Source organism: Pseudonocardia sp. HH130630-07, assembly GCF_001698125.1.
Lineage (GTDB): Bacteria > Actinomycetota > Actinomycetes > Mycobacteriales > Pseudonocardiaceae > Pseudonocardia.
In genome coordinates this window covers 2,841,450-2,899,120 of record NZ_CP013854.1, presented here as the reverse complement: position 1 = coordinate 2,899,120, position 57,671 = coordinate 2,841,450, and the positions used below count along the sequence as shown (strand labels likewise).

Sequence of the window (57,671 nt, the reverse complement as noted above, 5' to 3'; positions counted from 1 at the left end):
CTGGACTACGCCCCGGTGGCCGAGGTGTCCGGGTGGTCGCCGGTGATCGCCCCGGAGGCGATCAACTGCCAGGCCCCGGACACCGGGAACATGGAGACCCTGCACCTGTTCGGCACCCCGGACCAGCAGCGCGAGTGGCTGGACCCGCTGCTGGCCGGTGAGATCCGCTCCGCGTTCGCGATGACCGAGCCGGACGTCGCGTCCTCCGACGCCACCAACATCGAGACCCGGATCCGCCGCGACGGCGACGACTACGTGATCGACGGCCGCAAGTGGTGGATCTCCGGCGCCGCCGACGAGCGCTGCCGGATCTTCATCCTCATGGGCAAGACCGATCCGGACGCCTCGACCCACCGGCAGCAGTCGATGGTCCTCGTCCCGCGCGACACCCCCGGCCTGGAGATCGTGCGGCACCTGCCGACGTTCGGCTACCAGGACCAGCACGGCCACTCCGAGCTGCGGCTCGACGGGGTCCGGGTGCCGGCGTCGAACCTGCTGGGCGAGGAGGGCGGCGGCTTCGCCATCGCCCAGGCCCGGCTCGGCCCCGGCCGTATCCACCACTGCATGCGGCTGATCGGGATGGCCGAGCGGGCGCTGTCGCTGCTGGTCGACCGGGCGCGCACCCGGGTCGCGTTCGGCGGGCCGCTGGCCGACCAGGGCGTCGTGCGGGAGCAGATCGCGCTGTCCCGGATGGAGATCGAGCAGGCCAGGCTGCTCACCCTGAAGACGGCCTGGCTGATCGACAACCACGGCGCCAAGGGCGCGGCGACCGAGATCGCCGCGATCAAGGTCGTGGTGCCGCGGATGGCGTGCGCGGTGATCGACCGGGCGATGCAGGTGCACGGCGGCGCCGCGATGAGCGACGACACCCCGCTGGCCTACTTCTACGCCTGGGCCCGCGCGCTGCGCTTCGCCGACGGCCCGGACGAGGTGCACGTCCGCTCGGTGGCCCGCCAGGAGCTGAAGCCCCGCTGACCTCGCACTCGAACACACTGACCGTTCAGCTGATATGGAGGTCACTTCTGTCAAGTGGGCAGGGGTGATCGGCCCCTCGATATCTGGTATCGGGGCTGCTCAGGGCGGTTGTGGGCCCGACGGGGCCGGGTGGGTGGAGGCGTGTCGGCTCGACGCGCGGTCAGACTGATATACGCGGGTTGGTCACCGCATGACCGGGTGTTCGTCGGGAGCGTTCCGCGAGTCTAGGGGCGAGCGTCGCCTCGTCCCGAGCTGATCGGGGCTGAGCTGCTCATAGCTGTATCGCGGGTCGCTCCTCGCGCTGCCTGCATCCTCTCCCGACTCCCGCCGGGGTCTGTGGCGGCCGAGCCAGAGGCTCAGCCGGTTCTCGCTGCGGCCGTTTCCTCGAGGGTGGCCAGGCTCCAGCACCAGCCGGCGAGCTCGCGGGCGACCGCGACGACAGCCACGGTCGGTCGCTTGTTGCGGTGGTCCAAGCGGGTCCAGCGCTGGTGCAGGCGCCGGTTCCCGGCGTCGGCGCGGTCGCGGACCACGGCGGGTTGCCCATCGGCGCGTCGGGCCCGTTCCCGGCTCGGGCGCAGCGGGCGGCGGTGGTGCCAGGCCGCTTCGACCAGCAGCCGCCGGGCATGCGAGTTACCGGTCTTGGTGATCCCGCCCTGGACCCGCCGCGACCCGGAGGAGAACTCCGAGGGCACCAGCCCGAGGTAGGAGCCGATGGTGGCGCCGGTGAACCGGTGCCAGTCGGCGACCTCGACGCACAGCCCGGTCGCGGTCAGCGTCGAGACGCCCCGCAGACACGACAGCCGCCCGACCGGCCCGGCCAACACCGGGTCGCTGGCGGCCATCTCGACGATCGCAGCGTCGAGCCGAGCCCGGCGGGCATGGACGGTGAACACCGCATCCAGGGCCTCGTCGAAGGCGAGCTGGACACCGCGCCGGTCGAAGTGGTGACTGCGCAGCCAGACCTCGTGCGCGGCGGTCCAGGCGGTGTTGTCCCAGACCAGGCCCTGGCGCAGCAGCAGCTTGGAGAGACGGTGGCGGGCCCGCATCAGGTCGCTGCGGCAGTCCTCGCGAGCCCGGACCAGGTCCCGGGCGGCTTCTTCGGCCTCGGTCGGGACCCGCACCCCGGGGACCTCACCGATCCGCAGCAACCGCGCCAGCCGCTCCGCGTCGCGCCGGTCGGTCTTGACCTTGTCCCCGGACGGTCGCTCGATCTTCGACGGCGCCACGACCTCGCAGGCCACACCCGCGGCCCGCAGCGCCCGCGCCAGCCCGAATCCGGTCGGGCCGGCCTCGTAGCAGGCCATCACCGGACCGGGCTGCGCACGCACCCACTCCACGATCTGCTCAGTCCGCGCCCCGATCCGCTGCGTCCGGATCTCAGCTGCACTCTCCTCGATCGCGCAACCGATCACTGATCGCGCATGGACGTCCAACCCGACCCACGTACCCTCGCCCGACACCGGCGCCTCCCCGTAAATGCGGCACCGTCACCCAACGACGGCGACCCGCGCCAACTTACGAGCGGAGGCGCCGGCCTCCATACGGTCTAGTCACACCGTGACTAGTTCCGCATCTGCGACCACGCCACGAGCGCCGGTTCCGCGGCTGCGGATCACGCCGTGAGCTGGGGAAACCCTGACTGGGCCGGGCGGGCGGAGCGCGGTTAGCCTCGGGTCCATGACCACCGAGCTCGGCCTCCCCGCCCTGCGCGGCGGCCCGGCGTCCGATCCCGCCCGGCCCGCCGACCCGCGGCTGGTCGACGGCTTCGGCCGGGTGGCGACCGATCTGCGGATCTCGCTGACCGACCGCTGCAACCTGCGCTGCACCTACTGCATGCCGGCCGAGGGCTTGGACTGGATGCCGCGGTCGGAACAGCTGACCGACGACGAGCTGAACCGCCTGATCGCGCTCGCCGTGCGCGAGCTGGGCGTCGAGGAGCTGCGCTTCACCGGCGGCGAGCCGCTGCTGCGCAAGGGCCTGGAGGACGTGCTGACCGCGGCGTCGGCCCTGCGCCCGCGCCCGGACGTCTCCCTGACGACGAACGGCATCGGCCTGGCGCGGAGGGCCGGGGCACTGGCCGCGGCCGGCGTCGACCGGCTGAACGTCTCGCTGGACACGCTGCGCCCGGAGCGCTTCGCCGAGATCACCCGCCGGGACCGGCTGTCCGACGTGCTGGACGGCCTGGCCGCGGCACACGCCGCCGGCATGCGCCCGGTGAAGATCAACACCGTGCTGCTGCGCGGGGTGAACGACGACGAGGCCCCCGACCTCCTCGCCTTCGCCCTGGAGCACGGCTACCAGCTGCGGTTCATCGAGCAGATGCCGCTGGACGCCCAGCACGGCTGGCGCCGGTCGGAGATGATCACCGCCGACGAGATCCTGGAGCGCCTCGGCGAGCGCTTCACCCTCACCCCGTCCGGCGAGGCCCGGGGCGGCGCCCCGGCCGAGAAGTTCGAGGTCGACGGCGGCCCGGACGTCGTCGGGGTGATCGCGTCGGTCACCCGGCCGTTCTGCGGCTCCTGCGACCGGACCCGGCTCACCGCCGACGGCCAGGTCCGCACCTGCCTGTTCGCCACCGGAGAGACCGACCTGCGGGCGATGCTCCGCGGCGGGGCGACCGACGCCGAGATCGCCGGCACCTGGCGCGACGCCATGTGGGGCAAGAAGGCCGGCCACGGCATCGACGACCCCGGATTCCTGCAGCCCGCGCGCCCGATGAGCGCCATCGGAGGATGACGATGACCAGCACCGAGACCAGCACTCCGACCAGCGCCCCGACCACCGGGCTGCTCGTGCGGTACTTCGCCGCGGCCCGCGCCGCCGCCGGGACGACCGAGGAGAAGATCGAGCTGCCCGAGGCGGCGACGGTGGCGGACGCCGTCGCGGCGCTGGCCGAGGCACACGGCCCGGATCTGGGCCGGGTGCTGCAGCGGTGCAGCTTCCTGCTCGACGAGGTCGCCGTGCGGGACCGGGGGGTGCCGGTGAGCGGGGCCGCGGCGCTGGACGTGCTGCCGCCGTTCGCGGGGGGATGAGCGGCCTCCGGACCACCGGGCTGATCTAGTCGAAAGCTACTTGAAGGCTCGAGAGTGGCGTGAAAACCAGCGCCAGACAGCCAGCCAGACGTCGGGCGTGATAGCGGCCTACGTACCGCCACGACCTGCAGCGAACCCTCCCCAGGCTCAAGCGTTCTCGTATGGTCATCCGGGAGATGCGTCGCTGGACCGCACGGTCCCGTGCAGTCCGGCGGACGGCTCCACCGACGTGTCGGGGTCGGATCGGAACCCCGTGATGAGATGTCGCAGACCGGATCCACCCTGCGCAGTGAGAATTCGTCACGACGACGATCCTGTGGCCCACCAGGCTGGGTACAGGACGTCCTGCTGTGGAACTGTTGTCGCACTTCCGACGACCCACGGCTCCGCGAGCTGCAACGGTGGTCGGGAGAACGGGATCGACGACTCGCCCCGGGAGTGGATCGTGGCCACGGTACGACGCTGGTCCGGTGCAGAGGCCCGCGCCCTGCGGACGGCATTGCGCTTCAGCGTGCGTGGTTTCGCCGCCCACCTCGGGATCGCACCGCGAACCGTCTCGAAGTGGGAATCGGGAGGAGCCACGACGTTTCCGCGCCCGGATTCCCAGGCGATGCTCGACGCGGTCCTCTCCTGCGCGGATGCCGGAGCACAACGGAGATTCGAGTTGTGCTGCCGGTCGACTCGCACCACGACGACGCAAGCTCTCCCACCACAGACGTGGGAGTACGAGACATGGACCGACGACCTCGAACGAGCGTCGATCGCACTCAGCCGCCAGGATTTCGGGGGAGCGCAGACGCTGATCGATCGGTGGTTCGTTCGGTTCCGGCGCAGCGACCTCGACGATCGGGGCGGATACCTGTACGCCCGCTCACTCGTTCTCCAGGGCTGCGTCCGGCGGGACCGAGGGTGGCTGCGCGGCCCAGGAGCGGCGGAAACGACGTTCACCGCCGCTCGCGCGGAGTTCACGGGGCTCGGGATCGATATCCGGACCGCGCAGACCGATCTCGCGCTCGTCGTGCTCCGCGAGATGGCCGGTGAAGTGGAAACAGCGGCACGTCTGTACGAGATGCTGGCCCGCGACGAACGGCTGAACACCCGGGACCGGGCCCTCGCGCTCCTGTGGGTCGGAACAGCGCTGAGTAAGGTGAACCGACCCGACGCGCTGCACCGGGCGATCGAGGCCATGACGGCCGCCGGTCGTCGGTTCGAGGAACTCGGCGAAGCCGGTGACTGGTCCGTGACACAGCAGAAGCTGGCTCTCGCGCACCGCGCGCTGGGCGCGCTGCACCCGGCGCTTCACTTCATCGACGTAGCGGAACAGAACAGGATCGACGGATCCCCGATGCAGACCGTCCGACTGGGCACGGCACGCGCGCACATCCTGCTCAGCGACCCGGCGACGAGGCCTGAGGGCTTCACCGTGCTCGACCGGGCACACGATCTGGCCGTGACGCACGATCTGCGGCACCAGGTCACCAGCATCGCTGCGATCCGACGGCGCGCCGAACCCCGATGCCGTCTCGCCCCCGAGGAGCTTCCGCACATGTCCGACACGGTGACCGTCACCCCTCACGACCGCGACGACGCCCAACGCCTCTGGCACTACCACCAGATGGGCCACGACGTCCGGGCGGCCGACGTCGCGATCGGTCTCGGGAGTCACGACCTCGGAGTGGCGTCGTACGCCGCGCAGCTCTATCTGCAGGGTCACGTGCCGTTGATCGTGTTCACCGGAGCGACGAGCGCAACCACGAAGGATCGCTTCCCGCGCGGCGAGGCGATCCACTACCGGGAGCGCGCGGTCGAACTCGGCGTCCCGCACAGCTCGATCCTCGTTGAACCGGAGGCAACGAACACCGGCGCGAACATCTCCCTGACCCGCGAGGTACTCACGGCGGCCGGGTTCCGTCCCCGCTCGGCATTGCTCGTGTGCAAGCCGTACATGCAACGCCGTGCGTTCGCCACAGCCGAGAAGGTCTGGCCGGATCTCGGCGTGCGCTGTGTGTCCGCGCCGTTGTCGTTCGACGCGTACTCGGCGGACATCGGCGACGATCGGCTGGTCGTCGACATGCTGGTGGGCGACCTGCAACGGGTGCTCGACTACCCGGCGCAGGGATTCGCCACGCCGCAGCACGTACCTACCGACGTCGAGCAGGCCTACGCGCGCCTCGTGGAACGCGGGTTCACGAGGCGGCTCGTGTGACGGTGGGCCGGGTCTGCGCCGTTCACCAGCCGAACCTGTTTCCGCGCTGGCGCACACTGACGAAGCTGCTCGCCGCGGACACCTGGGTCGTTCTCGACGACGTGCAGTTCTGCCGCCGCGACCACCAGAACCGTTCGCTGCTCCGCGCCGGATCGACCCCCCGGTGGCTCGTGGCACCCGTTCGCCTACCGCACGGCAGACGAACGTTGATCCAGGACGCGGTACTCGTCGACCGTGCCACGACGGTGAAGCGGATCGCCCTGCTCACCCGCCAGTACTACGGCCGCCGGGCGGGCTGGCCGGTAGTCGAGGAGGCGGTCGACTCCGTCGCCGAGGCGGTACGCACGTCCCACAGTCTTCGCGACGTGGCCGAGCTGTCGACGATCGGGCTCCTGCGAGTGTGCGGCTGGAACGGCCGCGTCGTGCGGTCCAGTTCGTTGACACCACTCTCCGGTCCCGCCACGGACCGGTCCGGACGACTCGCACGGTTGGTCAGTCTCACCCGCTGTGGCACGTACCTGTGCGGCCGGGGCGGTCGCCGCTACCTCACGTCAGCCCCGTTCGACCGCGCCGGCATACGGGTCCGTTGGTTCGAACCCTCGACGCAGGACGATCGAGCGGACCTCGATCTGAGCGCGCTGGCCCGGCTCACCTCCGTTGAGGCTCCGCTCAGTCCTCGGCGATCGTCCGGACCTGACCCGTCGGGACACCGTTCGCACAGCTCAGCGTGACGACGACGTCGACGTCGTCCCCGTCGAGGCCGACCGTGCCGGGGCCGGGGACGTCGTCGTCGTCGCGTTCGAAGCCCTGGGCCGGGTTCACCGACACCACCTCGGGGGTGTCCCCGTCGCAGCGGGCGAGGACGGTGCCCGCCGGGCCCGCGGGCACCACCACCGGCGCCGGGTCGGGCCGTGCCGACGGCGGGGCGGGCGGGGGCGGAGGAGCCGGCTGCGGGGTGGGGCCGGGGGCGGCCGCGTGCCGGGCGAGCCGGGCCTCGATCTCCGTCGCGGCCAGCGGCTCGGTCTCGCCCCCGCCGCCGAGGTCGCTGCCGATCGTGCCGACCGCCGTCATCCCCAGCAGGAGTGCGCCGGCCGCGGCCGCCAGCCACAGCGCGAGCTGGAGTCCGGGGCCGGGACGGGGGCTCGGTCGGTTCATCCGCCCAGCATGCCGTGGCCCCGGGTTAACGCATCCCTAACGGACCCCCAAGCGACGCCCCGGATACCGGTACGGCACCGCGTCGGCCAGTAGGTTCGGCTCCCGTGGCGCAGATCCTGATCGTCGAGGACGACCCCGGCATCCGCGGGGCGCTGATCCGCGGGCTGAGCGAGCGCGGGCACGCCGTGGACTCCGCACCGACCGCGATGGCCGGGCTGGAGTCCGCCGTCGGGAAGCGACCGGACCTGGTCGTGCTGGACCTCGGGCTGCCCGACATGGACGGCACGACGATGCTGCGCATGCTGCGCGGCGCGAGCTCGGTCCCGGTCATCGTCGCCACCGCCCGCGACGACGAGGCCGGGATCGTCTCGGTGCTCGACGCCGGCGCCGACGACTACCTCGTCAAGCCGTTCGCCGCGGCGCAGCTCGACGCCCGGATCCGCGCCGTCCTGCGCCGGCTGGGCGACGGTGCGCCGGACCCGACGGTGACCGTCGGCGGCCTGTCGGTGGACCCGCGCTCGCGCCGCGCCGTGCTCGACGGCACCGAGCTGGAGCTCACGCCGCGGGAGTTCGACCTGCTGCACCATCTCGCGGCGCGCGCCGAGACGGTCGTCAGCAAGCGGGAGCTGGTCACCGAGGTCTGGCAGCAGCCCTACGGCGGCGCCGACAAGACCGTCGACGTGCACCTGTCCTGGCTGCGCCGCAAGCTCGGCGAGACCGCGCAGGACCCCCGCTACCTGCACTCGGTCCGCGGCGTCGGCGTCCGGCTGTCCGCCCCGGGCGACGCCTGATGCGCCGCCGGATACTCCTGCTCGTCGGCGCGACGGTGCTGCTGGTGCTCGTCGCGTTCGCGGTCCCGCTCGCCACCCTGGTCCGGACGTTCGCGGAGGACTCGGCGGTGTCCGCGGCGACCTCGCAGGCCCGCTCGCTGACCCCGACGGTCGCCGCCGGGGACGTCGCCGCCGCCACCCCGGTGGTGCAGGGCGCCGACGCCGCGGACGCCGCGGATGTGTCGGTGTTCCTGCCGGACGGCACGATCCTCGGCGCACCCGCGCCGCGCAGCCCGCTGGTGCGGCTGGGCCTGCTCGGGCAGAGCGCCGCCACCGAGGCGCCCGGCGGCCGCGAGCTGGTCTTCGCCGTGCAGGGCACCCCGTCCGGCAACGCCGCCATCCGGGTGTTCGTGCCGGACGCGGAGCTGACCCGCGGCGTCGCGCGTTCCTGGCTGCTGCTCGCCGGGCTGTCGCTGGTGCTGCTCGCCGGTGGGCTGCTGGTCGCCGACCGGCTGGCGCGCACCCTCGTCGACGCCACGACCGACCTGTCCGAGGTGTCCGAGCGGCTCGCCCGCGGCGATCTCTCCGCCCGTGCCGACGCGCGTGCCCCGGCCGAGCTGGGCGTCGTCGCCGGGGCGCTGAACGGGCTGGCCGGGCGGATCTCCGAGCTACTCCGGGAGGAGCGGGAGAACGTCGCCGATCTCGCGCACCGGGTCCGCACCCCGCTGACCGCGCTGCGCCTGGACGCCGAGGCACTGCGCGACGCTGACGAGTCCGCCCGGATCTCCGCCGGGGTGGACGGCGTGCAGCGGGCCGTCACCGGCGCGATCGAGCAGGCCCGGCGGCGGGGCGGGGAGGGCCGCTCCGCCGACGCGGCCGCCGTCGTCCGGGAGCGGGTGGAGTTCTGGCAGGTGCTCGCCGAGGACACCGACCGCGCCGTGACGCTGGATCTCGCCGACGGACCGCTGCCGGTCGGCTGTGCCCCCGGCGACCTGGCGGCCTGCGTGGACGCGCTGCTCGGCAACGTCTTCGCCCACACCCCGGACGGGACCGCGTTCGCGGTCGCGCTCGGCCCGCTGCCCCGCGGGGGTGCCCGGCTGACGGTGTCCGACCACGGCCCCGGGCTCCCGCCGGACGGCGACCCGGCGAGTCGCGGGGTCAGCGGCGGCGGGTCGACCGGCCTCGGCCTGGACATCGCCCGCCGGACCGCGGACGCCACCGGCGGGCGGCTGGTCCTCGGCACCGCCCCCGGCGGGGGGCTGCAGGCCGATGTGGAGCTCGCCGCACCCGCCGCCGAGCGGTCTTGACGTCGCGTTAGGACTCACGCAGCGTGCCGTTGGCGCGGTCGGCGGCATCGTCTGCAGGTGTCAGCAACAGGACACCTACACGGAGGACGAACCAGATGCGTACCAGGACCACCGTCGCGGCCGTCGCCGCCGGACTGCTCCTCGCCGGCGGCGGGGCCGCGCTCGCCACCGTCCCGGCCGGGGCCGCCGTCCCGGTCGCCCTGACCGCGGCCGCGGACGGGACACCGCCCGCCGGGGCGCCGCAGCCGGCCGTGGACCGCGCGACGGCCGAGCGGACCGCGCTGGAGCGGGCCGGTGGCGGCCAGGTCACCGGGGTCGAGTTCGACCGGGCCGACGACGACCGCGACGACCGCGACGACGCCGACGACTCCGACGACCGGGACCACTGGGAGGTCGAGGTCACCAACGGCGTGACGCAGCACGACGTCGACGTCGACGCGGCCGACGGCACCGTGCTCGACCACGACACCGACGGCGCCGACGACACCGAGGGGGCCGACGACGGCGACGACCGGGACGACGACGGCCCCGGTGACACCGACGACCGCGACGACGACTGACCCGGCGGCCCGGTCCGGGCGTGGGTCAGCCCGCGACGCCGGCGGTGTCCTCCGCGGCAGCGGCGGACCCGTCGGCGTCACCGGGCGGGCCGGGCCGGCGGTAGACCCGGGCGGCGCTCATCCGGCCGCCGCCCTCGTCGGCGTCCGGGACCGAGCGCGGGACCCGCTCGTCGACCGAGAGGTACTTGCGCCCGGCGCGCAGGTCGGCGTCGTTGCGCAGCCGGACCAGCAGCGGGAACCCGGAGAGGGCACCGGCGTCGAACAGCCCGGTCGTGTAGACCAGCTGCACCCCCAGCGCCTGCGCGACCCCGAACTGCAGCTCGAGCAGGTAGCCCGCGGACGCCCGGCCGATCGGGTTGTCCAGGAACAGCACCCCGGCGTGCCCCTGGCTGCCGTGCCCGCGCTGGTGCGCGCGCAGCGCCGCCATCGTGCAGTACAGGACGATCGCCGCGGTCAGCTGCTGGCCGCCGGAGAACACGTCCTTGATCGCGGAGACGCGCAGCCGCTCGGTCCGCAGCACCGCGTCCGGCTTGAGCATCTCCACCCGGACGCCCTTCGGCATCGCCGACCGCACCCCGCGCAGCAGCATCGAGATGCCGTCACGCCGGTCCCGGGACCGGCCGGACGCGGCGGCCTCCGCGGTCCGGTCGACCACGATCCCCAGCTCGTGACGCAGCGCGACGTCGGACAGCTCCTCGAACCGGATCCGGAGGAACTGCTGGCCGGACCAGTCGCCGAGGCCGTCCGGCAGCTGGGAGAGCTTCTGCGCGAGCCGGACCGTGCGCAGCGCCTCGCCGACCATCCCGGACAGCCGGGTGACGATCCCGGACCGGTGCCGTTCGATGTTGCCGAGGTCGTCGTCGAGCGAGCGCAGGCGCGGCCGCAGCGCCTCGATCCACTCCCGGGCCAGTGCCGGCATCTCCGCGCGGTCGACGCCGCCGATGTGCCGGTGCACCGGGGAGGACAGGGTCGCGAACCGTGGGTCCTGGGCGAACCGGGCGACCGAGTCGACGCCCTCGCGCACCTTCCGGTCGGCCCGGCCCCGCTCGGCGACGGCCTCGCGGACCCGGGCCTGGTGCTGCTTCAGGGTCGCGACGGCCTCGTCGACGTCACCGGTGAACGGCAGGCCACCGGGCTCGGGGGTCTCCTCCAGCCCCTCGACGATCCGGGCGAACCCGCGGGCCGCGTCCTCGGCGTCGCGGTGGGCCTCCTCGGCGGTCTGCCGGGCGCGGCGGGTCCGCTCCAGCTCGGTGCCCGCGGCGTCCAGGTCCGCCGACGCCCGTGCCACGAGCTCGCGGCCGTGCGCGGCGTCGCGGGGCGGGTCGTAGGGGTCGATCGGCAGCTCGCCGGACGGCAGCGACGCCAGCTCCCTGCGGAGCACCTCCAGCTCGGTGTTCGCCTTCTGCCTGCGCTCGTCGGCCTGCTCGTAGGCGCTCCTGGCCTGCTCGGCGGCCGCGCGACGGCTGGTCGCGTCGGCACCGTCGGGGGTGTGCAGGAACTCCGTGGCCCGCTCGACGACCGACCGCGGCAACCCGTCGACGGCGATCCGCTTCTGCCCCGCGTCGGCCTCGGCCCGCTCCAGCGCGCCGCGCAGGTCGGTGTCGACGGCGGCCGAGGCGTACGCGTCGCGGGCGCGTTGGAAGGCGTCACGCAGCTCGGCCAGGGAGGCCCCGGAGCCCGGGTCCCCGCCGGCGGCGGGCTCCTCCTCCAGCGGCAGGCCGGCCAGCTCCTCCCGGGCGTTCGCGGCGATGCCCTGCTGCCGGTCCCTGGTCTGCTGGGCCGCGGCCGCCTCCCGCCCGGCGGCGGTGGCCGTGTCCCCGGCCGCGCCGGCCTCGGCACGCAACCGCTCCGCGTCCGCGGAGCCGGTGCGGCGACGTTCGGCCAGTGCGGGCCGGCGGGCCAGCTCCTCGCGCAGTGCGGCGAGCGCGTCGGCGCGGCGCCGGGTGTCGGCGGCGGTCCGCTCCAGCGTGGGACGGTCCGTCATCAGGGTGTCGGCGCGCTCGTCCAGCGCGGCGACCTCGGCGACGGTCGCCTCGTGCGCGCGGACGGCGGCGTCCCGCTCCCGGTCCGCCTCCTGCGCCGCCCCGGTCAGGTCCGCGGGCGACGGCCGCCGGTCCCGCAGCGCGGTGAACCGGTCCCGCAACCGCCGGTCGTCGTCGAGCGTCGCCTCCAGCGCGGACAGCCGGGCGGCCCGGTCCGCGGTCTCGGCGACCAGGCGGACCCGGACCTGCTCGGCGGCCCGTTCGTCGTGCAGCGCGGGGTTCGGCGGGACGACCAGCTCGATCCCCGGAGCGGGCCCGGCCGCGGCGTCGACGGCTGCGGTGCTCCCGACCGCGACCAGCGACGACGGCAGCAGCCGGGCATCGTCCAGCTCGGCACGGGCCCGGGGCGCGTCGGCCGTGTCGTTCAGCAGGATCCCGCCGGCCAGGTGCGGCTGCCGTTCCAGGACGGCGGCGCGGTCCGCGGCCGGGAGCGTCGCCAGGTAGCGGCGCCCGGACCAGGCGGTGATCCCGGCCTTCTCCAGGACCTCCAGCACCGACTCGATCTCCGGCGGGTCCGGCAGCAGCCCTCCGTCACCGAGTGCGGCGAGCGCGCGCTCGTCGCGGCGCTGGTCGGAGAGCAACGCCGTCCGCTCCCGTTCACCGGCGCGGACGGCGGCGGTGAGGGTGTCGACGACCAGCGCGGCGTCGGCGTCCGGCCGGACCGTGTCGACGCCGAGCAGCTCCGCGGGACGCGGTTCTCCGGCGAGCCCGTCGGTCTCGGCCGCGACCGCGGCCCGGGCCGTCTCCGCGGCGGCCGCGGACGCGCGGGCGGTGGCCGCCGCGTCCTGGGCCGCGGTCCGGCGGGCCTCGGCGGCGCGGCGCTCGTCGCGGATCGCGGCGGCCGCGGCGTCGGCGTCGGCCAACGCGGTCGCGGTGGACTCCGCGTCCCGCCGGGCGGCAGGGGCCTCGTGCTCGACGTCGTCCGGGCCGGAGCCCTCCTTCAGGTGGCCGGCGGCGACCGCGGCGGCGACCCGCCGGTCCAGGTCCGCGAGGGCCTCGTCGGCCTGGGCGGCCGCGCTCTCCGCCCGGGCCGCGCCGGTGGCGCGCTCGACCTGCTCGGCGCGGGCCGCTCCCGCCCGCTCCTCGGCCCCGGCCCTGGTCCCCTCCGCGGTCGCGGCGGCCTCGTCGGCCTCCCCCGCGGTGCGCAGCAGGGCCGAACCGAGCGCGACGGCGGCGTCCTGCCGGGCCTGCAGCGCCGGGCGGGCCCGCTGCTCCTCCTCGTCGACGCGGCCGCGCAACCGGGCGGCCTCCGCCGCGGCGACCCGGTGGGCGAGCACCGGCTCCACCGCGTCCCGGGCGGCGGACTCCGCGGCCGCGGCGTCCCGGTCCTGGGTGGCCGCGCCCGCCGCGTCCTCGGCCGCCCGCACCGCGAGCTCGGCGGTCAGCCGGCGCAGGCCGCCGACGGTGTCCTGCAGCCGTTCCGCGGCCCGGGCCGCGGACTGCTCGGTGGACACGGCGTCGCCCGCCGCGGTCCGGGTCGTCGCCGACCGCGCGGTCTCGGCGACCCGGCGGGCCGCGATCCCCTCGGCCGTCGCACGCAACGCCGTGCGGGCCCCGGTCTCCGCGGACCGTGCGGTCGCCGCCGCGTCCTCGGCCTCGACCATCGGCTCCAGCCGGGACAGCGTGCCGTCCACGAACTCGCGCTCGGACTCCAGCTCCTCGCGCTGCGCCAGCCGGTCGGCGTACCCGGCGACCAGCTCGGCGACGTTCTGCGGTTCCTCGGGGTCGAGCACGGCCCGCAGCAGGAAGTCGACGAACGCCTCGTCACTGGCGAACGAGAACGCCTCGGCCGCCTCGCCCTCGCCGGCGTTCATCGCGCGCTGGTAGCGGAACAGCTCCGGGTCGAGCCCGACGTCCACGAGGTGGCGGGTCCAGTCCCGGTGCCCGGTCTCCCAGGCGAGCTCGGTCTCCGGACGGTCCCGGTGCGCGGCCTGCAGCCGGTCCCGGAACGACGACAGCGTGATCCGCTTCCGCTCGTGGGTGAACGGGAGGTCGTCCAGCCCGAACCCGGGCTGCGGCCGGAACGAGTACCAGGCGTCGGCCAGCTTCTCCGGGTCCGACGAGGCGACGTGCCCGCGCCACTCCGACACCTTCCCGGTGACGAGCAGCGCGCCGGTCCGCACGTGCATCCACTCGCAGACCACGTGCGCGACGTCCTCGGCGAGCACGAAGTTCTCCAGCACCGTCGTGCTGGTCGTCCCCACGACCTGGCGCCGGCCCGGCAGCAGCACCGAGAAGATCAGCTTCAGCAGGACGGACTTGCCGCCGCCGTTCTCCAGGAACAGCACCGACGCCGGCGACGGGCGCCGCGGGGTCGTCCGGTCCACGGCGTCCGGGGCGAACAGGTCCTCCTGCACCGCCACCTTCACCGGACGGCCGATCCCGCGCAGATCGAGCGCGACGTCCTGGTAGCGCGCGGCGGTCGGCCCGACCGAGAACAGTCGGACCCGGGTCAGCTCATACATCGCGGTCCTCCGGTCCGGCGCTGACGGATGCACCCTGCTCCGCGGATTCGCTCACCGGGTCAGCGAGTTCCGCCGGGCCCTCTCGCCCTGCGGGTCCGGGATCACGCTCGACCGCGGCCGGGCCGGTGCCGGTGTCCGAGCCGGGGTCCTCGGTCTCGGTCTCGGTCTCGGTCTCGGTCTCGGTCTCGGTCTCGGTCGATTCGCTCACCTGCTCGGCGAATTCCGCCGAACCCATGCCCGACTCCGAGACCAGGGAGCCGGCCGCCGCGCCGGCGGGCAGCACGTTGAGCGACAGGAGCTCGTCGAACGTCCGCTGGGCGGCCAGCTCCCGGACCTGGACCTGGTAGCGCGGGGTCGTGCGGTAGGCGCCCTCGGCGCCGACGGGGACCAGGAAGCCCTGGTCCGCGAGGAACCGCAGTGCCTTCCCGACGATCCCGCGGGTGGTGGACTCGCCGGCCCGGCCGTCCTTCGTCGCGGTCGCCTCGGGGCGGCGCAGCCACACCCGCCACACCTGCTCCAGCTGCGGGGCGTCGGACTCGGGATCGACCGGGCCCTCGGCGCGCTCCCCGAGCACCCGGCAGGCCTCGCGGACGGCCCCGTCGACCAGTTCGACCGAGACCCGGCCGACGTAGGAGTCGTCGCCCAGGTCGTCGGGGCGCGGGAAGGCCAGCGCGGCGACGGCGAGGTGCGCGATGCCGTGCAGCACCTTGTCGGCCTGCCGGTTCGCCAGTGCGGTGCGCCGGGCGTAGGAGTCCATCCGGATCTCGAACACCGATCCCTCGGTCGCGGCCAGCACGATGCCCGGCGCCGGATCCACGGCGAGCACCACCAGCCCCAGACCGGACGCGACCCGCTGCACGGTGTCGCGGAAGTCGTCGTCCTCGCGGTAACGGCGCACCAGGTCGGCGTAGTCGGGGTCCCGGCCGGGGAGCGCCTTGGGCCGCATGCCGAACGCGACCAGCCGGGCCGCGGTCTCGGTGTCGCTCACGGGTCACCCACCGCCCGCCCGCCGGTGCCGCATCGGTCGCTCATCGCCGTTCCCCCTCGACGCCCGCCATCGCCAGCAGCAGGTCCGCGCCGCCGAACTCCGGATCGTCCAGCACCGTGCCGTCGTCGATCGCGATCAGCACCGACGGGTCGCCCTGCGTCCGGGCCGTCCCGATCGCGGTCCCGACGGCGTGCATCGCCCGCAGGGCGACCAGCTGCGGCAGGTCCGTGCCGGACTCCCGGGCCGCGGCCAGCGCCGCCGACAGGCGCACCGGTTCCTGGGCGCCCTGTGGCAGCACGGCGTCCGCGGCGGCCCAGGTGTTCGCACCGAACCGCTCCCGGGGTTGCGGAGCCAGCTCCGGCTCCGGCACGTCCGCCCCGAACGGGTCACGGTCCGCCGGGGGCGTCAGCAGCGTCTCCACCAGCCCGCCCAAGCTCGGCACCGGCGGGTTCGCGACCCCCGCCCCGGCCGCGAACCAGGCCGTCACCGGATCGTGCGCGGCACCGACGGTGAGGGCGAGCGAGGGCCGCAGCAGCTGCCCGAAGACGTCGACCGACGCCCGCTTCGGCTTCCCCGAGAACTGCTGGCGGTCCTGCTCGGCGCGGAACGCGGCGCCCGCCTCCTGCAGCCTGGCCTGCAACTGGGTGTGCCGCTGGATGCAGTCGTCGACCACCTCGACCAGCTCGGCGGCCTGCCGGCGGCGCCCCGGCTCGGCCGCCTCGTCCCGGGCGTCGGCGATGTTCGCCTTGATCACCGTCTCGGCCCGGTAGCGGGCCTCGATGTGGGTCAGCGCCTCGTTCAGCAGCTGCGGGACGGCGTCGAGCCAGTCCACCGACCGGACGTCGCGCCGGGTCGCCTCCAGCTTGCGGCGCAGCGACTCGGCGTACTGCACCGTGCGGTAGCGGGCCTGCTCCGCGGCGAGCCGGGCGTCGCCGAGCCGGCCGCGGACGATGAGCGTCTCCAGCTTCGTCTCGGCCGCCTCCTGCGCCGACTCGACGTCGGTGTCCAGCGCCCCGACCAGCACGTTGATCGCCTCGTCGGACGCGCGCAGGTAGATGCTCCCGTCCGGGGCGGCGACCTCGACCAGCAGCTTGAAGTCGAACCGGCGGCGGACGTAGCGGCCCTCGGCGTCGTACGCGCCGTACTCCACGGCGAAACCGCGGTCGATGCTGCCGACGTTGATCAGGTTGTCGATCACCCACTGGGCGACCCGGGCGTGCTCGGACCGCGGCGCGTCCGGGACCTGCGCACCGACGAACCGCACCAGCCGCCGGACCAACTCGGTGTGGTCGGCGCCGTGGTCGAAGTCCATCGCCAGGGTGACCTGGTCGATCGCCTGCAGACCGATCTCGGCCATCTGGTAGCCGGTGGCGTCCCACTCGAGCCGGCCCTTGCGGGCGTCGAGGTCGTGCAGCGGCGCGGTGCAGGCGAGGGCCTTCAGCCGGCGCGCCACTCCCTCGTCCGGGCTGATGGTCGACACCCCGACGACTGTAGTTCGGCCGCTCCGTCCCCTAACGCCGCCTTAGGACTCTCGCAGCGCGGCCTTGGCCCACCGAGCGGCACAGTACGTCTCGGTCACCGGGTCACACCGCCTCGGACCAGCGAGAACAACTCGGAGGAAGATCATCGTGCGTACCCCGATCACCCTGACCGCCGTCGCCGCGACCGGTCTGCTCCTCGTCGGCGGGGGCACCGCGCTCGCGTTCGGCCACGGCGGCACCACCACCCGGGACCCCGTGCCGGTCGCCGCCGCGGCCCCGACCGGGGACCTGTCGCCCCCGGAACTGCCGCTCACCCCGTCCCCCGTCCCGGCTCCGGCTCCGGCCGCACCCGCGGTCGACCGGGCCGCGGCCGAGCGGATCGCCCTGGACGCCGCCGGCGCCGGCCGGGTCACCGAGGTCGAGTTCGACCGCCACGACGACCGGGACGACCGGGACGACCGGGACGACGACAGTGATGGCCGGGACCACTGGGAGGTCGAGGTCACCGACGGCGTCACCGAGCACGACATCGACGTCGACGCCGCCACCGGGCAGGTCCTCGACCACGACACGGACACCGACGACGACGGTGGCGACGACCGGGACGACGACTGAGCCCGGAGTCAGCCGCCCGCGACCAGCGATCCGAACGACGGCCGGTCCGGCGCCGCCGTCGCGGCCAGCAGTGCGTGCGCGACCGCCCGCGCGGTCACCTCCGCCGCCGCAGCCTGCATCGCGAACACCTCGGCCGGGCCGGGGGCCGGACCGGTCCCGGTGGCCATCGCGAACGCGCAGTCGCCGTCGCGGATCGTGTGCACCGGGGAGATCGAGCGGGCCAGGCCGTCGTGCGCCATGGTCGCCAGCCGGGTGCAGCCGGCCTTGTCCTGCGTCGCGTCGGTGGCCAGGACGACCAGCGTCGTCGCCGTCCCGAGCGGGTTCAGATGCCCCGCGTACAGCTCGGCGACCCGCTCGGCCGGGGCCGTGGTCGCGCCGGGACCGCCGAACTCGCCCGGCAGGCCGTGCCGGGCACCCGGCACCTCGCCGGTCACCGGGTCGACCGCGGTCCCCGCCGAGTTCAGCACGACCAGCGCGGCGACCGTCGTCCCGTCGGCGAGCACCGCCGAGGCGGTCCCGATCCCGCCGCGCAGCCCACCGGACACCGCACCGGTCCCGGCGCCGACCGAGCCCTGCTCTACCGGACCGCCGTGCGCGGCGTCGTAGGCCGCGGCCTCGGTCTCCGCGGTCGGGCGCACGGACGGGTCACCGCCGCGCCCGATGTCGAACACCACCGCGGCCGGGACGATCGGCACCACCGCGCCCGGCACGGCGAAGCCCTCGCCGTCGCGTTCGAGCCGGGCCATCACCCCGGACGCCGCGTCCAGCCCGTAGGCGCTCCCGCCGGACAGCGTGATCGCGTGCACCCGCTGGACCGTCGCCGTCGGCGCCAGCAGGTCGGTCTCCCGGGTCCCGGGCGCCGCGCCGCGGACGTCCGCGCCGGCCACCGCACCACCGGGCGGGGCGAGCACGACCGTCGTCCCGGTCCGGGCGCCCGGCCCGCTCAGCGTGGCGTGGCCGACCCGCAGGCCGGCCACGTCGGTCAGTCCGTTACCCGTTCCCGCGCGCACCTCGTCCATCCTGCTCGCCGGACGGCCGGTGCGCGCGGGAGACCGGATCAGCGCTCGCCGCCGCTGCGCAGCCGCCGGACGAGCAGGACGATCAGCAGCAGCAGACCGGCGCCGCCCAGCACCGGGGCCAGTCGCTTGAGGACCGGGGCGCCCGCCGAGTCGAGCAGGTCGATGGCCTCGACCGGGTTGCTCTGCGGCCGGGTCTGCGCGAGCGGCCGCGGGGCGGCGGTCGCGGTGCGCTCGCCCGGCGCCGGAGGGACGGCGGGCAGCGGGGTGGTCTCGTCGGCGGCGTGCTTCGGGCCGGCCCCGTTGGACGCCGCGGCACCCGCACCGGTCAGCTTCTCCGCGACGCACCCGGCGAACTGGCCGATGATCTTGTCGGCGACGTCGGAGATCACCCCGCGGCCGAACTGGGCCGGACGGCCGGTGACGGTCATGTCGGTGACCATCGTGACCGACGTGCGGTCCGGGCCGTCGGCGACCATCGTCCCGGTCACGATGGCCTTGGCCGTGCCGTTGCCGCGGGCGTCCCGCCCGGAGGCGTCGATGACGACCTTCCGGTTGGTGTCGTCCCGCTCGACGTAGGTCCCCTTGCCCTTGTAGGTCAACGAGATCGGGCCGAGCTTGACCTTGACCGTGCCCTGGAACGAGTCGCCCTCGTACTCGGTGAGCGTGGCCCCCGGGAAGCACGGCGCGATGAGCTCCGGGTCGTTGAGGGCCTTCCAGGCGTCCTCGATCGGCGCCGCGATCGTGAACGTGTTCTCGAGCTGCATTCTCTCTCCAGCCTCCTCGTGCCACAGGGCGCCGGCCCCGGCGGGCCCTCTCGGTGCCCTCCGGCGGGCCGGCGCCCTGCCCGTGCCTCGTGGGTACGTCAGCCCGCTGCGGTCAGCACCGCGCGACCGGTCAGCACCTTCGCCAGGTGTTCACGGTAGTCGGCGGCGGCATCCGCGTCACTCGGAGCGGAGGTCCCTTCCGTGGCGTGCTCGGCCGCGGCCCGCGCCACGTCCGCACCGGCCGCCTGCCCCACCAGCGCCTGCTCCACACCGGTCGCCCGGATGGGCGTGTTGCCCATGTTGGTCAGGCCCACCCGGGCCTCGGTGATGGTGCCGCCGTCCACCTTCAGCGCGACGGCCACGGCGACCATCGACCACGCCTGGGCGACCCGGTTGAACTTCTCGTAGTGCGTCTTCCATCCGGTGTACTTCGGGAACCGGACCATGGTGAGGATCTCGTCCTCGCCGATCGCGGTCGTGAAGTAGTCCTGGAAGAAGTCGGCCGCGGTGACCAGCCGGGTGCCGCCGGGACCGAGGAGGACGAACTCGGCGTCCAGGGCCAGCGCGGCCGCGCCCAGGTCCCCGGCCGGGTCGGCGTGCGCGAGCGCACCGCCGAGCGTGCCGCGGTGGCGGACCTGCGGGTCCGCGACCGTCTCGGTGGCCTGGGCGATCAGCTCGACGTGCCGCTTCACCAGGTCGTTGCGCATGACCTCGTGGTGCGTGGCCATCGCGCCGACCATGACGTAGGTGTCGTCCTCGCCGATCCGGCGCAGCTCCGGGATGCCGCCGAGGTCGATGACGACCGACGGGGCCGCCATCCGCAGCCGCAGCACCGGCAGCAGGCTCTGCCCGCCGGCGAGGATCTTGGCGTCCTCGCCGGCCTCCTGCAGCGCGGTCACGGCCTCCTCCACGGAGCCGGGCCGGACGTAGTCGAACTTCGCCGGGATCACTGGACCTCTCCCTTGGGGTTGTTCGGGTCGATCGACCCGAGCCCGGCACCCGGTGAGTGGGTGTGGCTCGGGGTCTCCTGGGCGGCGTGGCCCTTGGCGACCTGCAGGGCCCGCCAGACCCGCTGCGACGTCGTCGGCATCTCGATCTCGGTGACGCCGAGGTGCCGGATCGCGTCGAGCACGCCGTTGACGATCGCCGGGGTGGACGCGATCGTGCCCGCCTCCCCGACGCCCTTCACCCCGAGCGGGTTGGTCGTCGACGGGGTCGACACCGTCTCGGTGGTGAAGCTCGGCAGGTCCGCGGCCGAGGGCAGGGTGTAGTCGACGAAGGTGGCGTTGACCAGGGTGCCCTGGTCGTCGTAGTTCGCCTCCTCGAACAGGGCCTGCGCGATGCCCTGGGCGAGGCCGCCGTGCACCTGGCCCTCGACGATCAGCGGGTTGATGACGTTGCCGATGTCGTCGACGCAGACGTACTGACGCAGGGTGACCCGGCCGGTGTCGGTGTCGACCTCCATGGCGCACAGGTGGGTGCCGTGCGGGAAGGAGAAGTTCTCCGGGTCGAACACGGCGTCGGAGTCCAGCGAGGGTTCCATGCCCTCGGGGTAGTCGTGCGCCATGAACGCGGCGAAGGCGATCTCCTGGATGGCCTTGCCCTGGTCGGTGCCCCTGACGGTGAACTGCCCGTTCGCGAACTCGAGGTCGTCCTCGGAGGCCTCCAGCAGGTGCGCGGCGATCTTGCGCGCCTTCTCGATCACCTTGTCCGCCGCGTTGACGATCGCGATCCCGCCGACGACCAGCGAGCGCGAGCCGTAGGTGTCGAGGCCCTTCGGCGCCACCTGGGTGTCGCCGTGCAGGATCTCGACGTCGTCGAACGCGACGCCCAGCTTGTCCGCGACGATCTGGGAGAACGCCGTCTCGTGGCCCTGGCCGTGCGCCGAGGCACCGGTGGTGACCTCGACCTTGCCGGTGGCGAGCATCCGGATGCTCGCGGCCTCCCAGCCGCCGGCGCCGTAGTCGAGCGAGCCCAGTACCCGGGACGGGGCGAGGCCGCACATCTCGGTGAACGTCGAGATGCCGATGCCCAGCTGCACCGGGTCGCCGTTCCTGCGCCGCTCCTCCTGCTCACGGCGCAGGCCGGCGTAGTCGAACAGCTCCATCGCGCGCTGCGTGGCCTGCTCGTAGTTGCCGGTGTCGTAGGTCAGGCCCACGACGGTGTCGAACGGGAACTCCTCGTGGCGGATCCAGTTCTGCTCGCGCAGCTCCATCGGGTCCCGGCCGAGCTCCACGGCCAACTCGTCCATCATCCGCTCGATGCCGAACGTCGCCTCCGGACGCCCGGCGCCGCGGTAGGCGTCGGTCAGCGTCTTGTTGGTGAAGACGTTGGAGCAGGTGAACTTGAGCGCCGGGATCTTGTAGATCGCGTTGAACATGAACGCGCCGAGGATCGGCACCCCCGGGCCGACCAGGCCGAGGTAGGCGCCCATGTCGGCGAAGAGGTGGACGTCCAGGCCGGTGATCGTCCCGTCCTTGCGGGCCGAGATCGTCAGGTCCTGGATCTGGTCCCGGGCGTGGTGCGCGGTGAGCATGCACTCGCTGCGGGTCTCGGTCCACTTGACCGGCTTGTTCAGCTTCTGCGCGAGCAGCACGCAGAGCATCTCCTCCGGCAGCACGCCGATCTTGCCGCCGAACCCGCCGCCGACGTCCGGGGCGATCACCCGCAGCTTGGACTCCGGGACCCCGAGGGTCACCGTGGTCATGGTGCGCAGGATGTGCGGCACCTGGGTCGCGGCCCAGATGGTCAGCTGCTCACCGGTGGGGTCCACGACGCAGGAGCGGGGCTCCATGAACGCCGGGATCAGGCGCTGCTGGCGGAACCGGCGCCGGACGACGATCTGGTCGTCGTCGGACTCGGCCTTCGTGATCGCGTCGGAGACGTTCCCGCCGGTGCCGGCCTCGCCGGAGTCGAACACCCAGGTCGCGGACACGTTCGTGCCGAGGTCGGGGTGGACCAGGTCGGCGCCGTCGCCCGCGGCGGCCTCCATGTCCAGCACCGGTTCGAGCGGCTCGTAGTCGATCTCGACGAGCTCGGCGGCGTCCCGGGCCGCGGCGGCGGACCGCGCGACGACCACGGCGACGCCCTCACCGGAGAAGTTGACCCGCCCGACGGCGAGCACCGGGCGCTGCGGGGCCTTCTGGTCCGGGGTGATCGGCCACGCGCAGGGCATGCCGATCTCCTCGGCGCCCAGGTCCGCGGCAGTGAACACGCCGAAGACCCCGGGAGCGCGCTCGGCCTCGGCCTTGTCGATCGAGGTGATGGTGGCCCGCGCGATCGTCGACCGGACGACGGCGATGTGCACGGTGCCCGACGGCGTGATCGAGTCGGTGTAGCGGGACCGGCCGGTGATCAGGCGCTGGTCCTCCTTGCGGACCCTGGCCCTGCCGATCTCGCCGGTCGTGGTGGGTTCGGCGGTCGTCGTCAACTCAGTTCCCTCCCGCTACCGGGGCGGCCTCGGCGGCCTGCCCGGACGGCTGCGCGGCACCCGGCTTCATGTGCTGCGCCGCGCTCTGGACCGCCCGCAGGATGTTCTGGTAGCCGGTGCAGCGGCAGAGGTTGCCCTCGATGCCCTCGCGGACCTCCTGCTCGGACGGGTCGGGGTTGTCCCCGAGCAGGTCCACCGCAGCCATGATCATTCCCGGCGTGCAGTACCCGCACTGCAGGCCGTGGCACTCGCGGAACGCCTCCTGCACGGGGTGCAGGTTCCCGTCCCTGGCGAGCCCCTCGATGGTGGTGACCTCGGAGCCGTCGGCCTGGACGGCGAGCACCGAGCAGGACTTCACGCTCTGGCCGTCGAGATGAACGGTGCAGGCGCCGCAGTTGCTGGTGTCGCAGCCGATCAGCGTCCCGGTCTTGCCGAGGGTCTCCCTCAGGTACTGCGCCAGCAACATGCGGGGTTCGACGTCGTCGGCGTAGTTCACGCCGTCGACGGTGACCCGGACCTCTGTCATGGACTCTTCACTCCTCGTACCGGGGGTTCGTCGGTGTGGCGGCGCCCACATCACACTCCCGATCATGTAGGGAGGCAAGACGAGCGGCGGGGGCGATCCGGCCTGCGTACGGCCCGTGCGACGACCCGACCGGGGCTCCCGGGACCGGCCGCCCGCAACCGCGGCGGCGATGGCCGGAAGCGACCGCAGATTCGGATCCGCGACGCAACACGAATCACTCGTTCAGACCAGCCCGGACGGACTGGACCTGCGCCGAGCGGTCAGGCGAGCCTCACCTACGTTCCCGGGCGGTTCCCGGGCCGGCCGGTCGCAGCGGCGCCGTGGTCCGCCGCCGCCACGCGCCCCACCACAGCCCGGCCCCGTAACCGAGGTCGTCGAGCCGGTGCGCCAGCAGGTACCCGACCGGCCCGACCCGCACCCGCGGGTCCCGGTCGCGGTGGCGCCACCAGTCGCCGATCCCCTCCGCGATCCCCGCCACGACGACCGCCCGGCGGGCCCGCCGCGAGAACGGCAGCGCGAGCGCCGCGAGCGGCCAGAAGTGCCGGGTCAGCGCGGACGCCGTCTGGGCGAGCGCACCCCACAGCCCCAGGACGGCGAGCCGGGCGGCGGTGCGCCGCGGGTGCCGGAGGCCGGTCAGCCGGCGGGACAGGCGCTCGGCCGCCACCGCGGTCACGACCGCGGCGAGCGCCGTCGCCCCCCGGCGTTGCAGCAGCAGGAGCAGGCACACCGCGGCCGTCCACGGCGATACCACCAGCGGCGGGACGGCGCCCGGGTGCCGCTGGGCCAGCGGGGCCGCGCCGGTGCCGTAGAACGCCTTGCGCCGCCACCACTGCACCGGCGACGTCCGGTGGTCGTGCGCGACCCGCGACGCCGGCTCGAAGCGCATCGACCGGCCCGCGGCGTGCAGCCGCAGGACGAGATCGACGTCCTCGGCGACGTGCATGCCGGGGTCGAAGGCGACCGGCCCCACGTCGGCCGCCCGCACCAGCAGCGCGGCGCTCGGCACGTAGGCCACCCGGGACCGCGGGACGACCGGCGCCGGGTCCGGCCCGAGGTCCAGCGAGGACCGCACGGCCTCGTACCGGCCGACGAGGCCGCGCAGCCCGTGCCACCCGTGCGGCCCGCCGTCGCCGCCCGGGTCGAGCGCGACGATCCGCGGGGCGACCAGCCCGACGGCCGGGTCGGCGAGGTGCGCGAGCAGCGGCGGCAGCCAGCCCGGCTCGGGGACGACGTCGGAGTCGAGGAACGCGACGAACGGGGTCATCGCCGCGGCCAGCCCGGCGTTGCGCGCCGCGGCGGGCCCCCGGGGCGTGGCGTGCCGGAGCAGCGTCGCCCCGGCCGCCCGCGCGGCCCGGCGCAGCGGGGCGGGATCGGCGGACCCGTCGTCGACGACGACCGCGGCGAGCCCGTCCCGCGCCAGCGCGGCGAGCAACCGGTCCACCGGGCGGTCCTTCACCGGGATCACCACGGTCACCTCGGCCGCCGTCGGCCCGGCCCGCACCGGGGCCGTGCCCGCCCGGGCCGGCACGGGATGGGCGAGGCCCGCGTCGAGCAGGGTGCGGGCGAGCGCCCGGTGCGTGGGGCCCTCGACCACCAGCGGGGCGCCGGGCGGTGGCAGGACTTCCCGGGCCCGCGCCGACAGCCGCACCAGCCGGGGCGGTGCCCCGCCGAGCAGGGCCCGGCCGTCGTCGACCCACCGGGCGCGGCGGTCGAGCAACACCCGGAACCCGTCGGGCAGACGTCGATCACCAGCGGACACGCCCCACCCTCGCACGACCGGCCCGGCCCGCACGACGCTCACCGCGGCACCGGACGCGCACCCGATCGCGTGCGCGGCCCCGCAACCGGTGCGCGCCGGGGAGACTGGTCGCATGTCCGTCGACGTCCTGCCGCGTTACGAGGCCGCCACGCTCGCCGACGTGCTGCCGTCGCTGCTGCATGCGGCCGGTGCACCGCTGGACCGGCGACCGCCCGCGTTCGCGCTGCCGGGAGCGCGGGCCGCGGTGCTGCTGCTCGTGGACGGCCTGGGCCACGAGCTGCTACACGCCCACGCCGCGGACGCCCCGGTGCTGGCCGGGCTCGCCGACGCCGGCCCGCTCACCGTCGGGTTCCCCTCCACCACGCCGATCAGCCTCACCTCGCTGGGCACCGGGCTGCCGCCGGGCGCGCACGGCACCCTCGGCCTGCGGTTCCGGGTGGACGGCGAGCTGCTGGACGCGCTCGGCTGGTCGGCCGGTGGCGAGAACCTGGTCGAACGGCTCGTCCCGGAGCGGGTGCAGCCCGAGCCGACGGTGCTGGAGCGGGCGGCCGCCGCGGGCGTCGCGGTGACCTCGGTCGCCCCGATGGAGTTCCGGACCTCCGGCCTGACCCGGTCCGGCCTGCGCGGCGGCGGGTACACCGGGGTGGCCGCGCTCGGCGACCTGATGGCCGGGATCGTCGCCGGCGCGCAGGGACCCGGGCCCCGGCTGGTCTACGGCTACCACGCCGACCTCGACAAGATGGGGCACCTGTACGGGCCCGGCAGCCCCGCGTGGCGCTGGCAGCTGCGCCAGCTCGACACGCTGGTCGCGATGCTCGCCGAGGCGCTGCCGTCCGGGACGCTGCTGGCCGTCACCGGCGACCACGGGATGGTCACGGTCGACCGGACCGTGGACGCCGACCGGAGCCCGGAGCTGCAGGCCGGGGTCGCGCTGCTCGGCGGGGACCCGCGGGCCCGGCACGTCTACACCGAACCGGGCGCGGCCGCCGACGTGCTGGCCGCCTGGCGGTCCGTGCTCGGCGAGGACGCCTGGATCCTGCCCCGCGACGAGGCGGTCGCCGCCGGGTGGTTCGGGCCGGTGCACGACCGGGTGCGGGACCGGATCGGCGACGTCGTGGTGGCGCTGCGCGGTACCGCGGCGGTGCTGCGGACCGAGGCCGAGCCGTGGCTGTCCCGGTTCCCCGGGCAGCACGGGTCGTTCACCGGCGCCGAGCAGCTCGTCCCGCTGCTCGTGCGTTCCTGAGCGCCGGTCAGGCCCGCGCACCCCGGCGCAGCCGCCCGGTCGCCGGGTCCGGGTCCCAGGCCGCGAGGAGGGCGGACACCCGGGTGACGATCGCGTCGAGCAGCGCCCGGCCCTCCCCGGCGGACGCCCCGGCCGGGTCGCCCAGCACCCCGTTCGGGCTGACGGCCGCGATCCCGCCCGCGCGCATCGCGTCGATGACCTCGTCCAGTGGACGGGTCTCGCCGGCGGCGGCCCGGTCCCGCCGGACCCGGCCGGGCGCCAGGTGCTCCAGCAGCGACGTCTCGTACCGCCCGGCGTGCGCGTCCAGCGGTACGCCGGGGGCGGCGGCGACGCAGGACGCCCAGCCGGCGTCGCGGCCCTCCCGGCGCAGCAGCGCGACCGCCGAGGACAGCGCGTCGACGTTGCCGCCGTGCCCGTTGAGCAGGACCAATCGCCCGGCCCAGCGGCACGCCGAGCGCCCGTACTCGACCAGGACGGTGTGCAGCGCCTCCTGCCCGATCGAGACGGTGCCGGGGAAGCCCTCGTGCTCACCGGCCGCGCCGTAGGGCAGTGCCGGGGCGAAGACCAGCGCCGGGTCGGCGTCGTGCAGCGCCACGGCGACCGCGGAGGCCACGACGGTGTCGGTGCCCAGCGGCAGGTGCGGTCCGTGCTGCTCGGTCGACCCGATCGGGACGAGCACGGTGGGCGAGCGCCCGGTCAGGTCGGGCCAGGTCAGGTCGGCGAGCAGCACAGGCCCATCCTGCCGTCGTCAGCCGGTGCGGCGCAGCGCCGTCACCGCGAGCGCGACGACGCCCAGCATCAGGGCCGCGCTGAGCAGCCCGACCGCTCCGACACCGGCGCCGAACGCGGCCCGCGCGGACCCGAGCAGCGCCTCCCCGGTGACGGCCGGGAGGCCGCCGGCCGCGCTCAGCGCACCGGCCATGCCCTCGCCGGCCAGTGCGGCCGTGTCGGCGGGCAGCCCGGCCGGCACCACCAGCCGCCCGGTGTAGACGGCGGTGAGCACGCTCCCGGTGACCGCGACGCCCAGCGCGACCCCCAGCTCGCCCGCGGTCTCCGAGATCGACGCGGCCGAACCGGCCCGGGCGCTCGGGACGGACCCGATCACCAGGTCGGTCGCGACGACGCCGATCGGGCTCAGCCCCAGCACCGTCCCGGCGACGAGCGCGACCAGCGCGACCGGCCCGGACGCCGCACCGAAGAGCCCGACCAGCAGCGACCCGGCCGCGGCCACCCCGGCCGACACCGCCACCACCGCCGGGACCCCGAACCGGCGGGCCAGCGCCGGGGTGAGCAGTGAGCCGGCGACCGTGCCGACGGCGAGCGGCAGCATCCACAGGCCCGCGGTCAGTGCGGACATCCCGGACACCAGCTGCAGGTACTGCGGGAGCACGAAGAACAGGCCGTTCACCGCGAGCAGCGACACCAGGAGCACCGACACCGCGGCGGTGAAGGCCGGCCGGGTGAACAGGGCGACGTCGAGCAGCGGATCGGCGAGCCGGCGCTGACGGCGGACGAACACCGTCCCCGCCGCCGCACCCACGACGGCCGCGACCAGCACCGGCACGCTCGGCCCGTAGGCGGCGAGCTCCTTCACCGCGAACACGAGCGGGAGCATCGCCGCGAGCGACGCCACGATGCTCCACGCGTCGATCCGGCCGGTGCCGGTGCCGCGCTCCTCGGGCAGCAGGCGGGGCCCCAGCACCAGGAGCAGGCCCATCGCCGGGACGCCGAGCAGGAACACCGCGCCCCACCAGAACGCGTCGACCAGGGCGCCGCCGACCAGCGGGCCGAGCGCGGCGCCGACCGAGAACGTGGTCATCCACACCGCGACGGCGAACCGGCGCTGCGCCGGGTCCGGGAACATCGTCGAGATCAGGCCGAGGGTGGACGGCATCAGCGTCGCCCCGGCCACCCCGAGCAGCGCCCGCGCGGCGATCAGCAGTTCGGCGGTCGGCGCGAACGCCGCCAGCACCGAGGCGACGGCGAACGCCGCGCCGCCGACGAGGAGCAGCCGGCGCCGCCCGATCCGGTCGCCGAGGGTGCCCATCGTGATGAGGAACCCGGCGATCAGGAAGCCGTAGATGTCGAGGATCCACAGCTGCTGGGTGGCGCTCGGCCGCAGGTCGGCGCTGAGCGCGGGCGCGGCGAGGTAGAGGACGCTCACGTCGAGCGCCAGCACGAGCAGGGGCAGGGCGAGTACCCCGAGGCCGACCCACTCGCGGCGCCCGGCACGGGGCGGGGTCACGGGCTGTTCGATCTCCATGGCTCCGACGCTAGGATCTGGACCTGACTTCAGGTCAAGGCGTGTGGGGTCGGGACGGCCGCGCCCTCCCGGACGGCGGCGTCCATCCGGCGCGGGGCCAGCGCGTCCCCGATGCGGTGCACCGGGACGGGACCGCCGGCGAGTTCGGTCCGGAGTCTCGCACGCGGCACCGACGGTGCCGCGGCGACGACCGCGGACACCTCCCGCCGCACGCTGCGGCCGGTGGGATGGTGCAGCAACCGGACCAGCAGGCCGGTCCCGGTCCGGGCCACGCCGAGCACCACGTGGCCGGTGGTGCACCGGATCCCGGCCGCGTGCGCCCGGCGCCGGAAACCCTCGCGGTCCAGGGTGAGCCCGAGGTCCTGGCCGACGACCAGCGCCGGGGTGACGATCTCCACCTCGTGCCCGCGCCCGGCGAGCAGCTCCGCGGCCGACGTCGCCTGGTGGAACCCCAGCTCGTCGACGACGAGCACCGGCCCGGCGGGCAGCACCCTCCCGGTGAGGACGTCGTCGACCCCGACGCCGCAGCGCAGCGGGTCCCAGTCCGGGACGACCGGGCGCGCCCCGACGGCGAGGACGACCGCGTCCGGGGCGTGCTCCGCGACGAACCGGGCGTCGACCGCCGTCCCGAACTCGAGCCGGGCGCCGGCCGCGCGGGCCTCCCGGAGCAGGTCCTCGGTCACGTGTGCCAGCTCGCCGCGGCCGGGCGCGGTCGCGGCGACGGCGAGCCGCCCGCCGGGACGCTCGGCACGCTCGGCGAGCAGGACCGCGCAGCCCCGGCGGGCCAGCGACGCCGCCGCCGCGAGCCCCGCCGGACCGCCCCCGACGACCAGCACCCGCGCCGGGACGGCGGCGGCCGCGCGCGGGGCGGCAGGGGACACCGGCCCCGGGGCCCGCTCGCGCCCGGCCCCGGGGTTCACCGCGCACCGCAGCGGCAGGTTCAGCCCGACCCGGCCGATGCACTCCTGGTTGCACCCCACGCAGCGACGCACCGCCCGCCCGGTGAGCGCCCGGTTCGCGAACTCCGGGTCGGCGATCTGCCCGCGGGTGACGCCGACGAGGTCGCACTCGCCCCGGCGCAGGGCGGCCGCGGCGTCGTCCGGCGTGGTGAACCGGCCGACCCCGAGCACCGGGACGTCAGATCCGGCGGCGCGCACCGCCCGGCGCAGGACCGCCGACAGATGACCGGCGTACCCGGCGGGGGTGTGCATCGACGGCTCGATCAGGTGCAGCGTCGACGTCGCGACGCCGACCGACGTCGTCAGGTGGTCGACGGCGCCGGTCGTGACGAGGCGCCGGGCGAGATCGGCGCCGTCGGCCGGGGTGATCCCGCCGGGGACGCCGTCGTCGGCACCGATCCGCAGGCCCAGCACCGGGTCCGGCCCGATCGCCTCGCGGACGGCGGCGACGACGTCGCACACCAGCCGGGCCCGCCGGGCCCGGTCCCCGCCCCACCGGTCGGTCCGCCGGTTGGTCGCCGGGGAGAGGAACAGCCGCAGCAGGGAGGCGTGCGAGCACTGCAGCTCGACGCCGTCGAACCCACCGGCGACGCACCGGGCCGCGACGTCGGCGAACCCGGCGACGATCTCCGCGATCCCCGCGGCGTCGAGCTCGGCGGGGACCTCGCGGAACATCGGGTCCGCCAGCGCGGACGGCCCGACGACCGGCTCCCGCGAGTACAGCCCCGAGCCCTGCGCCCCGTTGTGGTTGAGCTGGGCGAGCACGACCGCGCCGTGCCGCCGTACCGCGTCGGTCACCAGCCGGTACCCCGGGAGGATGGCCGGGTCGTGGCCCCGGACCAACCGCTCGTAGGGGCGGTCGTGCGGGTGCACGGCGTGCTCCTCGGTGATCACCAGCCCGGCACCGCCCGCCGCGCGGGCCCCGTAGTACGCGGCGTGCCGGGCGGTCGGGAGGCCGCTCTCGGCGAAGCCGGTGAGGTGGGCGGTGAACACGATCCGGTTCCGCAGCTCGTGCCGGCCGAGGCGCAGCGGCGCACCGAGCGGCCCGGCACCCGGCCCGCGCCCGGCACGATCCGGTCCGGCCGCGACGGCGGGCCACGGCATCCGGACGGCCGGTCGCACCGGTGCCGGCGGACCCGCCGCGACGTGCCCGGTGCTCGCGCCGGCGCCGGATCCACCGGACCCGGCCACGCCCGCTCCCGGGCCGGTGGCCGCGGTGCCGCGCGTCCCCGCGCGGGTGGCGGGCGGGCCGGGATCGCTCGCACCCGCGATCCGCAGCCCGGCCCGGCGGCCCTCGCGCACCGCCTCGGCGAGCGTCCGCGGCGCCACCCGGTCGCCGGCGCTCCAGCGCCCGGGCCCGTCCGGGATCGCACGCTCCGCCCGGCGCGGCCCGCAGTCCACCACCCCGGCGCACGGCACCCGGGTCGCCGCACCGGTGTGCACGTCGCGGAGCGTCGCGAGCCCGCCGGACACCGCGTGGACCTCGGTGAACACCGCCCGGAGCACCCCGGCCCGGTCGAGCCGGTCGTTCGCCGGGGCCAGGTCCCCGCAGCGGCCCAGCTGGTGCCCGGCGACGGCGTCGGGTGTGGACAGCACGACCGGATGTCCCGCGGCCGCCAGCAGCTCCGCCACGCCGGGCCCGGTCCAGTCCCCCAGCGGGTCGCGGACGACCATCGCGGCCCCGTCCGGGATCCCGGCCGCACCGAGCACGGCACGCACCGCCCCAGCACCCGCGGCGCCGCCCGTGCACCCGCCACCTCCGGTACCCGCCGGCCCCGGCACGCGCGCCACGGTCCGGGCACCCGCCGCACGTGTCGCGTTCCCGGCGCCCACCCCGTACACGGCCGCCGCGACGGCCGTCGTGAACGCGGCCGCGGCGAGCACCGGGACGTCGGACCCGAACCCGGGATCGCGTTCCGCGGAACGCGATCCGGTCGCCAGGACGACGGCCTCCCCGCGCGCCCGGGCGGCGGCGACGGCGGCCGCGCCGACCTCCGACCCGCGCAGCACGTGGACGCCGAGCCGGTCCAGCTCCCGCTCCCACCAGGTGACCGGCAGCGCGAGCCGGGCCCGCCCCGGCAGCACCGCCGCCGCGTGCAGCAGCCCGCCGAGCCGGTCGGACCGCTCGTGCAGGGTGACCCGCACCCCGCGCACGGCGAGCGTCCACGCGGCCTCCAGCCCGGCCGGGCCACCCCCGACGACGAGGGCCGCCGGCCGGGCGGGCACCTGCCCGTCCGACGGGTCCGGGTCGGTCCGCTCGTGCCCGGACCGCGGCTCGAGCTCGTCGCCGACGACCGGGTTGCGCGGGTCCCTGGCCGCGGCCAGCGCGTGGGTCAGCAGGCAGGGCCGGATCCGCCCGGGAGTCCCCGCCCGGGCGAGTGCGACCAGCCGCGGATCCGCGACCTGCGCTCTCGTCATCTCGACAATATCTGCGACGCCGCTGGTCAGCGCCGCCTCGGCGAGGTGCGGGTCGGCGACGCTCCCGGCCAGGACGACCGTCGTCGCACCCGCCACCGCCGCCCGCACCCGTCCGCAGCGCTCCCGCAGGAACCCCTCCGGGGTGTGCAGGTCCGGGCGGGTCGCGCCGACCGAGAACCCGCTGCCGACGACCGGGACGAGCAGGTCCACCAGCGGTGCGACCGCCCGGGCGAGGGCGACGCCGTCGTCCGGGGTGATGCCGGCCCACGGCGCCAGCTCGTCGACGCAGAGCCGCAGCCCGAGCAGCGGCCCGGGGCCCAGCGCCGCCCGGACCGCAATCAGCACCTCCACCAGCAACAGCGAGCGGTCGATGCCGTAGCGGTCGGGGCGGTGGTTCGTCAGGCCGGAGCAGAACTGGCGCAGCAACGAGTGCTGCCCGGCGGAGATCTCCACACCGTCCACACCGCTGTCCACAGCCGCCCGGGCGGCCCCGGCGAAGCCCGCGGTCAGCTCGGCGATCTCCGCATCGCCCAGCGCGACCGGCACCTCCCGGGACACCGGGTCCGGTACCGGGGACGGCCCCCACAGCGGGTGCCCGGAGTGCGCGGCGGTCCCCTGCCCACCGGCGTGCGCGAGCCCGGCGAGCACGACCGTCCCGTACGGCCGGCACGCCGCGGCCACCGCGCCCCACCCGCGCGCCGCGGGAGATCCCGGCCCGGCGGCGTGCATCTCGGCGGGGAACGCCGCGGGGGCGTAGGCGTACGGGTGGTCCGACGGGTGCACCGAGGCGGGCTCGACCACGACCAGGCCGGCGCCGCCCGCGGCCCGGGCGGCGTAGTAGGCGACGTGGTCCGGGGTGATCTCCCGGGCGGCGTTGCCGAGGTTCGTCTCGTGCGGGCCGAACAGCACCCGCGACGGGGCCCGCCGACCGCGCAGGTCGACGGGCCCCGTCAGCAGGTCCGTGTCAGCTCCCCGCGGCCGGTGCGTACCCGGCCAGGGGGCTCTCGTCGCACATCCGGTCCGGCCGCCCCGGCGGTGGGGCCAACGTCAGCATCGTCGGCTGCTTCGGGGTGCGGGAGTTGCGCGGAGCCGACCGCGAGTGGTCGACGTCGGAGCGCGGGACCACCGTCGCGGCGTCCCGGGCCGCGAGCATCTGCTCGCCGTAGCCCTGCACGCACTCCGGGTCCGGGCCGTCCAGCGGCAGGCCGGTGAAGAACTTGGCCGCCATGCAGCCGCCCTGGCACGCGTCGTAGTGCGCGCAGGACATGCAGGCGCCACCGGTCTGGGGCTGGCGCAGGTCCCGGAACAGCTCGGAGTTCGCCCACACCTCGGCGAAGCCACCCGGCGACCGGACGTTGCCGGCCAGGAAGTTCTCGTGGATCGCGAACGGGCAGGCGTAGACGTCGCCGACCGGGTCGATCAGGCAGACCACCCGGCCCGCACCGCACAGGTTCAGCCCGGGCAGCGCCTCGCCGTAGGCCGACAGGTGGAAGAACGAGTCGCCGGTCAGCACCTGGTCGCCGTGCGCGACCAGCCAGTCGTAGAGCTCGCGCTGCTGGGCCTGGGTCGGGTGCAGCTCGTCCCAGACGTCGGCGCCGCGGCCGGACGGGCGCAGCCGGGTGATCCGCAGCTGGGCCCCGTACTTGTCGGCGATCGCCTTGAACTCGTCGAGCTGGCCGACGTTCTCCCTGGTCATGACGACCGAGATCTTCGGCGCCGCGAACCCGGCCTCGGCCAGGTTCTCCAACGCGGTGATCGCGGTGTCGAACGACCCCGGCCCGCGGACGTGGTCGTTGACCTCGGCGGTCGCGCCGTCCATCGAGATCTGGATGTCGACGTAGTCGGTCGCCGCGAGCTGCGCGGCGCGGGCCTTGTCCAGCTTGACGCCGTTGGTGGAGAACTTCACGCCGACGTCGTGCGCGATGGCGTAGTCCAGCAGCTCCCAGAAGTCCGGGCGCACGGTCGGCTCGCCACCGCCGATGTTGATGTAGAAGACCTGCATCCGCTGCAGCTCGTCGATCACCGCCTTGGCCTCGGCGGTGCTCAGCTCGCGCGGGTCGCGCCGGCCCGAGCTGGACAGGCAGTGCACGCACGCGAGGTTGCACGCGTAGGTGAGCTCCCAGGTCAGGCAGATCGGTGAGTTGAGGCCGTACTGGAAGTGGTCGACCAGCTTCATGAGCGCACCTCGACGATCGTCTTCGAACGCAGCAGTCCGGCCAGTGCCTTGAGGTAGGCCTCGTGCTGCGCCGCGGGGACCCCGGCGGCCTCGACGGCGGAACGGGCGTCCGGGTGGTTCTCCAGACCGCGGACGACCTCGACGAGCTCGGGGGTCTTCAGGAACGACAGCTTGCGGGTGACGAAGTCGTACACCAGGGCGCCGAACGGCTCCGGCCGCAGCGAGACGTTCTCGCTGAGGCGGTACGGGGCCGCGGGATCGAACGGCGATCCCGCGGCCGGCACCGCGGTGTCGACGGCGTCAGTAGACACCGCACATTCCGTCGATCGAGACCTCCTCGACCAGGGTCTCCTCGACCAGCGCGTCCTCGTTCGGGTGCTCGCTCATGGGGCTACCTCCACCAGAAGTGGCCGCCCCGCCGGCCGACGGTGGCAGCGCGTCCGACGTTATTGGCACTCGGTGCCGGAATGCAAGGAATCGCACCGCCGCCCGTCCGTTCGGACGGGCGTGCATCCTGGTCGTCATGACGGTCCTGCTGCACCTGTGCACCCCGGCCGAGCGCACCGCCTACGAGCTCGCCGGCGAGATCGCGCCCGCCTCGCTGGCGGAGATCGGCTTCGTCCACCTGTCCACACCGGAGCAGGTCGCGCTGCCCGCCCAGCGCCTGTTCGCCGGCCGGACCGACCTGCAGCTGCTCGTCCTCGACCCGGCGGCGATCGCCGGTGCCGGTGTCGAGGTCCGCTGGGAGCCGGGGGTGCCCGGCGACCCGGAGTCGATGCGGTTCCCGCACGCCTACGGCGCGGTCCCGGCGTCCGCGGTGCGGGCGGTGCAGCCGTACCGGCCCGGGCCGGACGGGTTCACCGAGCCGGAGATCGGCTGACCCGGGTACCCACCGCACCGCCCGGCGGGGCGGGTTCGGCACCCTGGTACCCGTGCCGCTGTCCCGACGCTCGTTCCTGCGCGCCACCGGCGCGGCCGCGGCGCTGGCCGGCATCCCGGCGCTCGCCGCCTGCGGGGCGCCCGCCGACACCGCGGCGCCCCGGCTGACCGTCGCCTTCGCCGGGCTGGACCTGACCCCGGTGCCCGACCCGCACCAGGTCTGGCGCCCGGTCGACCGGGCCAGGGCGGCCGCCGTGGCGGACACCCTGCTGGTGTGGGGCCAGGACATGACGCCGCAGCCGCACCTGGCCGCGTCCGTGACGCCGGACCGGACCGGGGCCCGGTGGCGGGTCCGGCTGCGCGAGGTGATCGCGCACGACGGTCGCCCGATCACCGCGCCGGACGTGCTCGCGTCGCTGCGCCGGGTCGCCGATCCCGGCACCGGGGCGACCGCGGCCCCGCTGCTGTCCAACCTGGACCCGGCCGCGAGCAGGGCGCTGTCCCCGACCGAGGCCGAGCTGGTCCTGTACACACCGGACTACCTGTTCCCGCTGGTCCTGGGCGCGCCGGGCACCGGGATCGTCCGCGACGGCCGCGGCGGAGCCCCGGTCGGGACCGGCGCGTTCCGGACCGGGACGGACCCGGGCGTGCTGCTCCGCCACGACGCGCACTGGCTCGGCGCCGCGCGCTCGCCCGAGCTGGTGTTCCTGGTCGACGACGACGAGGAGAACCGCTACCAGTCCCTGCTCGACGGCCACGTCTGCTACGCCCACGACCTGTTCCCGCACAGCGTGCGGCGGATCCTCGGGCGCACCGGGACCGAGATCGTGTCGACGCCCGGCTCGGCCACCCGGTTCCTGGAGGTCGGCAGCGGACGGCCGCGCCGGGTCGGCGCGGCGGACCTCGGCGGCCCGGACGCCGCGGGCCCGGCCGGGGAGTCCGGTTCCGTCCTGGACGACCCGCGGGTGCGGGAGGCGGTGCGCCTGGGCCTCGACCGGACCGAGCTGGTCCGCACGGTCCTGCTCGATCTCGGCACGCCCGGCGACGACCTGTTCGGGCCCGGCCTGGCCCACCATCCCGGCGGGGTTCCGCCGGTGCAGCGCGACGTCGGCCGGGCCCGCGAGCTCGTCACCGCGGCCGGGGCGGCCGGCACGACCGTGCCCCTGCTGTTCGACCTGCTCGATCCGCTGTCCCGGCCGGCGGCCGAGGTCGTCGTCGAGCAGCTGGAGGCGATCGGCCTGGTCGCCGAGCCCCGCGAACCGGAGCCGCCCGCGGCGGACCCGGCCTCCGGGCCGGGCGCCGCACCGGGCGAACCGGTCGCGGCACCACCGCCCGTGACACCGGCTCCCGCGGCACCACCGGGGCCGGGGATCCGGTTCCGGCGGGTCCCCGCACAGCCGGTCCCGCTGTTCCTGCGCGACATCGCGAACGGCACCCCGGCAGCGGCGGGTGCCGACGACCCGTCCGGCACCGGGCGGGCCGACGTCGCCGAGCTGCTCGCCGCCGCGGCCGGTTCCCCGGACGAGCGGGACCGCGACACCGCACTGCGCCGGGCCCAGGTGCTCGTCCGGGACGCGGCGACCGTCTGGTCCGACGGCGACGAGCACGTCGGGATCTCCGCCGACCTCGACGGCGTCGAACCGGCCCGGCCGGACACCGGGACCTGGGCGCGGTTCCACCGGGTCCGCCTCGGGTGAGCACTGCTGCGACCGATGGGCAGGAGCCGCACGTTCGCACTTGAATCCCGCCGACGTCCGTGATCCCGTTCAGGTGATCCGACGACCGCGGCGGTCCGTCGCGTGCTGCGCGCGGTCGCACCGGCCGGTTCGGCACCCGCACCGCAGCCGTCGTGGAGGAGTCCGGACCGTGCCGAGGACCCACCGTCCGAATCTCCTGCTGACCCGCCGTCGCCTGCTCGGCGCGGCGGCCGCGCTCGCCGCCGTCCCCGCGCTCGCCGCCTGCGGCGGGGCCACCGGTACCGGTGGGCGGCTGCGGGTGGCCTTCCCCGGCGGCGGGAGCCGCGAGACGCTGGACCCGCACGTCGTCCCGCAGTTCGTGGACCAGGCGCGGGCGAAGGCGTGCTTCGACACCCTGACCGGCTGGACCCCGGAGATGACCGCCGAACCCCGGCTCGCGGAGTCCTTCGAGCCGGACGCCGGCGGGACCCGGTGGCGGTTCCGGCTCCGGGCCGCGACCTGGCACGACGGCCGCCCGCTCACCGGCGAGGACGTCCTGTTCACGCTGCGCCGGATCACCGACCCGGCGACGACCGCCACCGCGGCGGCGCTGTTCAGCCCGGTGGACCTCGCCGCGAGCCGGGCGAGCGGGCGCGACGTCGAGATCGTGCTGCGGGCGCCGAACCACCTGCTGCCGCTCGCGTTCGGCGCGCCGGGTACCGAGATCGTCCCCGCCGGGACGACCGGCTTCACGAACCCGGTCGGCACCGGGCCGTTCCGGTTCGTCTCGTTCACCCCCGGCGGCGCGTGCGTCTACGCCCGCAACGACGCGTACTGGGACGGGGCACCGCCGTCGCCGGAGCTGGAGTTCACCCCGATCGACGACGAGCAGGCCCGGCTCGGTGCGCTGCTGTCGGGCCAGGTCGCCTACGCCCACGACCTGCGCCCGGCGAGCGCCCGCACCCTCGCGCAGGACCCCGGGCGGGCGGTGCTGCTGTCCGCGCCCGGCGCCACCACGCAGTTCCTCAATCTGCGCGTCGACCGGCCGCCGTTCGCCGACCCGCGGCTGCGCGAGGCCGTCCGCCTCGGCATCGACCGCGACGCGCTGGTCCGGATCGTGCTGCTGGGGACCGGCAGCCCGGGCACCGACCTGTTCGGCCGCCCCGGGCAGCGGTACTTCCCGCCCGGGGCCGTCCCGGTGGCCCGCGACGCCGGGCGGGCCCGGGAGCTGGTCCGCGCGGCCGGTGCCGACGGCACCGTCGTCGAACTGCAGACCTCGACCGTCGACCCGAACTTCGGGCCGGCGGCCACCCTGGTCGCCGAGCAGCTCGCGGAGATCGGGCTGCGGGTCACCCCGCGGGTGCTGGACCCGCAGACCTACTTCACCTCGGCCCGCACCGTCGGCACGTCGTCGTTCACCCGGACCGGGACGCTCCCGATCCCGGACTACATCGGACGGCGGCGGCTCACCGGCGCGACCGAGAACCGCTACACCGGGTTCGCCAGCGCCGAGGTCGACCGGCGCTACGCCGCGGCCGTCGCGAACCCGGACGAGGACGGCCGGGCCGCCGAGCTGGTGCGGATCCAGGAGATCCTGCGGGCCGGCTCCGGCGCGCTGGTCTGGGCGGCGAGCGACTGGCACGTCGGCGTCGCCACGGGCGTGAGCGGGATCGCGAACGCGACGCCGAACAGCCTGCGCTGGGCCCGGTTCGACCGGGCGGCGGCCGGATGAGCGCGACCGCACCGGCCGGGACAGCCGCCGCCGTGGGACGGCGGGCCGGGGCCGCCGTGGTCCAGCTCGCGGCCGCCGCCGGGCTGGTGTTCGCCCTCACCACGCTGCTGCCGGGCGACGCCGCGGACATCGTCCTCGGCCCGGACGCGACCGACGACCAGGTGGCCCGGCTGCGCACGGACCTGGGCCTGGACCGGCCGGCCGGGGTACGGCTCGCCGAGTGGGCCGGCGGCCTGCTCCGCGGCGACCTCGGCGACTCGCTGGTCACCGGTCGTCCCGTGCTCGACGAGCTGCTGGACCGGCTCGGGACGACCCTGCTGCTCGGCGGCACGGCGCTGCTGGTGACGGTCCCGCTCGCCGTCGTGCTCGGGGTGGCCGCCGGGCGCCGGCCCGGGCGGCCGGTGGACCGGGTGTCCACCGGCGTCGTCGCCGGGGTGCAGGCCGCGCCGGAGTTCGCGCTCGGGCTGCTGCTGGTGGGCGTGTTCTCGCTGCAGCTGGGCTGGTTCCCGGCGACGGCGGGCGGCGGCTCCCTGCTGACGCCGTCGGTGCTGGTCCTGCCGGTGGTGGTGCTGGCCGCCGCGCAGCTCGGGCGGCTGTCCCGGCAGGTCCGGCTCGGCGTCGTGCAGGCCGACCGCTCCCCGCCGGTGGTGCACCTGCGCCGGCTCGGGCTGCCCGAACGGGTCGTGCTGACCCGGCACGTGCTGCCCGGTGCGGTGGCGCCCGCGGTGCAGCAGCTCGCCAGGGTGGTGGACGGGATGCTCGGCGGCGTGGTCGTCGTGGAGGCGTTGTTCGCGCTGCCCGGGGTCGGGGCCGGGTTCGTCGAGGCCGTCGGCCAGCGGGACCTGCCGATGGTCCAGGGCTACGCGCTGCTCGCCGCGGCGACGACGATCGGGGTCAACCTGGCCGCCGATCTCGTCACCGCGCGACTGGCCCCGGTCCGGGAGGAGCAGCCGTGACCCGGGTGCTCGCCGCGCTGCTGGCCGGGGTCCCGCTGCTGCTGGCGCTGTTCGGGCCGCTGGCCGCGGGCCTGCTCGTGCCCGACGCCGCGCCGGTGCCGCTGCTGGCCCCGGGCCCCGGGCACCCGCTCGGCACCGACGCGCTCGGCCGGGACGTGCTCGCCCTCGCGCTGACCGGCGGGAGCACCGTCGTCGGGCTCACCGCCGGGGCGCTCGCGCTGTCCTACCTGGCCGGGGTCCCGATCGGGCTCGCGCTCGCGGCGACCCGGCGCCGGTGGCTCGCGACGCTGTCGGTGCGGGTGCTCGACCTGCTGCTGGTGCTGCCGTCGCTGCTGCTGCTCCTGGTGCTGGCCGGCACCGGGCGCCGCGGGATCGGCTGGCTGCTGGTGGCGGCGGCGCTGGTCCAGCTGCCGGCCGTGGTCCGGCTGGTGCGCGGGGCCGCCGCCGCCCCGGCGCGGCGGGTGGCGCTGGAGACCATGCAGCTCTCCGGGGAGCCGTGGTGGCGGATCCACCTGCTGGAGACCGGCCGGTTCGTCTCCGGCGCGGTGCTCGTCGACGCCGGTACCCGCGCCGTGCTGGTGCTGACGCTGCTGGCGAGCGCCAACTTCCTCGGCGTCGGCCTGCCGCCGGACACAGTGGACTGGGCGGTGGTGATCGAGCAGAACACGGCGTCGCTGTTCCTGGCCCCGGCCGCGCTGCTGGTACCGGCCGGCCTGCTCATCGCGCTCGCCGCCGGGGCGAACCTGCTGGTGGACCGGGTGGCCGACCGGACCGGGGCGGCGTCGTGACCCCGGCGCTGACCGTGCGGGACCTCCGGGCGACGACCGCCGGCGGGACGGTCCTGCTGGACGGCGTCGGGTTCACCCTCGACGCCGGGCGGGTGCTCGCCGTCGTCGGGCCGTCCGGGGCCGGGAAGTCGACGCTCGGGCTCGCCCTGCTCGGCGAGGCCGGTCCCGGGATCGGACTCGCGGGCTCGGTCCGGGCCGGTGACACCGAGCTGCTCGGGCCCGGCCCGGCGGCGCCGCACCGGGCCGGGGCCGGACGGGTGGGGTACCTGCCGCAGCACCCGGGCGTCGTCCTCGACCCGGTACGGCGCTGCGGGCCGGTCCTCGACGAGCTGGCCGCGATCGGGCACGGGTCCGGCCGCCGCTCGGCGCCCGCCAGGGCCGCCGCGGCCGGGCGCGCGCTGGAGCGGGCCGGGCTGGCCGGTGGGCCGCAGCTCGGCCGCCGGTTCCCGCACCAGCTCTCCGGCGGCCAGCAGCAGCGGATGGCGCTGGCCCAGACCCTGGTCACCGACCCCGCCGTCGTCGTGCTGGACGAGCCGACGACCGGCCTGGACCCGGTGACCACCGGGATCGTCGTCGACCGGCTGGCCGCGCTGACCGCCGCCGGGACGGCACTGGTGCTGCTCACCCACGACCTGGACGTCGCGCGCCGGCTGGCCGACGAGGTCCTGGAGCTCGACGCCGGGCGGCCCGGCCGGCACGGCACCCCGGCCGCCCTGCTCGGTCCCGGCCGGGCCCCGGTGGCCCCCGGCCCGGCGGCCGGCGGGGACCCGGCGCTGGAGGTGACCGGGCTGTCGGTCCGGGCGCCGGACGGCGCACTGCTGCTCTCGGGCGTCGATCTCGCGGTCGCCCGGGGTGGCTGCGCCGGCGTCGCGGGGCCGTCCGGGGCCGGGAAGACGACGCTCGGCCGGGCGCTCGCCGGGCTGACCCCGTCGAGCGGGTCGGTGCTGGTGCACGGCACGCCACCGGGCCCCGACCGGCGGGCGGTGCAGTACGTCCACCAGGACGCACGCTCGGCGTTCCTCGACCACCGGCCGGTGCTCGACCAGGTGGCCCGCCCCGCCGTCCGGCTGCGCGGTCTCCCGGTCGCCGACGCCGTGGCGGTCGCGACCGCGCTGCTGGACCGGCTCGGTCTCGGTGCGGACGTCGTCCGGCGCAGGCCGGGCGGGCTGTCCGGCGGTCAGCTGCAGCGGGCCTCGGTCGCCAGGGCGTTGCTCGCCGGGCCCCGGGTGCTGGTGGCCGACGAGCCGACCTCGGCCCTCGACGCCCGGCACCGCGACCTGCTGCTGGCCGAGCTGGACCGCGAGCGCGACGCCCGGGGCACCGCGGTCGTGCTGATCAGCCACGATCCGGCGGTCCTCGCCCGCACCGACGGGGTGCTGACCCTCACCGACGGGCGGGCCGCCGCCCTCACGCCCCGGCGTGCTCGCGCAGCAGTGCCGCCGTCTCCCGGGTGACCTCGGCGTGCAGCCGGCAGTGCTCGTGGTGCTCGGCGTGCGCCGCGCAGGCGGCCGAGCTGGCCTCGCAGGCGAGCGCCGCCGCCGACGCGGCGGCCCCGGCGACCGTGTCGTCCACCGGCCGGCGGCCCAGCACCCGGGCCGCCGCGGCGCACAGGTCGGCCGCGTCCAGCGCGAGCAGGACCTCCCGCTCCATCGAACCGGTCGCGACCATGGCCGACGCGCAGGCGGTGCTCGCCCGCTCGGCGTCGTGCAGCTTCTCGATGACGGTCGCGGGCGTCGTGACGCCGGCGGCCTCCAGGACGTGGTGGCTCACGGGTCCTCCCTCTCGTCGGTGACGGTCCCGGGTTCCCGGAGCGGCCGCGCGCTACGCCTGCCCCCGCGGCGTGGCGACCACCACCGTTCGCGACTACTGAACACCTCATCAGGTGTGACGTAGTGTGCGGGCCATGCCGGCGACGCCCTCCCTCACCGTGTGCCGGGGGTGCTGCTGCGGCTCCGGCCGCAAGCACCCGGGCGTCGACCACGCCGGGCTCCTGGACCGGCTGCGGGCCGGGACCGACGGCCACGCCCGGCTCCGGACCAGCGAGTGCCTCGGGCCGTGCGCCGACTCCGACGTCGTCGTGGTCGGCCCGGCACCTGCCGCCCGGCGGGCCGGGGCCCGTCCGGTGTGGTTGCGCCGGGTGCTCGACCGGGCGGCCGTCGACGCGGTCGCCGACTGGGTGCGCGCCGGTGGCCCGGGTGCCGCCGACCGACCGGACGCGCTGGCCGAGCACGTGTTCGCGCCCGGGCTGCGGGCGTCGGACACCGGGCGGGCGGCCGGATGACGCCCGTACCGACGCCCGCACTGAACCGGCGCCGGTTCCTGGCTGCCGGGCTGGGGGCGGCCGGGCTCGTCCTCACCGGGTGCGCCGCCGCACCGGGCGGGTCCGACCGGCTGCGGGTGGCGTTCGCCGGCGGCGGGTCCCGGGAGTCGCTGGACCCGCACGTCCTGCCGCTCTACGTCGACCAGGCCCGGGCCAAGGCGTGCTTCGACACGCTCACCGGCTGGGCGCAGGACATGACCCCGCAGCCCCGGCTCGCCGAGTCCTGGGAGAGCGATCCCGCCGGGCTCCGCTGGCGGGTGGTGCTGCGCGCGGCCCGGTTCCACGACGGCCGCGAGCTGACCGCCGCCGACGTCCTGTACTCGCTGCGCCGGATCACCGACGAGGCCACCAGCGCGATCGCGGCCGCACTGTTCCGCGACCTCGACCTCACCGCGTCCCGGGAACGGGGGCCGCGCGAGCTGGAGCTCGTCCTGCGCCGGCCCAACCTGCTGTTCCCGCTGGCCTGGGGCGCGCCGGGCACCGAGATCGTGCCGCAGGGCACCACCGCCTTCGACGCCCCGGTCGGCACCGGGCCGTTCCGCCTCACCTCCTTCACCCCCGGCGGCCCGGCGCTCTACACCGCGTTCGACGGCCACTGGGACGGCGCCCCGGCCGTCCGCGAGCTGGAGTTCCTCCCGGTCGACGACGAGCAGGCCCGGATCGGCGCGCTGCTGTCCGGCCAGGTCGCCTACGCGCACGACCTCACCCCGGCCGGCGCCGCCCGGCTCGACGGCGACGCCCGGGTCGCGGCGCTGGCCGCACCCGCGGCGGCGCACCAGTTCCTGGTCCTGCGGGTGGACCGCCCACCGTTCGACGACGCACGGCTGCGCGAGGCCGTCCGGCTCGGGATCGACCGGGACGAGCTGGTGCGGATCGCGTTGCTCGGCCGCGGACGCCCCGGCAACGACATGTTCGGCCAGGGGCTGCGCTACTACCCGGAGCTGCCGCAGGTCACCCGGGACGTCGAGCGGGCCCGCGCGCTGGTCACCGAGGCCGGTGCCCGGGGGCTGGCCGTCGAGCTGCAGACCAGCGGGGCCGACCCGAACTTCGACGCGGCCACCGCCGTCGCGGCCCGCCAGCTCGGCGAGATCGGGCTGCGGGTGACCCCGCGGGCGCTGCCCTCGGAGAACTACTTCAAGGCGATCCGGAGCCAGGGCGTGTTCTCCCAGAACAGCACCGGGTCGCTGCCGATCCCGGACTACATCGGCCGCCGGATGCTCACCTCCACCCCGACCTACGACTTCACCGGCTACCGCAACCCGGAGATCGACCGGCTCTACTACGCCGCGACCGGCACCGCCGACGAGACGGTCCGCACCGACGCCTTCCGCCGGATCCTGGAGCTGCTGCGCGCCGGATCCGGCGGACTCGTGTGGGGCGTGCGCGACTGGAACGTCGGCGTCGCGGACGGGGTCAGCGGGATCGAGGCGGCCCGGCCGAACACCTTCGCCTGGGCGAACTTCGCCCGCGCCCGGCTCGGCTGAGCGCCCGGCTCAGCGGATCGCGACCAGCATCCGCCGGTCGAGGGTCTGGGTGAGGGTGCCGACCTCGGCGAACCCGGCCGCCCGCAGCGCGGCGTCCCAGGCCGGCAGCGACGAGCCACCGGGCACGCGGTCGGCGAAGCGCCGCTCCCGCTCGGCGAGCCCGTCGGCCAGCTCGGGTTCCGCGCGCAGCGCGTCCCACCAGGCCCGGAAGTCCTCGCCGCTCTCCAGGTCGCGCGCGGTGCGCTCCTCGCGCAGCCGCCGGGTGAGCGCCGCCAGCCGCGGCTGGGCCGGGTCGGCCAGCAGGGTATCGACGTTCACCAGCACCCCGCCCGGGCGCAGCACCCCGGCGATCCGCCGGGCCAGATCGGGCAGCGCCTCCTCCGGGAGCCAGTGCAGGCCGGTGGCCGAGACCGCGGCGTCGAACGATGCCCCGACCAGATCGGGCCACTCCGCGCCGGACAGGTTGGCGTCGACCCACCGGACCCGGTCGCCGGTGGTGCGCCGGGCGAGCTCGAGCATGACCGGGTCGACGTCCACCCCGACGATCTCGGCCGCCGGGAACCGGTGCGCGGCCCGCGCGGCGAACGACCCCGGCCCGCAGGCGAGGTCGAGCACCCGGCCGGGCGCGCCGGCCAGCCCGTCGACGGCATCGAGCGCCAGCGCGAACAGCTGCTCGCGGTCGGGGATGTAGCGCTCCTGCTGGGCGTCCCAGCGGCGCAGCCACTGCGCGGCGTCGAGTTCTCCGGCGATGGTCACGGGCCCTCCTGCAAGTCGTGTGCAACTGGGACCGACGCTAACCCGCGACCCCGACACTTCCGAAGCCCCGTTCGGCACGGACCGTCCCGAGCTCACACCACCCGGTGGGTGAACTCCCCGCCGCGCAGGGTCGCCAGCACCGGCATCTGCCGCATCCCGGCCGGGTCGAGGGTCAGCGGGTCCACCCCGACGAGCACCAGGTCCGCGGGCTCCCCCGGACCGGGCAGGTCCCGCCCCGCCGCGGCCGCCCGCAGCGCGGTCGGGGTGTCCAGTGCCTGCTCGGGGTGCCACGGCGGGCGGTCGACGTCGGTGCGGGCCACCGCGTCGGCGATCGCCGCCCACGGGTCCGGCACGGCGACCGGCGCGTCCGAGCCGAACTCCAGGCGGGCACCGGCGGCGGCGAGGTCGGCGTACGGGAAGGCGCGGGCGGTGACCCCACCCCAGTGCCGCTCGGCGACGTCGCGGTCGGCCGGCGCGTGCTGCGGCTGGACCGAGACGACCAGCCCGGGCCGGGCGAACCGGGGCACGTCCCCGGCGCTGACGAGCTGCGCGTGCTCCACCCGGCCGGGCCCGGCCACGGCACCGAAGCCGTCGAGCACGACCGCGTTCGCCCGGTCCCCGATCGCGTGCACGGCGGGGTGCAGGCCGTGCGCGACGGCCGTGGCCATCAGCCGGTGCAGCTCCTCGGGGGTGCGCTCAGCGCGCCGTGCCCGTCGGCGGGGTCCGGGTAGGCGTGGTGGCAGGCCGCGGTCCGGGAGTTCAGCGAGCCGTCGGCCATGATCTTGAACGGCCCGGTGACGACGGTGCCCCCGGTCCCCGCGACGACCGTCCCGGTGCGCAGCCGCTGCGCGACGGCCCGGTCCAGCCACGGCTCCCAGACCGCGGCGCGCACCCGGAGCGGGAACCCGCCACCGGCGCCGCGGCGGGCCCAGACGGCCACGGTGTCGGCGTACTCGAAGTCGAGGATCCCGGTCACCCCGCGGGCGGCGACCTCGGCGGCGGCCTCGCGGGCCCAGCCGTCCACCACGTCCCGGTCCGCGCCGTCGGCCAGCTCGGCGACGACGGCGAGCGCCTCGGCCTCCCGCAGCAGGCCGGTCGGGTGTTCCCGGCCCAGCGACGCCAGCGCCGCCGGGCTCAGCCACGCCGCGTGCAGGTCGTCGCTGACCACCAGGACCGGCACCCCCGGCAGCGCCCGTTCCAGCACCGCCTTGTGCGGCGCCGTCGCCCACAGCGCGGCCCGGAAGCCCTGCCCGACCAGCAGCCCGTCCCCGGTGGACCCGGTGCGCCGGGCCGCGGCGAGCAGCGCCGCAGCCTCCTCCTGTCCGGCGGCGGCCGCGACGTCGACCCGGCGCCGGGCCTGGGCCCACTGCGTCCAGTGCACGTGCCCGTCGACCATGCCGGGCAGCAGGTGCGCGCCGGGGACGTGCAGCTCGTCGTCGCCGGGGCGGGCGAGATCGGGGTCCCCGGCCGGGACCACGGCCCGCACCAGCCCGCCGGCGACCCGGACGTCGACCGGGCCGGGCGCGCCGGACGTGCGGACCGCGCGCAGCACCACCGGCCGCGGTGCGGTCACGGCCGGGCCCCGCTCATCCAGTCCGCCATCTCGGGGGCGGCGTGCACCGGGTCCTCGCGCAGCCCGGCGATCACCCCGTCCCGGTCGGCCTGCGGCTTGTCCTGGCTCAGCTTCGCCTTCGCGTCGATCCGGTCCGGGACCAGCCGGAACCCGGTGGTGTGCGGCGCGATGCGCCGGGCGTAGCCGTCCACCGAGGCGAGCCGGAACGGCTCGGGCCGGGGGCGCTCCAGGTGCTCGACGGTGCGGTCGAGCACGTCGAGGGTCTCCGCGTCGCCGAGCACGACCGGCCGGCCGTGCAGGTGCGCGACGACGAAGTTCCAGGTCGGCACGGCCGGGTTCGCGGAGCGGTAGAACGACGGCGAGACGTAGGCGTGCGGCCCCTGCACGACGACGACCGCCGGGTGCGCACCCAGCTCGTGCCGCTCGGCGTCGGCCCGGGCGAGGTGCCCGACCACCGCCCCGGCCGGCCCCGGCTCGGCCAGCACCGGCAGGTGCGACACCACCGGGACGCCGTCGACGACGCTGCACAGCGTCGCCCACGGATGGCCCGCGACGAGGTCGCCGACCAGCCGTTCGTCGAGGGCGAACATCCGTTGATCCAGCACGGGCCCGACGCTAGGACCCGATCGGGTGGGCCCGCCTCGTCGGGAGACGACAGCCGTCGCTCAGCCGCTTGTGGAGCCGGACAAACCCGGGTCACCCAGCACCCGGGCCTGCAGCCAGGCGACCAGCAGCTGGTCCGGGTCGGCGGCGTCGATCCCGAACAGCTCGCGCAGCCGGCGCAACCGGTAGCGCAGCGTGTTCTCGTGGATCGTCAGCGTGCGCGCGGCCCGGGCCACGTCCCCGGCGGCACCGGCCCACGCGCACAGGCTGGCGGCGTAGCCGGTGCCGTGCCGGGCGTCGTGGGCCAGCATCGCGGCGACACCGTCGAGCACCAGCTCCGGATCGGCGACGGCGTCGCCCAGCCCGCGCAGCGCGACCTGCGGGGCCAGCTCGGCGAGCGTCCCCACCCGCACCGACGCCCGCGCCGCCAGCAGGGCCGTGAGCACCCGGTCGGCGACCCGGCGGGCCGCGGCGACCCGGTCCGGGCCCGCCGCCCACGGCCCGACGGCGACCACCACGTCGGTCCCGGACGCGCGTCCCACCGCCTCGGCCAGCTCGCGGGCGGACGCGGTCTCCCGGCCGGCCGGGCCGGGCAGCAGGACGTAGACCGCGCCCTGCTCGACGACGCACACCGCGTCCGGGTGCCGCAGCTCGGCGTGCAGCGTGGTCAGCTCGACCACCCGGGCCGCCGGGAGGTCCGCGGACCCGCCACCGGTGCGCGTGGTCAGGGCCAGCACCGCCGTCCCGCCGGCGAGCACCGGGCCGAGCCGCCGGGCCGCGGACGCCGGGTCGAGCAGCCCGCCGAGCAGCAGCGCCGCGGCCTCGGTGCGCCGCACCCGCTCCGGGTCCCGGCGGGCCCCGGCCCGCAGCAGGTGCACGGCGGCGGCCCGGGCCGCCTCGTCGAGCACCTCGGCGGCGTCGGCGCGGACCCGCGGCCGGTCGGCGATCACCCAGACCAGGCCCAGCAGCCGGCCACCGGCCCGGACCGGACCGGGGCGACGATGCGGTCGGCCACGCCGGGCTCCCCGGCCGGGACCGGAACGGCCCGCTCGGCCCGGGTCGCGCGGTGGTAGCTCTGCGCGGTCGTGGAGTAGTGCGGGGTGCGGCGGCCCAGGATGCCGAGCCGGCGCACCTCGTCGATCTCGTGCCGGGGGTGGTGGGAGTAGGCCAGCATCCGGCCGTGCGGGTCCTCCACCGCGACCGCACCGCCGACCGCGTCGGCGATGGTGTCGGCGAGTGCGAACAGGTCACCGAGCCCGATCTCGGCGTAGCGGGCCGGGGTGTCGCCGCCCGGGTCCGCCCTGGCCAGCAGCAACAGGTTCTCCAGGTGCCGCCAGTCCATGCCGTCCGCGACCCGCAGCACCGCGAGCCCCGCCGCGGCGGCCGCGTCCCGCAGCCCGGTCAGGTCCGCGCCCAGCGCCTTGAGCGCCAGGGCGTCGTACCCGGCGGCGGCCACCCCGGCGACCACGTCCGCGACCGGCCCGCCCGGCGGCAGCGCACCGGCCAGCAGGAGCAGCCCGCCGTCGACCGGGGTGAGCGGTTCCCCGGCCCCGTGCAGCACCAGCTCCCCCGGGACCCGCCCCAGCCCGGCACCGCCGGTCAGCACCTCGACCGCGGCCGGCCCGAGTTCGGCCACGACCTCGCCGAGGGTGGGTCCGGCCGGTCCCGGGCTCGTCATCGGCCCACCGTACGTCGCGCCGGCTTGTCGGATCCGACGAGACCGGATCACGGGCTCTGTCGGTGACACCGTGTCGGGCCGCGGAGGCGAGGAGGTAGGAACATCATCCATGGAACCCGACGGGACGCCGACGACACGGACCGCCGTCCCCGGCTGGCTGGCCGCCGAGATGGCGACCGTGCCCGCGCAGGACCGCTACCCCTCGGTCGACGAGATGATCGCCCAGGAGGAGCGGATCGCCGCCGAGCACCCCGATGTCGTCCGGCGGCACCGGGTCGGCACCTCGGCGCACGGCGAGCCGATCACCTGCCTGACGATCGGCGACACCCGGCGGCACGCGGTGGTGATCGGGCTGCCGCACCCGAACGAGCCGATCGGCGGGTCCACCACGCTGCACCTCGCCCGCCGGCTCGCCGCCGACCCGGAACTGCTCGAGCGCCTGGGGCTGACCTGGCACCTGGTGCCCTGCATCGACCCGGACGGGCTGCGGCTCAACGAGGGCTGGCTGTCCGGGCCGTTCACCCGCGAGCACTACGCGCGGCACTTCTACCGCCAGGCCGGGCCCGAGCAGATCGAGTGGACCTTCCCGGTCGACCACAAGGACATGTACTTCGACGCGGTGCTGCCCGAGACGCTGGCCCTGATGCGGCTGATCGACACCTACCGCCCGGAGCTGCTGGCGTCGCTGCACAACGCCGAGACCGGCGGCGCCTACTACTACCTGAGCCGGGCCGAGGCCGAGCTGCACCCGGTGCTGCAGGAGGTCCCGGAACGGGTCGGTGTCCCGCTGCACCGCGGGGAGCCGGAGGCGCCGTGGATCCCGGAGCTGGCCACCGGCATCTACCGCTCGATCGACATCCGGGACGCCTACGACCACCTGGAGACCGTCGGCGAGGAGCAGAGCGTCGTCGGGGCGGGGAACTCGACCGGCGGGCACGCCGCGCCGCACGACACCCTGACCCTGGTCGTCGAGCTGCCCTGCTGGCGCGACCCGCGGGCCGCCGACACCGGGCCCGCCGGGTCCGGGCGGCCGGCCGCGCTGGCCGAGCGGGCCGCCGGGATGACCGAGCTGGCCGAGGTGCTCACCGGCGCGCTCGACGACATCGCCGGCCGGACCTGGGTGGAGTCGCCGTTCCTGCGCGCGAGCCGGTTCTACGCCCGGCTCGCCGCCGACACCGCGGAGGCCGACCGGCGCCGCGCGGAGGCCGGGGTCGCGGACCCCGGCGGGGCCCCGGCCACCGTCGCCGAGATCGCCTCGATCGAGGAGACCCTGCACATGTTCCGGCTGCGCTACGGCAACCTGCTGCTGCGCGCGCTGGAGGCGGAGATCGGGATCGGCAACACGACGGCCGCGGTCCGGGCCGCCCGCGACCGCGTCGCCCGGCACGTCGACGCCTGGTCCGCCGACGCCGCGGCCCGGGCCGCGACCGAGCCGCTCCCGATCGGGGACCTGGTGACGGTGCAGTACACCGCGGTCGTCGCCGCGGCCGCGCACCTGTCCGGGACCCTCGACGGCGCCGGGGGACGCGGGTGATCAGGGCCGGTGCCGCGCTCGGCACGGCGCTGGTCGTGCTGGGTGGCCTGGCCGGGTGCGGGACGGCGGCGGCCGGGCGGGCACCGGACACCATCGTCGTCGGGACGATCGAGGAGTACGCGACCAGCGTGACCCCCGGTGACGCGCTCGGCTCGCCGATCGACCTCGCCGTCTTCACCCCGCCCACCCGGCTCGACCCCGGCTCCGGGAACGCCCTGCCGGCCGCCGCCGAGTCGCTCACCACGGCCGACAACCGGACCTGGACGATCCGGTTCCGCCCCGGCACCTTCCACGACGGCACCCCGGTGACCGCGCAGTCCTTCGCCGACTCCTGGAACGTCACCGCCGACCCGGCGCGCGGGATGCTCAACAACGCGATGCTGGCCCCGGTCGAGGGCTACGACGCGATGAACGCCGACCCGGCCGCCGCCACCACCCTGTCCGGGGGCCGGGTGCTCGACGAGCACACGCTCACCCTGACCCTCGCCGAGCCGAACGTGCTGCTGCCGGCGATCCTGTCGTCGGTCGCGTTCGCCCCGCTGCCCCGGGTCGCGCTGGACCCGCCGTCGCCGGGCGCGCAGCCCCCGGTCGACTCCGGCGCGTTCGACACCGCACCGGTCGGGAACGGGCCGTTCCGCGCCGAGCCGTGGTCCCCGCGCACCCGCGACGTCGTGCTGCACCGCTTCGACGGCTACACCGCGGGCCCCCCGGCCGGGGTCGGCACGATCGAGAACCGGGTGTTCGCCGACACCACCGCGATGTACCCGGAGTTCGAGGCGGGCACCATCGACGTCGCCGCGGTCGACGGCGACGACCTGAGCCAGGCCCGGACCGCCTACCCGGACCAGGTCGTCGACACCCCGTACCCGGCGCTGGTGCACCTCAGCTTCCCGGGGGACGACCCGCGGTTCTCCCCCGACGTCCGGCGGGCGCTCGGGCTGGCCGTGGACCGCCGCGCGCTGGCCGACGGCCTGCTCGACGGTCGCGCGCTCCCGGCACGGGGCCTGCTGCCGGACAGCGTTCCCGGCGGGGGCGCGCTGGACTGCCCGTCCTGCGGCTACGACCCGGCACTGGCCCGGGAGCTGCTGGCCGGGGCCGGGGGCTGGCAGGGCCCGCTGACCCTGCACACCTACCAGGAGCCGGGCAACGACCAGGTGCTCGCGGCGCTGGCCAACCAGTGGCGGCGCAACCTGGGGATCACCGACGTCCGGTTCGTCATCCAGCCGCTGTCGCAGCTGCGCACCGAGCTGCTGGAGCGGACCACCACCGGGCCCAGCCTGCTCTACGCGGCCGCCGGCTTCCCCGATCTCTACGGGCTGGCCGACCCGCTGTTCGCCGCGGACGGCAGCTACAACTTCGCCGGGTTCGCCGATCCCCGGACCGACGACCTGCTCGCCGGCGCCGCGGCCGCGCCGGACCCCGCGACGGCGACCACCCGGGCGCGCGAGGCCGCCGAGGCCGGGCTGGCGAGCACCCCGGTCCTGCCGCTCTACCACCCGGTGGCCGGGCTGCTGCACGCCCGCGAGGTCCGCGGGGTCACGCCGGAGTTCTACGGCAACGCCCACCTGGCCGGGCTCACCCTGGAGGGACGGCGATGACGGCCTACGTCCTGCGCCGGCTGCTGGCCACCGTGCCGGTGCTGCTGGGCACCACGATCGTCATCTTCGTCGCGGTGCGGGCCCTGCCGGGGGACCCGGTCGCCGCGCTGGCCGGGCCGAACCAGACGCTCAGCCCGGCCGTCACCGCGGCGCTGCGCGAGCGGCTGGGCCTCGACGACCCGCTGCCCGTGCAGTACCTGCACTGGCTGGGCGGGCTGTTCACCGGGGACCTCGGCGTCGACCTGCGCGGGCGGGAGATCTCCGAGGCCGTCGCCGCCGCCTGGCCGGTGACCGTGCAGCTGGGCCTGACCACCTGGCTGATCACCGCCGTCGTCGGGGTGGGGCTGGGCGTGCTCACCGGGGTGCGGGCCGGGCGCGGCGTCGACTGGGCGGTGCTGACCGGCACCGTGCTCCTGGTCGGCGTCCCCTACTTCGTGCTCGCCTACGTGCTGCAGCTCGTGGTGGGGGTGCAGCTCGGCTGGCTGCCGGTCAGCGGGGTGCGGGCCGGGTGGCCGGCGTCCTACCTGCTGCCCGCGCTGTGCCTGGCCGCGGTGCACGTGCCCGAACTGGTCCGGGTGACCCGGTCCGGGGTGCTGGAGAACCGGGACGCCGAGTTCGTCGACACCGCGGTCGCGGCCGGCCTGCACCCGCGCCGGGTGCTGCTCGACCACGTCCTGCGCCCGGCGCTGGCCCCGGTGCTGTCGGTGCTCGGCGTGGGGCTGGGCTACCTGCTGTCCGGGGCGGTGCTGGTGGAGACGGTGTTCAACCTGCCGGGGCTCGGCGGGCTCGTCGCGACCGGCATCGAGGAGTCCGACGGGGCGCTGGTCGTCGCCGTCGGGACCCTGCTCGTGCTCGTGTTCCTGCTGACCACGCTGGCCGTCGACGTCGCGACGGCCCTGATCGACCCGAGGACCCGTCATGGCCGCACCAGCTGACCCGGCGGCGCGCGTCCGGCGGACGCGCGGGACCGTGCAGATCGCCGTGCCCGCGGCGCTCATCGCGCTGATCGTGCTGGTCGCGGTGTTCCCGGCCCCGTTCGCGGGCCTGTTCGGCGCCGGGGACGTGACCGACTGCGACCTGGCGCTGAGCCGGCAGGGGCCGTCGCCGGGGCACCCGTTCGGGCTCGACGTGCAGGGCTGTGACCTGTGGGCGCAGGTCGTCCACGGGACGCGGGCCTCGGTCTCGGTCGGCGTGCTGGTCACCCTGGGCTGCCTGCTGGTCGCCGCGGTGCTCGGGACGCTCGCCGCCTGGTACGGCGGCTGGGTCGACTCCGCGATCGGGCGGCTGATCGACGTCTTCCTCGGCTTCCCGCAGCTGGTGGGCCTGATCGTGGTGCTGACCGTCGTCCCGGTCCGGACGGTGCCGGTGCTGGCCGCGGTGCTGGTGCTGTTCACCTGGCCGCACCTGACCCGGGTGATGCGGGCCTCGGCGCTCGGCGTCGTCGGGAGCGGGTACGTGCGGGCCGCGGAGGGCATCGGGGCCGCCGGGCCCCGGGTGCTGCTGCGCCACGTGCTGCCGAACGCGGCCGGGCCGGTGCTCGCCGTGGCCGGCCTGACGATGGCCGCGGTGATCACGTCGGAGTCCGCGCTCACCTTCCTGGGGGTGGGGCTGCAGGCGCCGTCGATCTCCTGGGGGGTGCAGCTCGCCACCGCGCAGACCGCCTTCCGCAGCCACCCGCACCTGCTGGTCTTCCCGGCGGCCGCGCTGACCGTCACGGTGCTGGCCTTCGTCCTGCTCGGCGACGCCCTGCGCACCCGCCTGGACCCGCGGAGCCGGTCGTGAACGCGGGCTGGGGCCAGGCCGCCCCCGAACCGCCGTCGACGACCGGGGCCGCGCACGTCGGCGACCTGCGCATCGCGTTCCCCGGGCAGCCCCCGGTGGTCGACGGCGTCGGGCTCACCGTGCACTCCGGCCGGGTGACCGCGCTGATCGGGCAGAGCGGCTCGGGCAAGACCCTGACCGCGCGGGCGCTGGCCGGGCTGCTCCCGGCCGACGCGTCGGTCACCGGGCGGATCGAGCTGAACGGCCGGGTCCTGCTGAACTCCGAGGCCGGGCTGCGCTGGTACCCGCCCCGCTGGAACCGGGTCCGCGGGCGCGAGATCGGCATGGTCTTCCAGAACGCGCTGTCCGCGCTGAACCCGGTGCTGACGGTCGGGCGGCAGGTGGGCGACGTCGTCCGGCGGCACGATCCGGGCCTGCGCCGGCACGAGGTGCGCGAGCGCGCGATCGAGCTGCTGGCCCGGGCCGGGATGCCGGACCCGGTGCGCCGGGCCCGCAGCCATCCGCTGGAGCTGTCCGGCGGGATGCGGCAACGGGCGGTGATCGCGGTGGCGCTGGCCGCGCGGCCCCGGCTGCTGGTCGCCGACGAGCCGACGACGGCGCTGGACACCACGGTCGCCGCGCAGATCCTCGACCTGCTCGGCGAGCTGGGCACCGAGGGCACCGGCGGGTTGCTGCTGATCACCCACGACATCGGGGTGGTCGCCGACCGGGCCGACGACGTCGTCGTGCTCTACCAGGGCCGGGTGGTCGAGCGCGGCCCGGCGGAGCGGGTGCTCGACTCGCCGGAGCACCCCTACACCCGCGCCCTGCTGGCCGCGGTGCCGCGCCCGGAGCACCGCGGCGGTCCGCTGCCCACGCTCGCCGACTTCATCGGGGGTACCTCGTGACCGTGGTCCTGCAGGCACGTGGCCTCGTCCGCCGGTTCGACGTGGACACCGGCGGGCTGCGCCGGACGCCGCTGCTGGCCGTCGACGGCGTCGACCTCGATCTCGCGGCCGGGGAGACCCTGGGCATCGTCGGGGAGTCCGGATCGGGCAAGTCGACGCTGGCGACGATGCTGGCCGGGCTGCTCCGGCCGTCCTCGGGCACGGTGGCGGTGCACGGCAGGCGGCTCGACGGCCTGCGCGGGCGGGCGCTGCGGGCCGTGCGGCGCGAGGTCCAGCTCGTCGCGCAGGACCCGTTCGACGCCCTCGACCCGCGCCGCACCGCGGAGGACGCGGTCCGCGAGGCGCTGGACCTGCGCCCGGAACCGCCGCCGCGGGCCCAACGCCCGGCCCGGGTCCGCGAGCTGTTCGACCGGGTCGGGCTGGCCACCACGCTGACCGGGCGCCGCCCGCACGAGCTGTCCGGCGGCCAGCGCCAGCGGGTGGTGCTGGCCCGTGCGCTGGCGACCGGCGCGTCGGTGCTGGTGTGCGACGAGCCGGTGTCCGCGCTCGACGTGTCGGTCCAGGCCCAGGTGATCAACCTGCTCGGTGAGCTGCAGCGGGACCTGGGGGTGGCCTGCGTGTTCGTCTCGCACGACCTCGGCGTGGTCTCCCACGTCAGTGACCGGATCGCGGTGATGTACCTGGGACGGCTGGTGGAGACCGGCCCGCGCGACGCCGTCCACGACACCCCGGCGCACCCGTACACCGCCGCCCTGCTCGCCGCGGTGCCGGGCTCGGGCTCGGCCCGCGGGACCCGGTTGCCGGGGGAGCCGCCGAGCCCGCTGCAGCCGCCGTCGGGGTGCCCGTTCCACCCGCGGTGCGTGCACGCCAGGGAGCGCTGCGCCGACGACGTCCCGGTGCCGGTCGACGCCGTCGGGGCCGGTCCGCGGGGCGCGGCCTGCCACTTCCCGCTCGGCTGAGGGGATCGCGGACCGGCGAATAACTGTGCCACTACTCTGCCACTGGCGAAGTACTGTGGCACAGTTCGACGGGGACGAGGTCCGAAGGCGGCTCATGGACACACCGGCACTCCTGGAGCGGTTGCGGAAACTCGGCGTGGAACCGTCCGATGTCGAGGTCAAGGCCGCGAGTGGCGGGCTGCCGTCCTCCGTGACCGAGACGATCAGCGCCTTCGCGAACGGCGTCGGAGGAACACTCCTGCTGGGGATCGACGAGCGGGCGGGATTCGCCCCTACGGCGGACCTCGACGTGTCCGCGATCCGGGACGCGCTCGCCGCGGCGTGTGCCGACCGGATCGAGCCACCGTGCCGTGCCCCGATCGAGGTCGAGGAGGTCGAGGGCGCGCTCGTCGTCCGGTTGGACGTACCCGAACTGGACCCCGTCGAGAAGCCGTGTTTCGTCACCGCCCGCGGCGAATACGGCGGGTCGTTCATCCGTGGCGGTGACGGCGACCGTCGGCTCTCGCACTACGAGGTCACCCAGCTGCTGTCCAACCGCGGTCAACCCGTCCACGACCGGGACACGGTCGAGGGCGCGACGAGCACGGACCTCGACGACGAGCTCGTCAGGGCACTGCTGGCACGGATACAGCGACGATCACCGGCGTTCCGGACCGTCGACCGGGAACGTCTCCTGGTCCGGCTCGGTGTCCTGGCCCCCGACGCGCACGGTGAGCTCCGGCCGACGATCGCCGGCCTGCTGTGCCTGGGCGAGTACCCGCAGCAGTTCTTCCCCCAGCTGTTCGTCTCGTTCGTCGTGCTTCCCGGACGACGGATGGGAGAGGTGGCACCGGATGGTCGGCGCTTCCTCGACAACGCGACGATCACCGGCCCGTTCCCGACGATCGTCACCGACCTCGTGTCGGCCATGATCCGCAACATGCGTACCGGCGCGATCGTCACCGGCTTCGGCCGTGAGGACCGCTACGACTATCCGATCGCCGTCGTCCGGGAGCTGGTCGTCAACGCGCTCATGCACCGTGACTACAGCCCTGCTGCGCAGGGCAGCCAGATCCAGGTCGAGCTGTATCCCGACCGTCTCGTCGTGACCGGCCCAGGCGGGCTCTACGGTCCGATCACCGTCGCCGATCTCGGTTCCGAGGAGCATCCGTCGACGTCGAGGAATCGGACGCTCGCCGCATTGCTCGCCGACGTCGAGATCCCCGGCTCACGCGGCGAGACCCTGTGCGAGAACCGTGGCTCCGGCCTGCTCAGCGTCCTGGCCGAGCTGCGCCGCACCGGGATGAGCCCGCCGGACTTCGATGTACACCCGGGACGGGTGACGGTCACGGTGCCCCGGCACGCCCTGCTGGCCCCGGAGACGATCACGTGGATCGGTTCGCTCGGCCAGACCGGACTGGACGACACCCAGCGTCTCGCCCTGGCGATGATGCGCACCGCCGGGCGCGTGACCAACTCGATGCTCCGAGCCTGGGGGATCGACAGGCCGGCCGCCGGGCGTGCGCTCACCGATCTCGTCCACCGCGGCCTCGCCACGAGACACGGTGGTCGTCGCTATGCGAGCTACCACCTCGTCGACGAGGGCACGGAACAGTTGGCGCTGCAGCCACAGGTCGTCCCGGCGCACGACAGCAGCGGTGGAATCGAGGCGGAACTGGATGCGATCGTGCAGGCGATCCAGGCCGGGAACACCACCACCCGCGCGCTGACCGGACAGCTCGGGCTACCGCAGCGCACCGTCGCCCGCCGCCTGCGGACGCTCATCGACCGCGGACGCATCGAGCCGACCCGCCCTGTGCACAGCCGGAACCAGAGCTATCGCCTCCGGAGTTCACAGGGTTGAACCGCACCGCGCCCTCGTTCGAGTGAGGAGGGGGACGGCACCCGATGCCCCCACCAGCAGGTCTCACCGCGTGTGACGAACACCCCCACATTCGGCACACCTAGGGGGCGAGCACGTACCCTGGCCCAAGATGTAGTGTCCGCGTCGTTGGTGGTTCACCGGCCCGCACGGGCCGGTGAGGCAAGAGGGAACCCGGTGGGAAACCGGGACTGCCCCGCAGCGGTGAGTGGGAACGACCGCCGTCATGAGCACTGGGAGCGATCCCGGGAAGCGACGGCCAGTAGGTGGGCACGCGAGTGTCCGGGCCCGCGAGTCCGAAGACCTGCCACCGGCGCGTGCGCCGACGGTGCACGCAGCTCCAGGGCCTCGTGGGAGGGCGCTGAGGGTGCGCACCTCACGGACGTGTGTCCCGGTGCGGCCGTCTCCGCCGTTCCCGGCGGCCCTCGACGACCGCGACCCGCGAGGAGACC

Annotated in this window: 48 protein-coding genes, 1 pseudogene and 1 riboswitch (1 of these 50 only partly in view); of the genes and pseudogenes, 25 read left to right on the top strand and 24 right to left on the bottom strand. The window is 75.8% G+C overall.

The features are described 5' to 3' along the window. Positions 1 to 975, top strand: partial view of an acyl-CoA dehydrogenase family protein gene (locus tag AFB00_RS14020; protein ID WP_068797604.1) — the 3' portion only. Its footprint begins 228 nt before the window's first position; only the last 975 of its 1,203 coding nucleotides appear in the window; its start codon lies beyond the left edge, outside the window; its stop codon occupies positions 973 to 975. A gap of 356 nt (positions 976 to 1,331) precedes the next feature. Here the strand turns inward: AFB00_RS14020 and AFB00_RS14015 are convergent, their stop codons facing one another. Then, complete coding sequence (locus AFB00_RS14015) at positions 1,332 to 2,387, bottom strand: IS110 family transposase (protein ID WP_231973946.1); 1,056 nt, start codon at positions 2,385 to 2,387, stop codon at positions 1,332 to 1,334. A 265-nt stretch (positions 2,388 to 2,652) separates the two neighbouring features. On the opposite strand from AFB00_RS14015, the gene moaA reads away from it, so the two are divergent. The 4 genes from moaA to AFB00_RS31870 all read left to right on the top strand — a co-directional run bounded on the left by moaA (position 2,653) and on the right by AFB00_RS31870 (position 6,944). Next, positions 2,653 to 3,711 (top strand): GTP 3',8-cyclase MoaA, encoded by a 1,059-nt coding sequence (moaA, locus tag AFB00_RS14010; protein ID WP_068797602.1) that lies wholly within the window; start codon positions 2,653 to 2,655, stop codon positions 3,709 to 3,711. Continuing rightward, on the top strand, positions 3,708 to 4,007 hold the full coding sequence (locus tag AFB00_RS14005) for a MoaD/ThiS family protein (protein ID WP_068797601.1): 300 nt from the start codon (positions 3,708 to 3,710) through the stop codon (positions 4,005 to 4,007). The genes moaA and AFB00_RS14005 overlap by 4 nt, the downstream gene beginning before the upstream one ends. A gap of 445 nt (positions 4,008 to 4,452) precedes the next feature. Beyond that, positions 4,453 to 6,213, top strand: a complete 1,761-nt coding sequence (locus AFB00_RS35815; protein ID WP_335726572.1) for an ElyC/SanA/YdcF family protein — start codon at positions 4,453 to 4,455, stop codon at positions 6,211 to 6,213. Further along, the gene (locus AFB00_RS31870) at positions 6,210 to 6,944 is read left to right on the top strand and encodes a WbqC family protein (protein ID WP_197519849.1); all 735 of its coding nucleotides are present in this window, start codon (positions 6,210 to 6,212) and stop codon (positions 6,942 to 6,944) included. Before AFB00_RS35815 ends, AFB00_RS31870 begins: the two co-directional genes overlap by 4 nt. Here the strand turns inward: AFB00_RS31870 and AFB00_RS13995 are convergent. Continuing rightward, positions 6,883 to 7,368 carry a hypothetical protein gene (locus AFB00_RS13995; protein WP_068797600.1) on the bottom strand — a complete coding sequence of 162 codons (486 nt, stop codon included), beginning with the start codon at positions 7,366 to 7,368 and terminating at the stop codon, positions 6,883 to 6,885. The two genes, AFB00_RS31870 and AFB00_RS13995, sit on opposite strands and share 62 nt — an antisense overlap. A gap of 104 nt (positions 7,369 to 7,472) precedes the next feature. Between AFB00_RS13995 and AFB00_RS13990 the strand changes: the two genes are divergently transcribed. From AFB00_RS13990 to AFB00_RS13980, 3 genes are all read left to right on the top strand, one after another. After that, complete coding sequence (locus AFB00_RS13990) at positions 7,473 to 8,159, top strand: response regulator transcription factor (protein ID WP_068797599.1); 687 nt, start codon at positions 7,473 to 7,475, stop codon at positions 8,157 to 8,159. Further along, positions 8,159 to 9,445 (top strand): sensor histidine kinase, encoded by a 1,287-nt coding sequence (locus AFB00_RS13985; protein WP_068797598.1) that lies wholly within the window; start codon positions 8,159 to 8,161, stop codon positions 9,443 to 9,445. Before AFB00_RS13990 ends, AFB00_RS13985 begins: the two co-directional genes overlap by 1 nt. Positions 9,446 to 9,540: 95 nt before the next feature. Next, a complete protein-coding gene (locus AFB00_RS13980) occupies positions 9,541 to 10,005 on the top strand; it encodes a PepSY domain-containing protein (protein WP_068797597.1) in 465 nt (154 codons plus the stop codon). Between the two features lie 25 nt (positions 10,006 to 10,030). On the opposite strand, the gene AFB00_RS13975 is transcribed toward AFB00_RS13980, so the two are convergent. From AFB00_RS13975 to AFB00_RS13965, 3 genes and pseudogenes are all read right to left on the bottom strand, one after another. Continuing rightward, on the bottom strand, positions 10,031 to 14,512 hold the full coding sequence (locus tag AFB00_RS13975; protein ID WP_068797596.1) for a hypothetical protein: 4,482 nt from the start codon (positions 14,510 to 14,512) through the stop codon (positions 10,031 to 10,033). A 250-nt stretch (positions 14,513 to 14,762) separates the two neighbouring features. Continuing rightward, positions 14,763 to 15,458: pseudogene (locus tag AFB00_RS13970) on the bottom strand (hypothetical protein); the annotation flags it as partial. Positions 15,459 to 15,540: 82 nt separating this feature from the next. Further along, positions 15,541 to 16,980 (bottom strand): hypothetical protein, encoded by a 1,440-nt coding sequence (locus AFB00_RS13965; protein WP_068797594.1) that lies wholly within the window; start codon positions 16,978 to 16,980, stop codon positions 15,541 to 15,543. Between the two features lie 148 nt (positions 16,981 to 17,128). On the opposite strand from AFB00_RS13965, the gene AFB00_RS13960 reads away from it, so the two are divergent. Beyond that, complete coding sequence (locus AFB00_RS13960; RefSeq protein WP_068797593.1) at positions 17,129 to 17,596, top strand: PepSY domain-containing protein; 468 nt, start codon at positions 17,129 to 17,131, stop codon at positions 17,594 to 17,596. Between the two features lie 8 nt (positions 17,597 to 17,604). Here AFB00_RS13960 and AFB00_RS13955 read toward each other — a convergent pair whose 3' ends face one another. The 6 genes from AFB00_RS13955 to mftF all read right to left on the bottom strand — a co-directional run bounded on the left by AFB00_RS13955 (position 17,605) and on the right by mftF (position 25,055). Continuing rightward, positions 17,605 to 18,615: a P1 family peptidase gene (locus AFB00_RS13955; protein WP_068797592.1), complete on the bottom strand. Its 1,011-nt coding sequence runs from the start codon at positions 18,613 to 18,615 to the stop codon at positions 17,605 to 17,607. A gap of 38 nt (positions 18,616 to 18,653) precedes the next feature. Further along, entirely contained in the window at positions 18,654 to 19,379 is a 726-nt protein-coding gene (locus AFB00_RS13950; RefSeq protein ID WP_068797591.1) for an SRPBCC family protein, read from the bottom strand. A gap of 98 nt (positions 19,380 to 19,477) precedes the next feature. Continuing rightward, on the bottom strand, positions 19,478 to 20,329 hold the full coding sequence (locus AFB00_RS13945; RefSeq protein ID WP_068797590.1) for an FAD binding domain-containing protein: 852 nt from the start codon (positions 20,327 to 20,329) through the stop codon (positions 19,478 to 19,480). Further along, positions 20,326 to 22,809, bottom strand: coding sequence for a xanthine dehydrogenase family protein molybdopterin-binding subunit (locus tag AFB00_RS13940; protein WP_068797589.1), 2,484 nt, complete (start codon positions 22,807 to 22,809; stop codon positions 20,326 to 20,328). Before AFB00_RS13940 ends, AFB00_RS13945 begins: the two co-directional genes overlap by 4 nt. A 1-nt stretch (position 22,810) precedes the next feature. Continuing rightward, a complete protein-coding gene (locus tag AFB00_RS13935; RefSeq protein WP_068797588.1) occupies positions 22,811 to 23,335 on the bottom strand; it encodes a (2Fe-2S)-binding protein in 525 nt (174 codons plus the stop codon). A gap of 271 nt (positions 23,336 to 23,606) precedes the next feature. Further along, entirely contained in the window at positions 23,607 to 25,055 is a 1,449-nt protein-coding gene (mftF, locus tag AFB00_RS13930) for a mycofactocin biosynthesis glycosyltransferase MftF (protein WP_231974380.1), read from the bottom strand. 151 nt (positions 25,056 to 25,206) lie between these two features. Here mftF and AFB00_RS13925 point away from each other — a divergent pair, with 151 nt between their 5' ends. Continuing rightward, positions 25,207 to 26,337, top strand: a complete 1,131-nt coding sequence (locus AFB00_RS13925) for an alkaline phosphatase family protein (protein WP_068797587.1) — start codon at positions 25,207 to 25,209, stop codon at positions 26,335 to 26,337. Positions 26,338 to 26,344: 7 nt separating this feature from the next. On the opposite strand, the gene mftE is transcribed toward AFB00_RS13925, so the two are convergent. The 6 genes from mftE to mftA are packed head-to-tail and all read right to left on the bottom strand — an operon-like array spanning position 26,345 to position 34,540. Beyond that, entirely contained in the window at positions 26,345 to 27,067 is a 723-nt protein-coding gene (mftE, locus tag AFB00_RS13920) for a mycofactocin biosynthesis peptidyl-dipeptidase MftE (RefSeq protein ID WP_068797586.1), read from the bottom strand. An 18-nt stretch (positions 27,068 to 27,085) separates the two neighbouring features. Further along, positions 27,086 to 28,600 carry an MFS transporter gene (locus tag AFB00_RS13915; protein WP_068797585.1) on the bottom strand — a complete coding sequence of 505 codons (1,515 nt, stop codon included), beginning with the start codon at positions 28,598 to 28,600 and terminating at the stop codon, positions 27,086 to 27,088. A 29-nt stretch (positions 28,601 to 28,629) separates the two neighbouring features. Next, the gene (locus AFB00_RS34845; RefSeq protein ID WP_231974377.1) at positions 28,630 to 32,886 is read right to left on the bottom strand and encodes an oxidoreductase; all 4,257 of its coding nucleotides are present in this window, start codon (positions 32,884 to 32,886) and stop codon (positions 28,630 to 28,632) included. A 55-nt stretch (positions 32,887 to 32,941) separates the two neighbouring features. Further along, the gene (gene mftC / locus AFB00_RS13905; protein WP_068797584.1) at positions 32,942 to 34,153 is read right to left on the bottom strand and encodes a mycofactocin radical SAM maturase; all 1,212 of its coding nucleotides are present in this window, start codon (positions 34,151 to 34,153) and stop codon (positions 32,942 to 32,944) included. Beyond that, on the bottom strand, positions 34,150 to 34,464 hold the full coding sequence (gene mftB, locus AFB00_RS13900; protein WP_083275515.1) for a mycofactocin biosynthesis chaperone MftB: 315 nt from the start codon (positions 34,462 to 34,464) through the stop codon (positions 34,150 to 34,152). The genes mftC and mftB overlap by 4 nt, the downstream gene beginning before the upstream one ends. After that, entirely contained in the window at positions 34,454 to 34,540 is an 87-nt protein-coding gene (gene mftA / locus AFB00_RS33230) for a mycofactocin precursor MftA (protein WP_068797582.1), read from the bottom strand. Before mftA ends, mftB begins: the two co-directional genes overlap by 11 nt. A 136-nt stretch (positions 34,541 to 34,676) precedes the next feature. Here mftA and AFB00_RS13890 point away from each other — a divergent pair, with 136 nt between their 5' ends. The 6 genes from AFB00_RS13890 to AFB00_RS13865 all read left to right on the top strand — a co-directional run bounded on the left by AFB00_RS13890 (position 34,677) and on the right by AFB00_RS13865 (position 41,638). Continuing rightward, positions 34,677 to 35,033, top strand: a complete 357-nt coding sequence (locus AFB00_RS13890; RefSeq protein ID WP_068797581.1) for a DUF952 domain-containing protein — start codon at positions 34,677 to 34,679, stop codon at positions 35,031 to 35,033. A gap of 52 nt (positions 35,034 to 35,085) precedes the next feature. Continuing rightward, on the top strand, positions 35,086 to 36,729 hold the full coding sequence (locus AFB00_RS13885; protein ID WP_068797580.1) for an ABC transporter substrate-binding protein: 1,644 nt from the start codon (positions 35,086 to 35,088) through the stop codon (positions 36,727 to 36,729). A gap of 169 nt (positions 36,730 to 36,898) precedes the next feature. Further along, on the top strand, positions 36,899 to 38,440 hold the full coding sequence (locus tag AFB00_RS13880) for an ABC transporter substrate-binding protein (protein WP_335726571.1): 1,542 nt from the start codon (positions 36,899 to 36,901) through the stop codon (positions 38,438 to 38,440). Continuing rightward, positions 38,437 to 39,396 carry an ABC transporter permease gene (locus AFB00_RS13875; protein ID WP_068797579.1) on the top strand — a complete coding sequence of 320 codons (960 nt, stop codon included), beginning with the start codon at positions 38,437 to 38,439 and terminating at the stop codon, positions 39,394 to 39,396. Before AFB00_RS13880 ends, AFB00_RS13875 begins: the two co-directional genes overlap by 4 nt. Next, the gene (locus AFB00_RS13870) at positions 39,393 to 40,184 is read left to right on the top strand and encodes an ABC transporter permease subunit (RefSeq protein WP_068797578.1); all 792 of its coding nucleotides are present in this window, start codon (positions 39,393 to 39,395) and stop codon (positions 40,182 to 40,184) included. Before AFB00_RS13875 ends, AFB00_RS13870 begins: the two co-directional genes overlap by 4 nt. Further along, positions 40,181 to 41,638, top strand: a complete 1,458-nt coding sequence (locus tag AFB00_RS13865) for an ABC transporter ATP-binding protein (RefSeq protein ID WP_231974375.1) — start codon at positions 40,181 to 40,183, stop codon at positions 41,636 to 41,638. The genes AFB00_RS13870 and AFB00_RS13865 overlap by 4 nt, the downstream gene beginning before the upstream one ends. Here the strand turns inward: AFB00_RS13865 and AFB00_RS13860 are convergent. Next, positions 41,592 to 41,954 carry a hypothetical protein gene (locus tag AFB00_RS13860; protein WP_068797577.1) on the bottom strand — a complete coding sequence of 121 codons (363 nt, stop codon included), beginning with the start codon at positions 41,952 to 41,954 and terminating at the stop codon, positions 41,592 to 41,594. The two genes, AFB00_RS13865 and AFB00_RS13860, sit on opposite strands and share 47 nt — an antisense overlap. A 133-nt stretch (positions 41,955 to 42,087) precedes the next feature. Between AFB00_RS13860 and AFB00_RS13855 the strand changes: the two genes are divergently transcribed. Together AFB00_RS13855 and AFB00_RS13850 are read left to right on the top strand one after the other, a co-directional pair. Next, the gene (locus AFB00_RS13855) at positions 42,088 to 42,465 is read left to right on the top strand and encodes a hypothetical protein (RefSeq protein ID WP_068797576.1); all 378 of its coding nucleotides are present in this window, start codon (positions 42,088 to 42,090) and stop codon (positions 42,463 to 42,465) included. Next, complete coding sequence (locus AFB00_RS13850) at positions 42,462 to 43,988, top strand: ABC transporter substrate-binding protein (RefSeq protein ID WP_068797575.1); 1,527 nt, start codon at positions 42,462 to 42,464, stop codon at positions 43,986 to 43,988. Before AFB00_RS13855 ends, AFB00_RS13850 begins: the two co-directional genes overlap by 4 nt. Before the next feature lie 9 nt (positions 43,989 to 43,997). Here AFB00_RS13850 and AFB00_RS13845 read toward each other — a convergent pair whose 3' ends face one another. The 6 genes from AFB00_RS13845 to AFB00_RS13825 form a co-directional block, all read right to left on the bottom strand. Next, a complete protein-coding gene (locus AFB00_RS13845) occupies positions 43,998 to 44,744 on the bottom strand; it encodes a class I SAM-dependent methyltransferase (protein WP_068797574.1) in 747 nt (248 codons plus the stop codon). A gap of 92 nt (positions 44,745 to 44,836) precedes the next feature. Beyond that, a complete protein-coding gene (locus AFB00_RS35435) occupies positions 44,837 to 45,412 on the bottom strand; it encodes an amidohydrolase family protein (protein WP_250637532.1) in 576 nt (191 codons plus the stop codon). Then, positions 45,412 to 46,317, bottom strand: a complete 906-nt coding sequence (locus AFB00_RS35430) for an amidohydrolase family protein (RefSeq protein ID WP_250637531.1) — start codon at positions 46,315 to 46,317, stop codon at positions 45,412 to 45,414. Before AFB00_RS35430 ends, AFB00_RS35435 begins: the two co-directional genes overlap by 1 nt. Next, a complete protein-coding gene (locus AFB00_RS13835) occupies positions 46,314 to 46,922 on the bottom strand; it encodes an FMN-binding negative transcriptional regulator (protein WP_156819528.1) in 609 nt (202 codons plus the stop codon). The genes AFB00_RS35430 and AFB00_RS13835 overlap by 4 nt, the downstream gene beginning before the upstream one ends. Positions 46,923 to 46,982: 60 nt before the next feature. Further along, positions 46,983 to 47,870 (bottom strand): helix-turn-helix domain-containing protein, encoded by an 888-nt coding sequence (locus AFB00_RS13830; protein WP_068797572.1) that lies wholly within the window; start codon positions 47,868 to 47,870, stop codon positions 46,983 to 46,985. Then, positions 47,867 to 48,598 carry a hypothetical protein gene (locus AFB00_RS13825; protein WP_068797571.1) on the bottom strand — a complete coding sequence of 244 codons (732 nt, stop codon included), beginning with the start codon at positions 48,596 to 48,598 and terminating at the stop codon, positions 47,867 to 47,869. The genes AFB00_RS13830 and AFB00_RS13825 overlap by 4 nt, the downstream gene beginning before the upstream one ends. Positions 48,599 to 48,707: 109 nt before the next feature. Here AFB00_RS13825 and AFB00_RS13820 point away from each other — a divergent pair, with 109 nt between their 5' ends. From AFB00_RS13820 to AFB00_RS13790, 7 genes are read left to right on the top strand one after another with little or no spacing between them, the layout of a single operon-like run. Beyond that, complete coding sequence (locus tag AFB00_RS13820) at positions 48,708 to 50,132, top strand: M14 family zinc carboxypeptidase (protein WP_083275513.1); 1,425 nt, start codon at positions 48,708 to 48,710, stop codon at positions 50,130 to 50,132. Continuing rightward, on the top strand, positions 50,129 to 51,730 hold the full coding sequence (locus tag AFB00_RS13815; protein WP_068797570.1) for a peptide ABC transporter substrate-binding protein: 1,602 nt from the start codon (positions 50,129 to 50,131) through the stop codon (positions 51,728 to 51,730). Before AFB00_RS13820 ends, AFB00_RS13815 begins: the two co-directional genes overlap by 4 nt. Beyond that, on the top strand, positions 51,727 to 52,665 hold the full coding sequence (locus tag AFB00_RS13810) for an ABC transporter permease (protein WP_068797569.1): 939 nt from the start codon (positions 51,727 to 51,729) through the stop codon (positions 52,663 to 52,665). Before AFB00_RS13815 ends, AFB00_RS13810 begins: the two co-directional genes overlap by 4 nt. After that, complete coding sequence (locus tag AFB00_RS13805; protein WP_068797568.1) at positions 52,649 to 53,512, top strand: ABC transporter permease; 864 nt, start codon at positions 52,649 to 52,651, stop codon at positions 53,510 to 53,512. The genes AFB00_RS13810 and AFB00_RS13805 overlap by 17 nt, the downstream gene beginning before the upstream one ends. Then, entirely contained in the window at positions 53,509 to 54,399 is an 891-nt protein-coding gene (locus tag AFB00_RS13800) for an ABC transporter ATP-binding protein (protein WP_068797567.1), read from the top strand. The genes AFB00_RS13805 and AFB00_RS13800 overlap by 4 nt, the downstream gene beginning before the upstream one ends. A gap of 2 nt (positions 54,400 to 54,401) precedes the next feature. Beyond that, complete coding sequence (locus AFB00_RS13795; protein ID WP_231974373.1) at positions 54,402 to 55,358, top strand: oligopeptide/dipeptide ABC transporter ATP-binding protein; 957 nt, start codon at positions 54,402 to 54,404, stop codon at positions 55,356 to 55,358. Positions 55,359 to 55,383: 25 nt separating this feature from the next. Then, a complete protein-coding gene (locus AFB00_RS13790; protein ID WP_197519848.1) occupies positions 55,384 to 57,201 on the top strand; it encodes an ATP-binding protein in 1,818 nt (605 codons plus the stop codon). 131 nt (positions 57,202 to 57,332) lie between these two features. Then, positions 57,333 to 57,545, top strand: a riboswitch (cobalamin riboswitch). Positions 57,546 to 57,671: the final 126 nt, after the last annotated feature.

What these genes read in the sequence shown, in the direction of transcription:
- AFB00_RS13975 (WP_068797596.1), bottom strand. Translation starts at nt 14,512, where the DNA reads ATGTATGAGCTGACCCGGGTCCGACTGTTCTCGGTCGGGCCGACCGCC.
- AFB00_RS13805 (WP_068797568.1), top strand. Translation starts at nt 52,649, where the DNA reads ATGGCCGCACCAGCTGACCCGGCGGCGCGCGTCCGGCGGACGCGCGGG.
- AFB00_RS13925 (WP_068797587.1), top strand. Translation starts at nt 25,207, where the DNA reads ATGTCCGTCGACGTCCTGCCGCGTTACGAGGCCGCCACGCTCGCCGAC.
- AFB00_RS13890 (WP_068797581.1), top strand. Translation starts at nt 34,677, where the DNA reads ATGACGGTCCTGCTGCACCTGTGCACCCCGGCCGAGCGCACCGCCTAC.
- AFB00_RS13985 (WP_068797598.1), top strand. Translation starts at nt 8,159, where the DNA reads ATGCGCCGCCGGATACTCCTGCTCGTCGGCGCGACGGTGCTGCTGGTG.
- AFB00_RS13825 (WP_068797571.1), bottom strand. Translation starts at nt 48,598, where the DNA reads ATGACGAGCCCGGGACCGGCCGGACCCACCCTCGGCGAGGTCGTGGCC.
- AFB00_RS13875 (WP_068797579.1), top strand. Translation starts at nt 38,437, where the DNA reads ATGAGCGCGACCGCACCGGCCGGGACAGCCGCCGCCGTGGGACGGCGG.
- AFB00_RS14005 (WP_068797601.1), top strand. Translation starts at nt 3,708, where the DNA reads ATGACGATGACCAGCACCGAGACCAGCACTCCGACCAGCGCCCCGACC.
- AFB00_RS13810 (WP_068797569.1), top strand. Translation starts at nt 51,727, where the DNA reads ATGACGGCCTACGTCCTGCGCCGGCTGCTGGCCACCGTGCCGGTGCTG.
- mftC (WP_068797584.1), bottom strand. Translation starts at nt 34,153, where the DNA reads ATGAAGCTGGTCGACCACTTCCAGTACGGCCTCAACTCACCGATCTGC.
- AFB00_RS13950 (WP_068797591.1), bottom strand. Translation starts at nt 19,379, where the DNA reads ATGCAGCTCGAGAACACGTTCACGATCGCGGCGCCGATCGAGGACGCC.
- AFB00_RS13855 (WP_068797576.1), top strand. Translation starts at nt 42,088, where the DNA reads ATGCCGGCGACGCCCTCCCTCACCGTGTGCCGGGGGTGCTGCTGCGGC.
- AFB00_RS13955 (WP_068797592.1), bottom strand. Translation starts at nt 18,615, where the DNA reads ATGGACGAGGTGCGCGCGGGAACGGGTAACGGACTGACCGACGTGGCC.
- AFB00_RS35435 (WP_250637532.1), bottom strand. Translation starts at nt 45,412, where the DNA reads ATGGCCACGGCCGTCGCGCACGGCCTGCACCCCGCCGTGCACGCGATC.
- AFB00_RS13980 (WP_068797597.1), top strand. Translation starts at nt 9,541, where the DNA reads ATGCGTACCAGGACCACCGTCGCGGCCGTCGCCGCCGGACTGCTCCTC.
- AFB00_RS13820 (WP_083275513.1), top strand. Translation starts at nt 48,708, where the DNA reads ATGGAACCCGACGGGACGCCGACGACACGGACCGCCGTCCCCGGCTGG.
- AFB00_RS13935 (WP_068797588.1), bottom strand. Translation starts at nt 23,335, where the DNA reads ATGACAGAGGTCCGGGTCACCGTCGACGGCGTGAACTACGCCGACGAC.
- AFB00_RS13995 (WP_068797600.1), bottom strand. Translation starts at nt 7,368, where the DNA reads ATGAACCGACCGAGCCCCCGTCCCGGCCCCGGACTCCAGCTCGCGCTG.
- moaA (WP_068797602.1), top strand. Translation starts at nt 2,653, where the DNA reads ATGACCACCGAGCTCGGCCTCCCCGCCCTGCGCGGCGGCCCGGCGTCC.
- AFB00_RS13850 (WP_068797575.1), top strand. Translation starts at nt 42,462, where the DNA reads ATGACGCCCGTACCGACGCCCGCACTGAACCGGCGCCGGTTCCTGGCT.
- mftA (WP_068797582.1), bottom strand. Translation starts at nt 34,540, where the DNA reads ATGAGCGAGCACCCGAACGAGGACGCGCTGGTCGAGGAGACCCTGGTC.
- AFB00_RS13915 (WP_068797585.1), bottom strand. Translation starts at nt 28,600, where the DNA reads ATGGAGATCGAACAGCCCGTGACCCCGCCCCGTGCCGGGCGCCGCGAG.